Source organism: Nocardia sp. NPDC004123 (genome assembly GCF_053603795.1).
This window is the reverse complement of the sequence record NZ_JBSGGG010000003.1, coordinates 342,509-399,897: the sequence shown is the minus strand read 5'-3', so window position 1 is coordinate 399,897 and position 57,389 is coordinate 342,509. Positions and strand designations below refer to the sequence as shown.

Sequence of the window (57,389 nt, the reverse complement as noted above, 5' to 3'; positions counted from 1 at the left end):
TGAGCTAGCGTGGGCGTCGCACCTCCCCGCCTGGTCGCGACTGCTTCCCATCCGCGTTCGCGCGCAAAGGCTTTGAAGAGTGCCAGCGGGATCGTCATTGTCGCCCATCCCGTCTTGGCTCTGTCGGTAACCAGCTGGTCGAGGACCTCGTTGGGTGAGGTCGGCAACCGACAGTCTCCTTTCGTCGTTAGCCTGGGATCCTGCCGCGAACGACCGAACAAGCTGGAATGGCCCCGGTGCGAAGCCTGTTCGGCCCTTGTCGAGGGGTGGCCGAGCCAGCTCATTACTGCGCCCCACCCCGCACCGTCCATCCGATTTCCATCGGGCCGTTGCCTTCTCTGGATCTAAGGCGCGACTCAGCAAGCAGGACTGCGGCGCTTGAGCGGGTGGCTACATCGGTGCCGTGCAGGCTGCGCTCGGCTTGTTCGTTGCTCGTCAGGACCAATCAGTTCTCACCCGTTCGATCCGGTGACCCCAGCGACGGATCCGCCTGTCTCAGGCGGATGGTCAGTTGTCGCATCACAGCGGACTCACACTCCCTCAGCTCAGATCCCGCCTCCTGGCACCTCGCATTACGACCAGAGAGGACCTTTGGATGACTCCGGATACCTCAAACTCGACAAGCACCCCAGCGCGGTGTTCGATGGAGCAAACCACTGCATCAGCGGGAACCAGCACAAGCGCTGTTGCGCGGCGACCGTCACGACCGTGGCGCGACTGCACTGGGACGGGACGTCACCGTGGGAATCGACATCACGTGTCCGACTTGTGGACATGACGATCAGGTTCAGTCCCAAATGGTCGAAGAGGCGGTGGCCGAGCACTATCGCACACTGCAGCTCTCGACATCCTTTGCCACCGAGACCCGAAGGCTCCTCGAAGAAGTCGTCGCCGATGACCACACCACCGTCCGTGACCGACACGCGAGCCTCAACCGTCAACTGAAACAGCTCGACGCCAAAGAAAACCGCCTGATCGACCTGCTCGCCGACGGCTCGATGCCCCAAGCAAAAGTCCGCATGAAGCTGATCGACATCAAGACCCAACGCAAACGCCTCGAAGCCGGGCTCACGAACACCTCCGAAGAGCTCACCATCGGCGCGGGAGTGCTCCGGCACGCCTTGGACCTCGTAGCCGACCCCTACGTCCTCTACCGCGACGCCGGCACCGACGTCCGCCGCCTGCTCAACGAAACCTTCTACCAACGCTTCTACATCGACGATCATCACGACACCATCGAACCGACAATCAGCGACGAGAAAACCGACCTGTTCGCCGCCCTCCATCAAGCCAGCCGCACCTGCACCAGTCCCCCACCGCACAGAAAAAGCAGAAAGGGGCTTACTCGAACCAGCGAGCGGACGCCGGTTGGAATAAGCCCCTTATGGTGGACCTGGCTGGGCGTTATTCCAAATGGGCTGACCTGCAGAAACTCGAAGCCAGCCGCGCCAAAATCGAAGCCGGGCGGCCCTCAACGCTCCCCCGACGACGCCGGAAACCTCCGACAGAGGGTCGTCGCGAGCCCCGCCGAATCGAGCGGCGCCTCGGCCCCTCAATACTCGAACAGCTGATCAGCGCTTACCGTGACGGCGCCTCCACTGCACAGCTCGCGACGCGCTTCGGCATCTCAAAGACCGCAGTCCTTGCGCTGCTGAACAACCGCGGCGTACCGAGACGCTTCCAGTCGATACCCGCGGACGACATCGACAATGCCGAACGGCTCTACCTCGCCGGCCACTCGTTGGCCAGCTGCAGCCGCCTCACTGGATTCCCCGCCAGCACCATCCGCGACGCACTCCGCCAACGCGGCACACCCATGCGCACACCAGGCGGCCGCCGCCAGGGTCCGAGATAGCCCACACGTCAGCTCGGCGTGTCGACACGCCGAGCTGTGAATCGGATATCTCGCCATAGCAATCAAGCAGCAATCATCTACGCAGGTTCATCGCTACTCGATACTGTCCAAGGACCTCACCATGCCCACCGACAACGATCCCACAGACAATCCGGCACAACCGTCCACCGCTGACGACCCGCTGCGACTGATCCGGACGGCGCCGCCCAGGCGAACCGACGTGCGCACACCTTCTTCTGGTGTGAACTCGCCACCGCCGCAGCCATCAGCATCACCGGCAACGCCACCCACGCCGTGCTGCACGCACACATGCTGGTGTTGCTGGCCGCGGCCGTTGCAATCGTGCCGCCGATCGCATTGCTCAGCGCCGTGCATGGCGTCACGATCCTGCTGCGTGCGCACGCCCGCGCCCGACTGATCCACACACTCGCAACCCTGATGACGGTACTGATCGCGGTCGGCACGTTCAGGCTGTTGTTCACCGCAATACGCGACCTCGCCGGAGTGGCCGGAGTTCCGGACATGGAGGCATGGCTGTGGCCACTGATCATTGGAGGATCCATGGCCCAATCGGTTGTCTACAGGACTGCGCGCCCCTCGCTGCCCGAAGTCCGATCAGTACCGTCTGGCCGAAACAGCGGCCACCGATCCACCACCCTCGGCACTGAGGTTCCCCGCCGCCTGAGACTCTGGCCTGCAGAGATTCCTCATGACCACCTATTCCGATGCGTTGGTGGCGACCTCCGGCACACCTGCCTGCCTGGTCGCGGGCGTCCTGCGCGGTGTGGCCTCCCTCGCGGGCACGAGCCTCGCGGTCAACGCCGGACTCAAGACGCTCATCGCGCGCCCTAGACCGGCCGCCGAGCAGCTGCCCACCGGCGGCTGGTTCCGGCACCCACCTCGTCGTCATTTCCGTCCAGGCACAGCGCCGCCGCGGCCGCGTTCCTGACTGGCGTCGCACTCGAGAAGCCCTCGCACTGCAATCGTTCTCGCGCCACTCGCGGCGACAGTGGCCTATTCGCGCACACCAGCGTGCACTGGGGCAGCGACATCCGGATCAACTGTGGCGCATCGTTCGAGCCAGATCACCGAAGAGGTCGTTGCGTCGGCCGGGATCCGACGACGGTGCTTCCAGGGCCGTACCCGCGAATGGAGTAGTGCAATCGATCTCGACCCACCGCTCTGCTATCCGCCACTGCCCTCCACCGCGACGTTCGAAGCGATCGACGTATCTACCGTGTCCGACAAAGTTCTTCGTAGTATCACCGCTCGAGTGTCCCCAGTGGTAGGTGATCGCGTATGTCTCGGTGACGGCCCGGTCACCCGAGAGCTCGCAGACATGGTTGGTCACGATATGCCGGGTGCCGGCGAACCGTTTCAAACCGGGTTCCGCCCAGGCGATGAACTCTTCCACAGTGCCGTTGAACGCCGCGGTGTGGTGATCGATCGCGTCCGAGTGATAGCAACTACGGACCGCGTCCATATCGAGGCGGTCGATGCCACGGCAGTATCGGGTGATGACCTCGCGAATTGCCTGCCGGTCGAGCAGCTCGCCGATGTCACGCCAGGCGGCAGACGGCGTCCCGTTCACAGATCGAACCTGCCAGCGATCTCATCGAGACGACGCAACGCCTGTGTCTCGGTTCCGTCCCCTGCGCTCCACACGAGATCGGTGACGCCCGCATCCACGTACTTGTCGTGAAGATCAGGATCCGGGCCGAGAGCCTTGATGATCGGCGCACCGTCTCGTCCGTGCTCACTCCAGACTTGAGCGAATTCCTTTGCACGGGCGAAGACATCGTCGGTCCGCGGGGTGCTCAACCAACCATCAGCGTGATCAGCGATCCAGGCCAGAGTCTTGGGTCCGGCTTCTGCTCCGATGATTAGTGGAATGTGCCGCTCCGGCTTCGGCCACGCCCATGCCGGTTCGAACGAGATGAACTCGCCTGCGTAGCTTGCCTCTTCCTCGGTCCAGAGGACTCGCATCGCCTCGACATACTCGCGTAGCACCGCCCGCCGACGTGTGAACGGGACACGGTGATTGGCCAATTCGTCAGCGTTCCAACCGAACCCGGCGCACAGGCTCACCCGACCTCCTGAGAGGTGGTCGAGCGTGGCAAGCGTTTTCGCCAGGGCGATCGGATCGTGCTGAACCGGTAGTGCTACCGCCGTGGACAACTCGATCCGCTCGGTCACCTCGGCTACCGTCGCCAGCGCAATCCATGGATCCAGTGTTCGCATGTACCGATCGTCGGGGAGGCTGGCGTCGCCGGTTCCGGGATGGGGCGCATCGCGTTTGACCGGAATGTGCGTGTGCTCCGGGACGTAGAAGGAATCGAACCCGCGCTCCTCGGCGGCCTTTGCGAGTGCTGCCGGTCGAATTCCGCGGTCGCTTGTAAAGAGAACTACACCATGACGCATACGATGACAATCACAGCTACGAATGGTGGGCGGGAAAGGGGCTTCCACTGAGCGGGAGGCTCACCTGATCCGTGCTCGGCTCGATCATCCCGTACTACACAGCTGGCTCGGCCGTTTGCCTGCACGTGCGCGCGGTCGGGCCGCCAACGTGGCCATCGCCCGGTGCCGGGAGTCGGGGGTCGTCACCGGTGACGCAGAGTGCATGCGCACAGCAGCCCAGGGGCAGGCTCGCTCCACACCTGCCAGGCCGCCCCCGCGGGCATACCGACACCCCGAGCCCTCGATTGTGCAACACCATCTACTGCTGTTGGAGGGCAATAGGTTTCACTTGATCGGGCCGCCGCACATCGATCAGAACCGGGCGACTGGATCGGGATAGCGACCGAGCCGGAAATTGGGGCATGCGGGCGCACATACCGCCATATCAGAGCTGAGTTACGAGAACACCAGGTACGAGTCGTCAACTGACGCGGGTGTTCGTCACTATCACGAGGCGCACGACGGGCGGTCCGAAGCTGCGACCACGCAGACACAAACGGCCGCTTCGCGGATCTGGCCCGGATACTCCTCGCCCACCGAATCCATTGTCGGGGATCGCTCTTCGACGAAGTGGCGGCGCGCTGTCTGAGACCGGGCCGTTGCCAGCTGGGATCTCAATCGGCGCGTACGTCCTCGGCGGACCAGAACGCATGCATGCTTGTGATTCGCGCTTCGTCGTCCAATGTCATGACATTGATCGGTTCGATCGTGATGGCCCGATCCACGGTTTCGGTCACAACGCGGAACGAGAATGCCGCGGACTCTCCCGCTACCCGCACCGTGTGAAGTTCGGTCGAGGTGCGTACCGAATCCAGCGCGGCATAGAACTGCTCGATCGCCGCGCGCCCGATCCGCGGCTGTGCGCCGACTGGGTCTTCGAGGGTCGCCTCGTCGCTGAATAACGCCGCGATCTCGGCCGACGTTCCGGATCCGATCAACTCGACGTACCGGTGAACGGTGGAACGGATCTGATCGGCAGTAGCCATCGGTTTCTCTCCTGGATTCGATAGGAACGTCCGTACGAAACCATTGCGCGGGTACTTGATGTGCGCGCATTCCCGGCCAATGGGATCACGTCGAGGTTCGGAACCACGTCAGCTCTCGGCCTCTGTGGATGCCGCGTCCACCGCGGCGTGCATCGAACGCTCTATGGGGCCGACATCGGCTCGCTCCGCGCTGCCGCGCTGCTCTCAGTTTATCGAATCCATCTGTGCGGCAGCATGTTCCGGCGAATTGCCGATCGTCGACGACGTGACCTCAAGTGGCCCGAGCGCAGGTCCAGGGCACCGAACATGTGCCGGACACCCTGGGTTCGGTGGTAGGTCGCCCGCAGCCGGCGCGGCCGACGGGCGGTGAACCAGCCTCGGCCGCTGCGGGGTTGGAGGTTCAGCGGGCCGAACTCGTCCACGCCGATCACCCGGCCGTCGGCGGGCGGGTTGTCGTAAAGATCGAGGATCCGGGCCATCTTGGCCTGAAAGTCCGGGTCATTGCTCGCTTTCCAGGCTTTCGTGGCCTGCCACTACACTCCACCGGTTTTGAGGATCTGTCGGACGGTTTCGTAGCTGATGTCGGCAATACCGTTGATACGCAACACGTCCACTAATTTCGACAGACTCCACGTCGCGAACGGCCACCCCAGGTCACGGGGGGCAGCACCGGGCGATCCGACAGATCCGATCACGCGTCGCCTGATCGGTCTTCGCCGGCCTGCCCCCGCTCCATTTTGGACACTGTTGGCGAATTCGGTTGAGCCGGAGTTGGTTCGGCATGATCGACGTTGGGTGATCGTGCATGGTGTTGATGGAGGTTGGGTGTCTTTGCGCCCGCGCAGGTGGGATGTGGTTCCGGTGGAGACGGTGCGGGTTGCCAGGATGGTGTTCCCCGAGGGTGTCTGGCGATGCGGCTGCGGGACGTACTGGGACCGATCTTTACTGATTCGGAGTTCGCTGCGGCGTTCTCGTGTCGCGGCCAGCCCGCGATGTCGCCAGCGTTGCTGGCACTGGTATCGGTGCTGCAGTTCGCCGAGGCGCTCACCGATCATCAAGCCGCACAGGCGGTTCGGGCTCGGATCGACTGGAAGTATACGTTGGGCCTGGGCGATTCCGACACCTGCATCAGCTTCGCGATGAGCCCGACCGGCTGATGCTGCGCTGAAGCCATCACCACCGCACCCCGCCGCATCCGGATCGGTTGCTTGCTGCGTCGCGCGATCTGGGCCAGTTTGCGGCCCTCGTCCGGGGTCACGCTCTGACGAACACATCCGGCTTGCGAGCCACCGGCATCACCTCCACCGGCAGGATCACCGTTCACCCGCCGAGAATCAACCCGCCACCCGGGCAGCGGTTCCAGCATCTCTCGGACGCGGCACTAGCCACGAGCTACCCGTACGCGAAACCCTTTCGTAACCAACGCATTCGGTGCCATCGAAGGGGTTTCCGCCGACTCGGATGATCGCCGGGCTGCATTGTTCCGCACAAGCTTACGCAGTCGAAGCGACTACACCGACTCGGGCTCTGTCCGGGCCGCCGCGTGCCGTGCGGCGATGTAACCGAAGACCAGTGCCTGGCCGATGGTGGCGCCCGCGCCCGGGTAGGTCGCACCGAAAGCATTCGCCGCGGTGTTGCCGATCGCGTAGAGCCCCTCGATGACGCTGCCGTCCTCACGCAACACGCGCGCGTCCCGATCGGCGACGAGACCGCCGCAGGTGCCCAGGTCGCTGAGGATCATCTTGACCGCGTAGAACGGCGCTTTGCGCAGCGGCGCCAGGTTCGGGTTCGGGGTCACCGTCGGGTCGCCGTAGTAACGGTCGTAGGCACTGTCGCCGCGCGAGAACTCCGGATCGTTCCCGGTTTCCGCGTAGTGGTTGAGGTTGTCGAAGGTCTCGGTGAAGGCGTCCTCGGGTACGCCCATCGCCCGCGCCAGGGCGGCGGGGCTGTCGGCGCGATGGGCGATGCCCGCCTCGAACCATGCCGACGGCAATGGCTGGCGAGGGAAGTACTGCCCGGCGAGGATGTAGTTGTTGCGGTAGCGCTGGTCGAACACGAGCCACATCTGCTCGACCGGGTCGCCGCCGCGCTCCCGCTCCAGCAGCGCCTGACCGAACGACATGTAGTCCATGGCCTCGTTGATGAATCGCCGACCGGTCTGATCGACCACGAACGAGCCCGGCAACGAGCGTTCCGCGAGCATCACCGCCGGGGCCGCGCCGGGCAGCGGAGCGAAGGCGGGGAACCACCATGCCTGATCCATCAGCGCGGTACCGGCGCCCAGTTCCTGTGCGGCGGTGATGGCCTCACCGGTGTTGCCCTCGGCGCCGAGGCTGGCATCGTCGTCCAGGCGCGGGGACTGGAACTTGTGGCGGGCCGCCATATCGTGGTCGAAACCACCAGCCGCGAGCACAACGCCGTGGCGCACGGTGACGGTGATCTCACGTTCGGCCTGGCGCAGCACCGCACCCGTGACGCGGTCGCCTTCGTGGACGAGGCGGACCAGGCTGGTCTCGGTCCACACCGGGATTCCGGACCGCAGCACGCCCGCGAACATGCCTGCCGCGAGCGCCTGGCCGCCGGCCACGTATTCGCGGCCGATCACCATGCCGCCGATGCCCAGCGCGGCGCGGCGCAGTATGCGCGACAACGCCTTCAGCGGCTTGCGCGCGACCAGGTTCATCCACTTGTAGTCGGCACCGGTGACCGGCATCGGCACCGGCGCTTCGAGCACGCCCGGCCGCAGCCGCGGACGTTGCACACCCAGCACCGAGGCATCGAACGGGCGGCACTCACAGGTCCGGCCTTCGGCGCGACCGCCCGGTTCCTCCGGGTGGTAGTCGGAATAGCCACGCGCCCAGAAGAATCGCATCGGCGTGGTCCGCTCCAGCATCGCCACCGCCTCGGCGCCGGCCTCGAGGAACGCCTCGCCGCGCTCGGCCGGAGCCGAATCTCCCACCACCGACTTGATGTAGGTACCCGCCTCGGCGAGCGCCGCCGATCCGGTATCGGGCAGGGTGGAGTTTCCCGGAATCCAGAACGCGCCACCGGAGCGTGCGGTCGATCCGCCGACGTAGGCGGTCTTCTCCACGATGACCGTCGACAATCCCAGCTCGTGCGCCGCCAACGCCGCGGCCATGCCGCTACCTGAGCCGATCACGAGGAGATCGACGGTCGATTCGTGGGCGTGCGTGAGCGGGGGCATCGGCTTCTTCGCCATGATCGGTAACTCCACTCTCCAAGATGCGATGGATTGCACAAACCTAGATTCGAGGCGGCAGCCACGGAGTCCGGCCTTCCATTGAGCGGGACGGTTCCGCGAATCCCACTGTGCGGAAAAGGCTTTCACCGTGTCCACGCGGATCTGATTAACGTCCGGGTATGAGTAGCACATGGAGCAGAGCCGAATTGGAGTCGGCCTTCCAGAACTGGCGTTCGACGGTGGCCCGAGCCGCGTCGGGTGCGGGCAGTTGGCGGGAATTCGTCGACCTCTTCACCCCCGATGCCGAATACCACGAGCAGATGGTCGGAGTATTGAAAGGGCGTGACGCGATCTGGGCCTGGGCCGAGCCGACCCTTGCCCGCTTTCCCGGCTCCGCGATGACGTCATTCCCCGACTACTGGCACTTGATCGACGACGTCAACGGCGTCATCGTGGTGAAGCTGAACAACCTGCTGCGCGATCCGGGCGACGGCTCTCAGATGGGTGCCGACAACATCAGCATCCTCACTTACGCCGGTGAGGGAAAATTCTCCAAAGAAGAGGACATCTACGATCCGGCCGAATTCGTCGGGCTCATCCAGCGATGGTGTCGGCGCGCCAAGGAACTGGGGATGCTGAGCCCGGCCGAACTCGAATGGTGCGCTCAAGCAATACCATCCGAAGAAACGGCCTCCTGAGCTCCGAGCCGACAACCGACGAGACCGTGCGTTCTCGACGCACGGTCTCGTCGGCCCCACCCGTCGACCGATCGCCGCGCCCGGGTCATTCAATGCAGGCGCGGGATGTCGTCGCCGACCGGGAGCTCGATCCGCGATTCGAGCACCGCCCGTTCGAGCACCGCCCGGTCGATCCGGCGGCGCAGCACGTCACAGCCGCGCTCCTGATGTCCCACACCACGATTCGCGCTCGCGATCACCGGACACCTACCGGCGTCGCCGACCCACTGCACCGAGGTGTGGGCCGCGCTGAACTTCTCGATCAGCACCCGTTGGCCGCACTGGTCGCAGTCGAGCGGTCGCATCGTCATCGCGTGGACGTCCCCGGGTTCGAGCCCACGTCACCGTATCGGCCGCGGAAGAAGATCAGCGGCGCCAGATCGGTCGCGTACAGATGGCGGACCCGCGAGACCACTATGGTGTGGTCGCCCGCGGGGTGTTCGGCCTCCAGCTCCGCCTCGATCCAGGCCAGACCCTCGGCCAGGATCGGAGCGCCCGCCGGCGACGGCTGCCAATCGATGCCCTCGAACTTGTCCGTCCCGCGAGCCGCGAACTGTCGGCACACGGACTCCTGGTTCTCGGACAGGATGTTGACCGTGTAGCGCCCCGCCGCACGAACCCGCGGCCACGAGGAACTGGTCGCCGCCACACAGAACGCGATCAGCGGCGGATCCAACGACACCGAGGTGAACGAGTTGGCGGCCAAGCCGGTCGGCGCCGCCGACTCCGGGTCGATTCCGGTGATCGCCACGACGCCGGTAGCGAAGTGTCCCAGGACGGCTCGCATCATGACCGGATCGACTTCCGGCGGGCTCGCGTCGACCGAACGCGGGGGTGCGTCGGGTATCGGATTCGCGGTCATGACAAAGCCTTTCGAAGCGGCAGGAAGGTCAGATCCTCGGGATGGGGTGCGCGCAGCATCGTCCAGTAGTCGACCAGCCGCCACGGGCACGGTACGACCGCACGGCCCTCGGAATTGCGGTAGTACCCGTTGACCTGCGCACCGGGATGCACCCACACGGTCTCGTCGAGCGCCTCGTCGACGCGCTCGTTGTACTCGACCAATGCCCGCTGTTCGACGTCCATCGCGGCATGGTCGTGCTCGAGCAGGTACTGCAGGCACTCGATGATGTAGTGGACCTGTTCCTCACCGGTGATGTTGTGTCCCGCACCGTGATTCGGTGCGGAGTTCGGTCCGGCGGTGATGAACAGATTCGGGAAGCCGGACACCTGCACCCCGAGATAGGCGCGCGGATCCTCACCGCCCTTCCACACCTGCGCCAGCGTGTCGCCGTCACGGCCGGTGATGTCGATGGCGGTGGTGAACTGGAGTTTGAATCCGGTGGCCAGGATGATCACGTCGGCGGGGATGAACGTTCCCTCTGTGGTGACCACGCCGTCGGGGGTGATCCGCTCGAACGACGCCCGGTGCAGGGTCACGTGCTCGCGGTTGAGCGCCTTGAAGAAGCCCGGGTCCTTGACAATTCGCTTGGCGTAGGGCCGGAAGTCCGGGGTCAGCTTCTCGACCAGATCGGGCCGATCCGGGAAGCTGGCGCGCAGGTATTCCTGTGCGGTGCGCAACGCCATGTCGTTGGCCGGCGACGCCGAGAGGTGGGTGGCCGCCCACTCTTTGTCGATACGCGGCATCGGGTACAGGTTGTCGGAGGCGAACCAGTAGGTGCGCAGCCGGAACCATTTGTCGTAGAAGGGCAGATTGGCCATCGCCCACTTCTCACCGGCCGGGACGTCACCGCCGACCGCCTTCTCCGGCACCAGCCAGTGCGGGCTGCGGACGACCACGTCGAGCGCTTCCACCTCCTCGACGATGCTGGCCACGACCTGCACCGACGTGCAACCGGTGCCCAAGACCACGACGCGCTTGCCGTGCAGGTCGATGCCGGTGTCCCACTCGGCGGTGTGCACGAGCGTCCCGCCGAAGGTGTCCATTCCCGGCACGTCGGGTTTGTTGGGGGCGTTGAGCATTCCCAACGCGGTGATCACGGCACGGGCCCGCTGCCGGGTGAGCGTGCCGTCACCCCCCTCGGTCACGACCTCCCACAGGTTCTCCTCCGCCAGCCAGGTGGCCGAACGCACACGAGTGCCGAACCGGATGTGCTCACGCAGTCGGTATTTGTCCACGACGCCGAGCAGATAGTCCTGATACTCGGGTCCGGTCGGATAATACCGCGACCAGTTCGGATTGAGCTCGAAGGAATACGAGTAGTAGTGGCTCGGGGTGTCCACCGCCGCGCCGGGATAGGTGTTGGCCTGCCAGGTGCCGCCGATGTCGTCGCGTTCCTCGAAGATGGTGAACCGGAAACCGGCCTCCCCCAGCTTGATTCCGGCGTTGATGCCGACGATGCCGGCGCCGATGACGACGACTTCGAAGTCGGCCGGGGGCGCCACCGTCACCGGGACGTGACGCTGATCCTTGATGAACCCGGCTTGTTCCAGCAGCAGGGGGACGAATTCGGCGTCCACCCGCTGCGCGGTGCAGATCATCGTCATCCGCTGGAACAGCTCGTCGTCCGGAACCCACAGGGCGGCAGTCGAATCCGCAGTCAGGATCTCTCGCGCGCGGGCGCGGACATCCGCGGCGACGTCATCGGGGTAGGTGCCCGGCGGGACGGTGGGCCGAATGCCGGTGCGGTAATGGCTGCCGGGTTCCTCGATGGTCAGCCGCGGGCCGAACTCGTCGAGCAGCCCGAGATCACCGGTCACGTGCACCAGCGACATCAGCAGCGGAGCCGCCTCGCACTCCTCGATCGCCTGGTGCAGTGCGGCCTGCCGATCGGAGACGTCGGCGATGACGGTGTCGGTCATGATTTGCCTTCCGGGAGCGGCACGCCCATGCGGGCGAGCATGTCTCGTGGATTGGAGGGTGGAGTGAGGTTCAGCAGCTGTTCCCCGCGCTGCACCGCCGAGGCGATGCATGCCTCGTCGTCGGACCACACCCAGAACTCGCCGCGAGCGATCTGTTCGATCATGTGCTCGGCGGCCACCAGCGGGTCGAGGCCCTTCTCGACGTTGTCGCGCTGCATCGCGGCGAAGACGGCATTGGCGGTCGGATCGGCGGTGGGCGCCTCCCGCTGGGCGGCGAGGAAGATCTCGCTGCGAATCGAACTGGGCACCACCGCACTGACTTGGATCGGGGCTGCGATGATCGACAGATCCTGATGCAGGCATTCCGTCATCGCCTGCACCGCGAATTTGCTGACGATGTAAGGGGATTGGACCGCGACGGTATTGAGTCCACCCACCGAGGACAGATTGGCGATACAAGCGGGGGAACCCGTCCGAATCATCCTGGGCACGAACGACTTCAAGCTGTAGAAGACACCGTCGACATTGATCTGCATCAACCGTCGCCACCGGGCCGGGTCGATCTCCCACAGCAGACCGGCCGACTCGACACCCGCGTTGTTGATGAGCAACTCGACGCTGCCGTACCGGGCGAAGATGATCGCCGCCATCTCCTCGATGGCCGTCTCGTCGGCGACGTCGATCCCGTAGCCCTCGGCGCTGCCGCCTGCCGCGACGATCTCGCTCGCCACCCCCGACGCGCGCTCGGCGTCGATGTCGGCGACGATCACCCGCATACCGAGCTCACCCAGATGCCGGGCCAGGCCGGCGCCGATTCCGGCGGCGGCGCCGGTGACGACCGCGGTGCCGTGGGAGAACCGCTCCCGCGCTGTGGCGCCCATCAGACCCCCTCCGGCAGGATGTTCGGATTCGCCCACGCGGGCGGCTCTCGCCGAGGCAGTTCAGCGCCACCGTCCAGCGACATCACGGGGGTCTTTGTCGCATAAGGGAAATGCAGGCTGAACGCCACGAGACCGGTCCGCTCGGCGGCGGGCAGCGCACACATCTCGAGCACGGTCTGCGCCAGATACTCCACCGGCTCGGTTTCGTAGCCTGCGGGCAGCAGCGCCGCGGCGCCGGGGGTCATGATGGCCGTGGACGGGCCGACGGCGTTGACCGCGATGCCGTCGTCGACGAGTTCGGCCGCCAGTCCCTGCGTGAACCGGTGGAGTGCGGCCTTTGCCGAGGCGTATACGACATCGCCGGAGGTCTTGTTGTACTCCCGGAACGGCCGAATCGGGTTCAGCCCGGTGGAGGATCCGATATTGACGATCCAGCCCGCACCTTGTTTGCGCATCACCGGGATCGCGGCGCGGCTGAGCACGAATGGCACCTCGAGGTAGTGCTGCACGGTCCGGTGGAACGTCGTGTCGCTCATCTCCGCGATCGAGCTGTAGTCGGCGAAACCGGCGTTGTTGACCAGGATGTCGAGCCCGCCGAGCTCTTCCACGACGCGGTCGACGAGCCCGGTGCGCTGTTCGCCGTCTTCCAGATCCGCCGGAATCGCCACTGCGCGGCCGCCCGCGGCCTCGATCAACTGCACGGTCTCGGCGAGCGAGCCGGCGATCAGGTGGGTCTCGCCGTCTCGCGTCGAGGGTCTCGGCTCGAGCGACCGAGCCGTCACGGCGACGGTCGCACCCTCCGCGGCCAGGCGCTGCGCGATGGCCCGCCCGATGCCCCGGCTACTGCCGGTGACCAGGGCTCTCTTACCTTCGAGTCGCTGTGTCTTGATCACTTTCTGCCTTCGCTGTGCCGGGTTCGCACCCGGATTCGATCGTCTGTCGCCGAATGGCCTTGTCCGGAGCGGACTTCCGCTCAATGGGAGGTCGAATCGGAGGCCGCGGCCGAGGCCAGCACGTCGTGCATCATCTGCCACAGCTTCTGGCGCGCCGGTTCGGTCAGCGACAGCTTCGGGAAGGTCAGAAAGCCGTGGAACAGACCGTCGAAGCGGTGCGCGGTGACCGCGACACCGGCTTCGGCGAGGCGTCGGGCGTAGTCCTCCCCTGCCACGCAGGGTGGATCGAGCTCTGCGGTCGCCACTACCGCGGCGGGGAGACCCGCAAGGGATTCGGCCCGGCTCGGGACCAGGTATGGATCGTCGGTTCCATTGGGCGCGTACTGTTTCCAATACCACTGCATGGCCGTGGTGTTGTTGTAGTAGCCCTCACCGTAGAGCCGGTAGGACTCGGTGCTGAGGTCATCGTCGATGACCGGGTAGAGCAGGACTTGCGCGGTGATGCGCGGGCCGCAGCGGTCGCGCGCCGCCAGCGAAACGGTGGCCGCGAGATTGCCGCCCGCGCTGTCGCCGGCCACCACGAGCCGGTTCGCGTCACCGCCGAATTCGGCGGCGTGTTCGGCGGCCCAACAGACCGCCGCGTACATGTCCTCCATGGCCGCGGGGCCGGGATGTTCGGGTGCGAGCCGATAGTCCACGGCGACTACGGCGACACCGACCGCGTCGGCCATCGACCGGCAGAATTCGTCGTGACTGTCCAAGTCGCAGAAGACGAAACCGCCTCCATGGGCGAACACCACCACCGGTAGTGGTGCGGACGTGTCGCTGTCGGGCACGTACAGTCGCACCGCGAGATCCCCGCCCGGCCCCGGGATCTTCCGGTCCTCGGCGCTCCGCATGGCGGGCAGTCGTGTCAGCGGAGCTCGCCGGGAAACGATGATCTGCCGCAATTCGGTGGGCTCATGCTGGGTGACATCGGGGAACACCTCCAGTGCCGACAGCATCGACTCGACATCGGGGTGCAGGTCGGAACGTCGTCCGGCCATGTCGATCACTTCCTCTGATTGGTGCGAGCCGACGTCGCCGTGCCGGTCAGGTCGAAGCCCTTGTAACCGGAGGCGGCGACCTCGGCGCAGATCCCGTTGTATTTGCCGAATCCACCGATGTAGGGCATGAAGACGCGTGGCTTACCGGGGATGTTCGCGCCCATGTACCAGGAATTCGCGGTCGGGAACAACGTGTGGGATGCGACCGTGTTGCAGGTGGCCACCCACTCGTCGACCGATTCCTCGGTGGCCTCGACCGTGGTGAATCCGTGCTCGTCGAGGTAATCGAGGCAGTCGCCGATCCAGTCGACGTGCTGCTCGGCCATCAACACCATGTTGGCCAGCACGCTGGGGCTGCCGGGACCGGCCAGGATGAACATGTTCGGGAACCCCGCCACGGCCAGGCCCAGGTAAGTACGCGGGCCGGCCGCCCACTCCTGACTCAGTTGGCGGCCGCCGCGGCCACGGATCTCGATCTGGGACAGCGAGCCGGTCATCGCGTCGAAACCGGTGGCGAAGATCAGGACGTCGAGGTCGTAGGACGCCTCCGTCGTGCGGACTCCGGTCTCGGTGATCTCGGTGATCGGGGTGCGACGCAGGTTCACCAGCGTCACGTTGTCGCGGTTGTAGGTCTGGAAGTAGCCGTCGTCGGTGACAATCCGCTTGGTTCCGATGGGGTGATCGTTAGGGATGAGCTGTTCGGCGACTTCGGGATCGCGCACCATCTCGCGGATCTTCGCCTCGACGTATTCGCGTGCGGTGTCGTTGGCATCCAGGCTGGTCGTCTGGTCCGGGAATGCCTTGGCGAACAGATATCCGCCGCGCTGCCACCACTCGTCGTAGATCCTGGTGCGTTCGGCGGCATCGACTTCGAGTGCGCCCTTGGGGTGGGGACTGTTCGGGGTGCCGCCGCCGCTGACGCGCGACAGCCGACGCCGCTCGGCGTAATCCGCCTTCACCTCGGCAATGAATTCGGGATCCAGCGGTCGGTTGCCGGCCGGAATCGAATAGTTCGGTGTCCGCTGGAAGACGTAGAGGTGCTCGGCGTGTTCGGCGATCACCGGCACCGCCTGGATGCCCGAGGAGCCGGTGCCAATCACGCCGATGCGCTTACCCGTGAAATCGACGGGTTCGTGCGGCCACTCGCCAGTGTGGTAGCTCGCACCGGCGAAGGTGTCGCGGCCCGGAATGTCCGGCTTGTTCGTGGCCGACAGCACGCCCGTCGCGAGAATGCAGTACCGCGCCGTGACCGTGCGACCGGTGTCGGTGGTAATGGTCCAACGCCGAGCCCGCTCGTCGTAGACCGTCGCGGTCACCCGGGTCAGGAAGTCATAGTCCGAGCGCAAGTCGTGCCGGTCGGCGACGTGTTCGAGATAGCGCAGGATCTCCGCTTGCGTAGCGAAACGCTCCGACCAGGTCCACTCCTGCTGCAGTTCGTCGTCGAAGGAGTAGGAGTAGTCGATACTCTCCACGTCGCAGCGTGCTCCCGGATACCGGTTGTGGTACCAGGTGCCGCCCACCCCTTCGGCGGATTCGAAACCGTGCACCCGCATCCCACGGCCACGCAGCTTGTGCACCGCGTAGAGCCCGGAGATCCCCGCCCCGACAACGACGGCGTCGAAATCGGTGTCCTGATTTGTCACAACATTCACTTCTTCCCTCGATGAGGCGAGCGGCTGAAACCACCCGGTTGATAGCGATGGTCTGAGGCCGTCACGCCCCGACGGTCCGCGCGTCCGGCTCGATCTGTTTCATCGATTGCGCTTGTTTCGCCTGCCGCGCCCACATCCACTCGTGGCCCCAGTAGCTGTCGGCAGTGATCTCCTCGGCGGTGTAGTACGCCTCGTCGACGAGCCTGCCGCCGGTTCCGTACTCGATGTCCCATCCGCCGGGGACCCGAACGTAGAAGGAGATCATCTTGTCGTTGGTGTGCCGGCCCAGCGTCGAGGACACCGGGAAATCGCGTGCCATCACCTGGTCGTAGGCGCGACCAACGGCGTCCAGCTCGTCGACCTCGACCATCACGTGGATCAGTCCCGGATCGCGGCCCTCGAGGCTGGGCATGATCGCCAGGCTGTGATGGCGCTGATTCACCCCGAGGAAGCGGATCCGCTGCGGCGGGGCATCGGGCGGCGACGGCATGCGGAACGCACCACGCGGCAAGAAGCCGAGGATCTCGGTGTAGAAGCCGTACGACTCGTCGAAATTGGTTGTCGGCATGACGACATGCCCTAGGCCCTGGGCTGCGGTCACGAACCGCTGGCCGTATCTGGTCAGCACCGGGCTGTGTTCGAGCACCGGCCCGTGAAAGAACTCCAACGGCGTGCCGCCGGGGTCCCGCATGCTGATTCCAGCCTCGACCTTGCGCTGATCGGCGAGCTCCGGCGGCATCGGCGTGTACTCGTATCCGGCGGCGTCGAGCGTCGCGGCCAGCTGCCGGAGTGCGGCACCGTCACGCACCTCCCAGCCGACCGCGCTGACCCGGTTCACGTCGGCGCGTTCGACGGTGATGCGGGCCGGTCGCTCGTCCATCCGGAAGTGCAGGGCGTCGTCCTCGACGCCGAAGCCCGGGGCGAAACCGAGTACCTCGAATCCGAGTTCGCGCCAGCGCTCGAGGTCGGTCGCCAAGATGCGGACGTAGCCGAGCCCCTTGATTTCGGTCATCGTGCTCGTGTTCCTTTCCGAGAAGCGTCAGATCATCACGCGCAGTGGACCCGGCGGCACCTCCACGCCCAACCCGGACATCGCCGCCGCGTGATAGACGGTGCTGCTTACATGGATGGCGTGGTGCAATCCGGCGTGCGCGTCACGCCAGAACCGTTGCAGCGGGTTGTCCATGCGCAGCGCGTTGCCGCCGGCACGGTCGAAGATCTCGTCGGCGGCGCGGACCGCTCGCCAGGCGACGCGAACCTGATCGCGGCGCACCCGCGACCGGGTCTCGAAGTCGATCTCCTCGCCACGGTCCACCAGGTCGAAGATCCGATCGACATTGGCGAGCAACTGCTGGCGAGCGGAGTCGATCTCCGACGCCGATTCGCCCAGGGCATGCAGGACGTAGGGGTCGTCCTTGATGAGAGTTCCGGCGGCGCCGACGCGGTCGCGCTGGTAGGCGATTCCGGCGGCCAGGACTCCTTCGCAGATGCCGATGGTCGCCGCGGTGATCCCGAGCGGGAACATGGTCGACCACGGCATCTTGTAGAGCGTCTCGGTAACCCCGTACTCCTTGGCCGCGGTGCCGTCGATCACCTTCGCCGAGTCCATCACCCGGTATGCCGGGATGAAGGCGTCCTTCACCCGGATGTCCTTGCTGCCGGTGCCGCGCAGTCCAACCACATCCCAGGAGTCCGGCACGATCTCGTAGTCGGACCGGGGCAGGATCACGTGCAGTCCTCGCGGCGGCATGACCGGTTTGCCGTCCTCGCCGCCGACCAGCGCGCCGAGGAAGATCCAGTCGCAGTGATCGGTGCCGGAGGAGAACTGCCAACGCCCGTTGAGTACATAGCCGCCGTCGCGGGGTACGGCGACGCCGCCGGGCATGTAGGGCGAGGCCTGCCAGGTGTCGTTGTCGGCGCCGAGCACCTCGTCCTGGACCTTCGGGTCGGCGAAGGCGAGCTGCCATGGATGGACGCCCACGATGCCGCCGACCCATCCAGCCGAACCGTAGATGCTCGCGGTCTTCATCACGGTTTCCGCGAATTCCCGTGGGTGGGCCTCGAATCCGCTGTACTTCTTGCGTTGCAGCAGCCGGATCAGCCCGGCATCCTTGAGGGCCTTGGCCATATCGTCGGGCAGCCGACCGAGCGACTCGCCTTCCTCGGCGCCGGCGCTGATCTGGTCGGCGAGGGCGACGATTTTGTCGAGCACTGCGTAAGACATCTGAGAACTCCTGGGGAAGTGGGAAATTTGGGGTCGGAGATCAGGAACCGGCGACGGCTTCCTCGCGGTTGACCGACAGATTGGGGGCGATGGCGCTACGCCCTTCGGCGAGGTTGGCGTCCACCTCGGCCTGCCAGTTCTGCAGGGCGCGTTCGGTATCGATCTCGAATTCGAACCGGTTGACCATTTCGGGCTTGATGTCCTCGACGTCGACGTAGAACTGCTCGTACCACCGGCGCAGCTGGTAGACGGGCCCGTCCTCCTCCGACAACAGCGGATTGTCGATGCGTGCCTTCTTCTTCCAGATCTGCACGTCCTGCTCGAAGCCGATCGACACGCCCTTGGCGATGGCGGCCGCGATCTGGTTCGCCGCCTCGTCGTCCATTCCGGCCGGCTTCTCCACCATCACGCCGTACTGCAACCGGAACGAGGTCGGCGTGATCGGATAGTGGCAATTGATCAGATAGATATTGGGTTCGCCCTCGCGATCACGACCCGCGCTCCACAGCTTGTCCACCATGTAGGACGGACCGTAATACGTTGCGTCCGACTGGCCTTCGGCACTGTAGTTGGTGTTCTGACTGACGCCGACAGCGTCCGCCCGGGGTCGCGACCGCATGAGCTGGTTCGCGGTGTGCCCTTCGAAGACATTGCGGAAATAGGTCGGCATGGAGTAGTGGACGTAGAAGAAATGGGCCATGTCGACGACGTTGTCGACGATCTCGCGGCAGTGCGAGTTCTCCACGTCCACGTGATTCCAGACCCAGTCGGTCCAGGACTCGTCACCGTAGGTCGGGATCTCCGGGATGGTGAGCTCGGCGGGCGGTTTACGCCCCTGCGGGTCGTTCCAGACGAACAGCTGTCCGCTGATCTCCATCGTCGGCCAGGCTTTGGTTCGCGCCAGCGGCGGCACCCGCCGCGCGTAGGGGATTCCCGCGCACTTGCCGTCGCCGCGCCAGCGCCAGTCGTGGAAGGGGCAGGCGATGTCGTTGCCCTTGATCGTTCCGTCGGCCAGGTTTCCACCCATGTGCGGGCAGAAAGCGTTGAGCACGTTGAGTTTTCCGTCCTCCCCGCGAAAGACGACGAGTTCGGTGCCGAACGCCGAGACCTGATGCGGCCGACCGTCGCCGAACTCGCGAACAAGGCCCAGGCAGTGCCAGCCGCGGGCGAATCGCGCAGGCGGAACACCGCTGTCGATGACGCGGATCTTCTCGTTGGCCTCGGTCGCGGAATTCACGATACCTCCTGGTCAGACGGCTGCTGATGAGCAGCCTTTCGCGATGGGATCAGCGTCGCAGCCGGATCAGGCGGTGTGACGTGAGTCTCCTGCTGAATGGGATGGTTTCGTTCCCGATATCGCGCCGACCTTGCCGCTGGATCAGTATTCGATCGAGATCTCATCGCTGACGGGCTGGGCCTGACAGGCCAGAATGTAACCCTCGGCAAGATCGTCCTCGGTCAGAATTTCGTTGCGCACCAAGTCGACTCGCCCTTGCGTGAGCGAACAGACGCAGGCGCTGCACGCGCCCTCCCGGCACGAGTAGGGCGCATCGACTCCGGCCGCGAGCAGTGCGTCGAGCAGAGTGCGCCCCGCGGTCCACGGCACCTCTCGCTCGGCGCCGTCGAGGGACACCCGTACCCGGCAGACGACCTCGCCCGCCTCCGTCTCCTGATCCGGCTGCGCGGCGAACGGATCGCTCTGCAAAGACAGGAACCGCTCCGCATGCACTCGCGCGGGCGAGAATCCGACCTCCGCGCACACTTCGGCGGCGAGGTCCATCAGCGGAGTCGGCCCGCACAGGTAGGCGCTGCGCCCGCACAGTGGGCGCAGCAGCATCGACAGCGACCGCCGGGTGGGATACCCCTGTACCGACTCCAGCACGTGGATCACCGAAAACCGTTCGGCGAAGCGGCTTTCCAGCTCACGCAGCCCAGCGGCGAAGATGACCGAATCCTGGTCGCGATTCGCGTAGATCAGCACGACGTCGCCCGTGCCGGCGAACAGAATCGATTTCGCGATCGACATCATCGGCGTGATTCCGCTGCCACCGGCCACCAGCACGACAGACTCGTCGAGGGAAGCGGGCACGAAGGCCCCGGCGGGCGGCAAGACGTCCAATTCGTCACCGACGTGGACGGTTTCGCACAGCCAGTTGGATCCGTGCCCGCCCTCTACCCGTTTGACGGTGAACTTCATGGCCGCATCGATATGCGGCGAACTCGACAGCGAATAGCAGCGCGCCGATCCCGATCCGATATCCGGCACCCGGACGGTGAGAAATTGCCCCGGCCGGTAGTCGGGGGTTACCGTCTTGTCGACAGCTTCGACGACGAACGACCGCGCATCGGCGGTCTCCTCGATCACCTCCGCTATCCGGACCCGGACGATACGGGAATTCGGCGAGGTCGCCGCCGTGCGGCCGTCCGGTTCTGCACTCGTTTGCGTCGACATCCGCACTCCTGGTTGTGATTCGACTTCGCCCTGATCAGCGGCGAGACCCCGGGAGGGTACGGTGCGGCGGCACGCTCGGCGGGGTGGCATTCCGTTCATCGGGAGGGTTCGGCGATGGAGGGTTCACCGTCGCGATGAAATGCCCTCCGCCTGCGACAAGGCTGTTTGAAATACGCAAGCACGTGGTAGTACCGTGGCTTGGATCACAGTGACGTGGTGCCTGGCGGGAGGTCTGGTGAGAACAACAAATACTGCCGGGGTGCCGGTCTCGGTCGTCGAGCGGATATCCCTCGTGCTCGAAACATTCAACGGCGTGGGCCCTCTGACCCTGGCGCAGGTGACCGCCCGGACCGGCCTTCCTCGGTCGTCGGCGCATCGACTGCTCGAACAGCTGACCGCCGCCGGTTGGCTCGCACGCTCACCCGAGCAGACCTATGAGCTCGGGGTGAAGGCCTACGAAATGGGCCAGGCCGCGCTGAACCAGAATCGGCTGCTTCAGGGCGCGCGCCCGGTGATGCAGGCCTTCGCGCAGCAAACCGGCCTCACCATCCAGTTGGGTGTGGTCGTGGACCACAGCGACACCGTATACCTGGCCAAGTTCAACGGCCGCGCGTCCGGGCCGACGCCGACCGCCGTCGGACAGCGGGTGCCCGCGCACCTGACGGCCGTCGGAAAGGCACAGCTGGCATGGATGCAGACGACCACGAATCCTGACGTGGTGCGTGGACTCCAGCACACCAGCGGCGGCGAGCTGGTCCAGCGCACCACACAGAGCATCGCCTCCGACGCCAGGCTCGAGGAGGATCTCGCGAACGTTCGCGACCGCGGCGCCGCGTTCGATCACGGTGAGTGCTTCGCCGGAATCGGTTGTGTCGGAGTATCTATCGGCCCGCCAACGCACATCTACGGCAACTGCGCCGGCATCTCGGTCTGCGCGCCGGTCACCGCACTGGACTACCGCAAGCTGGTGGGGCCGGTACGGGTGGCCGCCCGTGAAATCTGGGATCGCTGCGTAGCGGCCGACTTGGCGTCCCACTAGATCCCACAGAGCCCGGGCCGCACATCGCGGCCCGGGTCCAGATTCAGGAAGCCGCCGAGGCGGTGGCGATCCGCTCGGCCATGGCCGCGGCGGCGCGGTAGGCAATGACCATTCCGGATCCGAGCGGAACGCCCGGGCCCGGGTAGACCGGTCCGGCAACCGAGGCCGAGGAGTTGCCCGCGGCGTAGAGCCCCGCGATCACCGATCCGTCGGGTCGTTCGACGGCGCCGTCGCGATCGATGACTGCGCCGCCCTTGGTGCCGAGGTCGCCGAGGACGAGTCGTACGGCGTGGAAGCCGGAACCGCGCAATGGGCGCAGGCATGGCTCGGGCGATGTCGCACCGACGAAGAACCGGCCGAACGGGTCTTCGCCGCGACCGAAATCCTCGTCCTTCCCCTTCTCGGCAGATTCGTTGAAACGCAGCACCGATGCGGTCAACCGCTCCGCGTCCACACCGATCGCGTCGGCGAGCGTGGCAATGTCGTCGGCCGTGTGCCACAGCCCGGCGGTGGAGAGCTCCTCGCGGCTGGGCGCCGGCACGCAGATGGCGGGCAGCATGTCGCCGGGCTGATCGTCGAAGATGAACCAGAAGGAGTCGCCGTGGCCGAGGAGCATCTGCTCACGCATGGCCCGGCCCATCCGGTCGTAGGGCAGCATCTCGTTGGCGAAGCGCTGGCCGGTGGCGTCGACAATGATTCCGGCCCGCACACCGAGCGTGAACGCGGCATGCCCGTTGGGAAACAGCGTGGCCGGGCACCACCACGACTGATCCATCAGATCGACTGCGGCGCCGACAGATTCGGCCAGCGCGAGAGCATCGCCGGAGCCGGTGTCCGGGTGTGAGGAGCTCCAATCGGTCGGCATGTCCTGCCACTTGGCGCGCAGCTCCGGCGAACGCTCGAATCCGCCCGCGGCGAGCAGGACTCCCCCGCGCGCCTGGATGCGGGATCGGGTGCCGTCGAGCCCGGTGACGACGACACCGGTCACCCGCCCCTGGTCGTCCTGTGCCAGTTCGGTGACACGGGTCGACAGCTTCAAGTCGGCCACACCCGACGCGTCGAGTGCGAGGACCATGCGAGCGATCCAGGCTTGGCCGCCGTCGAGCACCGACCGGTCCATCTCCACCGCAAACTGGTCGGCCGGCACCATCGGCCGGATATCGTCGAGCCGGTCGCCGACCTCCGCGGCCTCGATCGACCGCGCGAAGATGCTGCGCCCGTTCGCACTTCGGCCCGGGGCGTCGTAGTAGTCCGGGAAGGGCCGGTGCTCGAGCGGGATGCCTGCCGTGTTCTCCAAGAATTCAGCCACGATCGGCCCGGTCTCCAGGTAGGCGCGCTGCAGCTCGGAGCTGGTGCGGTCGCCGACGAGGGCCGAGAAGTAGGTCAGTCCCTGCTCGACGGAATCGTCGACGCCCTGCCGGGCGAGCACATGGTTGCCCGGAAGCCACACGCTGCCACCGGAATACGCGGATGTCCCGCCGAAGCGGTCGGTCTTCTCGATCACACAGGTCGACAGGCCGCGGTGGGTGGCCGCAAGGGCTCCCGCGAGGGCGGCCCCACCCGAGCCCACCACTACGACGTCGTACGCACTATCCCAGGTCATCGCCGACTCACTCCATTCTCTGGTCCGGGCGTGAACGGCGTCACAGTAAGGGCCGGATGTCCCCTCCGAACCCGGCCCTCCCGCTCAATGGCAGCGTTGCTACACAGGTTCGGCGGGTGGGCCGACGACCTCGATCAGGTACCCGTCGGGATCGCGGACTGCGCCGATGGTGCGGCCTGCGTGCTGGGTGAGCACCGTCGCGGGCATCTCCTCGACGCCGCCGTTGGCGCACGCGCGGGCCAGCAAGCCCGCGACGTCGGAAGTGTTGAGCACCAATTTCACCAGCATGTTTCCGTGGTCCGGTGCGCTCTGGCCCGCTCGTGGCGCGAGCAGTTCGATGCCCGCGGTGCCGGCCCGGAGGATCACGACGTCGAATGCGTCGGTGGAGAATGCCCGTTCCTCGGCGAATCCACAGCCCTCGGTATAGAAAGCGGTGGCCACGGCCAGGTTGGAGACCCGTAAAGCGGTGAGCGACAACGTGATCGGCGACGTGCTCATCGTGTCTGCGATCCGCCGTTGAAGTCCAGCGTCTGCCCGGTCATTCCCCCGGCCTCGCTCGAGGCGAGATAGGCGCAGAATGCCCCGACTTCGATGGGGTCACCGAGGCGGCCGATCGGAATTCCGGCGATGAGTCGCTCGATCTGCTCCGGTGGCATCTTCTCGACGAGATTGGCCTGCAGGCCGAGCGCGACAATATTGGCGGTGACGCCGTACTGACCCGTCTCGGCGGCCAGGTGCCGGATGAAGCCTTCGATGCCGCTCTTGCCGGTCGCGTACATCGACACGTTGATGTTCTGCCCGGTGCGGGCGCTACCCGACGAGATCTGCACGACGCGACCCCAACCGGCGTCACACATCCCGTCGATCACCGCTTTGATGCAGTTCATCGCGCCGTAGATGTTGAGATCGATGGACGGCGGCCACTGCTCCGGAGCCAGTTCCCGAAACGGCTTCGCAACCCGGTCCTCGGCGACCCCCGCATTGTTGACCAGGATGTCGACGTGCCCGCCCAGCTCGGCTTCGGCCGAGCGCACGGCCTCCACGGTCGCCGCGTAGTCGGTGACGTCGAATGCCCGGACGATCGCCCTGTTGCCCTCGTCTGCAATGGCCGCCGCCACCCGCTCCGCACGATCGGCGTGCAGATCGTTGACGATGACGGTCGCCCCCTGCCGAGCGAGCACGGTGGCGATTCCCTCCCCCACGCTCTGCCCCGCACCGCTGACCAGGGCGATTCGCCCATCCAACTCGAACACGAGAGTTCACCTTTCGTCGATTCCGCCATCACTACCGGGGATGGCGTCCCGTCCTTGGCAGACTCGCCGAGCGCGGTCCACATTGTCAATCATTATTGGATTTTATTTTGGATCCAATCTGCTACGGTGGCGCTCATGACGACCGACACACCCGTCGACGCCCCGTCCGAACCGCCGGTCCTTACCGAGTTCGCCGACGGGGTCGCCCAGCTGACCCTCAACAATCCGCGGCGCAAGAATGCGATCAATCTGGAGATGGCCGCGCTCATCGACGAGTTCTGCACTCGCGTTGAAACCGATTCCGGTATCGGGGCCGTGGTGGTGCGCTCGGTCGGCGAGTACTTCTGCAGTGGCGCTGACACCAGGGATCTGGCGGCATCCTCGGCCGATCCGGCCTCACCGGAAGCCGTGCGCCGCACCTCCGCGGTGTACGGCGCGTTTGTCCGGGTGGGTTCGCTGCCGGTTCCCACCATCTCCCGGGTCGTCGGCGGGGCGGTCGGCGCCGGGCTCAACCTCGCCCTGGCCACCGATCTCATGGCCGTCACGCCGGAAGCGCACCTGGACAGCGGCTTCCTCGCTCGCGGAATCCATCCCGGCGGTGGGCATCTCGCGTTGCTCGGCCGTGCGGTCGGCTGGTCGGGAACCATTGCGCTCGCAGCCTGCGGGCAGTCGCTCACCGGCTCCGAAGCCGTCGCGCGAGGGCTGGCCCAACTGGCGGCCGAGGAGCCCGAACTCGATGCCCGTATCGCTGAGCTCACCAAGCCCGCCGCCGCCGACCCCGAACTCACCCGCCGCATCATGAGCAGCGCCCGCCTCGAGCTCGGCCCGCCGGCGGTGAGCTGGGCCTCGGCGCTCGAGATCGAACGCGGAGTGCAGATGTGGTCGATGTCGCGCAAGGGACAGGCGTCGTGGTCGTCGCGGGGTCCGGGCCGATGAGCGAAATCTCAACCGTGCCAGGCACTTCCGAAGCGACATCGGGAATCGACCGGCTGCGCGGGGAAATCCGGGCGTTTCTCCGCTCGGAAATCGACAAAGGCTCCTTCACCCCGGCGCCCGACAACTGGATGAGCGGATTCGACCCCACTTTCAGCGCCGAGCTGGGGCGGCGCGGATGGCTCGGTATGACGATGCCCGAACGCTATGGCGGGCAGGGACGCTCGCTGCTCGAACGTTTCGTCGTCACCGAGGAGCTGCTGGCCCACGGCGCACCGGTCGCCGCGCACTGGATCGCGGACCGGCAGATGGCGCCGGGCATCCTCGCCAATGGCACCGAGGAGCAGAAACGACGCTATCTGCCCGGCATCGCCGCGGGTGAACTGTTCTTCGCGATCGGCATGAGCGAACCCGATGCAGGATCGGATCTGGCCGCGGTGCGAACGAGAGCGGTCGCCGACGCCGACGGATCGTGGACGATCAGCGGGACCAAGGTGTGGACCACCGGCGCGCACGTCGCGCACGCGATGGTGCTGCTGGCCCGCACCGACGGCAGCCCCGGCGACCGTCACACCGGTCTGTCGCAATTCCTGGTCGATCTCGACCACCCCGATATCGAGGTGCGCCCGCTACGCAGCATCGACGGCGGCCGTCATTTCAACGAGGTCGTCTTCCACGACGCCCGCGTCAGCGCGGACGCCCTGCTCGGACGCCGTGGTGCGGGGTGGGCACAGGTGATGAGCGAACTCGCCTACGAACGCTCTGGGCCCGAGCGCTATCTGTCGACGATGCCGCTGCTGCGGGCCTGGGCGGAGAACTTGCGCCATGCCGGAGCCACTCCGCGTCAGCGCACTGTTCTCGGTGAACTCACCGCGCAGGCATGGGCATTGCGGAGGATGTCGCTGGCCGTCACCGCCGAACTGACCGCGGGCCGTAGACCCGATGTGCTCGCGGCGATCGTCAAGGATCTCGGCTCGACCTTCGAAGGCGATGTGGTGGAGGCGATTCGCGCCTGCGCCGACGTGCAGCCCCGCCGCGACGGCGGCGACCCGTTCGCCCGATTGCTGGCCGCCGCCGTCCTGCACATCCCCGCGTTCACCCTGCGCGGCGGAACGAACGAGATCTTGCGCGGAATCGTCGCGCGTGGAATGGGACTGCGATGACTCATCCGAATGCCGAACTGGTCACGGTCGTGACCGAGATGATCGATCGCGTCGGAATCGACACGGCCACTCCGGCTGTCGGCCTCGATCAGGCAGTGTGGGACGCGCTGGCCGAGGCCGGATTCACCGAGATAGGCATCCCCGAAGCACGGGGCGGCAGCGGCGGCACGACAGCCGATGCCCTGTCGGTGGTGCACGCCGCCGCCGAACGGGGATCGAACACCATGCTGATCGAGCACACTGTATTGGCCGGACCGCTGCTGGCCGACTGCGCCGGCACCGCACCGACGGGACCCAGCACCGTGGCGATCGCCGATAAGCGTTGCGGCGTACGCGAAGTCGACGGCGTCCTCGTGCTCGACGGCGTCGTCACCGGCGTCGTGCACGGGCGCGACGCCGCCCGCCTCGTCGTACTGTTCGAGCCCACGGCCGCGGGCGAGCGCGCATCGATCGCGATCGTCGCCACCGACGCCGCAGGGGTCCACGTGCAACCTGGAACCGATCTGCTCGGCGCGGCACTCGACGACTACCGGTTCGACTCGACGCCCGTGGAGCTGTACGTCGAATCACCGTTCGGTGCAGCAGAACTCGAAGAACGCGGCGCTCTGGCCTATGCGGTGGCGATGGCGGCGACCGCCGGCGCCGTGCGCGACCGCACCCTGCGCTACGCCGCCGAACGCATCCAGTTCGGCCGTCCGCTGGCCAAATTCCAGGCCATCCAGCAACGTCTCGCTGGTCTCTCCGCTCGCGCCGCGCTGATGGGCGCCGCAGCCGCTGCCGCTGCCGAGACTGTTGACGGCGCCTCTCTACAACGCCGAGCGGCGATCGCCGCCGCGAAGGTGGTGACCTCGGTATCGGCTCGCGAGGTCGCCGCCGCCGCGCATCAGATCCACGGGGCGATCGGATTCACCGCCGAGCACAGCCTGGGACGATTCACCACCGCCCTGTGGGGTTGGCGAGAGCGCCACGGATCCGAGGAGTACTGGTCCGGTGTGCTTGCCGGTCAGATCCTCGACGAGGGAGCCGACCTGTGGGATGTCGTCGTCGGCGCCGAAAGTCCCGTCGAACACACTGTCGCAGAAGGAAATTCACTATGAGCACCATCTCGCCCGTCCCCGCCGAGACCGGCGACGAGGTGCGCGTCGACGGGCGCGCGGCCTGGCGCGCCGCGGACACCGCCACCGGCAACGGAGTGCTGACCGGCCTGCGCGTGCTGGACCTGAGCCGCGTGCTGGCCGGCCCGTACACCGCTCAGATGCTGGCTGACCAGGGCGCCGAGGTGATCAAGGTGGAGGCACCCGCGGGCGACGAAACCCGAGGGTGGGGACCGCCTTTCGTGGATTCCGGCACCAGTAGCGCCTATTACGGCAGCCTCAACCACAGCAAGGACAACATCTGCCTGGATCTGCGCGCTCCCGAGGGACGCGAGATCCTCGGCCACCTCCTCGACGGCGCCGATGTGGTCATCGAGAACTTCAAGGCGGGCACGATGGCCCGCTGGGGATTCGATTTCGAGACGGTGCTCACCCAGCGGCACCCGAAGCTGATCTATTGCCGCATCACCGGATTCGGAGTCGACGGCCCGATGGGCGGTCTGCCCGGCTACGACGCGGTGCTGCAATCCTTCGGCGGCCTGATGAGCATCAACGGCTACCCCGACGGCAACCCACTGCGTGTGGGCGTGCCGATCGTCGATATCGTCACCGCCAACCTGGCCGTCAACGGCATCCTGCTCGCACTGCTGGAGCGCGACCGCAGCGGAGAAGGGCAGCTGGTCGACATGACGCTGCTGGACGCGGTCATCTCCGTCCTGCATCCGCACGCGGCCAACTGGATCGCCAACGGCACAGTCCCCCAGCGAACGGGCGATTTCCATCCGACCGTGGTCCCCTACCAGGTCTTCCGCGCCGCCGACGGCGACTTCTTCGTCAGTGCGGCCAATGATCGTCAATTCCGTTCGCTGACACAGACTCTCGGGGTCCCCGAGCTCGCCGACGACCCGCGCTTCGCGTCCAACGCGCAGCGATACGCCCACCGGGAGGACCTTGTCGCGCTGCTCGGCGAGCGGATCGCCACCTGGACCCGGGCCGACCTGGCCACCCGCCTGGAAGCGGCCGGTGTCGCGGCCAGCGCGGTGCATACCGTCGACGAAGCCCTGCGGTCCCCGCAGGCACGCCATCGCGACCTGTTCATCGAGAAACCGGACTATCGCGGCGTCGGGGTGCCGATCTCACTGAGCCGCTCGCCCTCCCGGCGGCCGCGCCCCGCGGTGCCACGCGGCGCCGACACCACCGTGGTGCTGGCGGCGATGGGATACCCCGCCGAGCGGATCGCCGACTTGCGTTCGGCTGGTATCTTCGGAGACCCGTGAGCAGCCCAATCGAAAGTGTCACGCAGACGGATCCAGGCCGCGGAGTCGGCCAGGCCGCCGTGCGGGTGGTCGCGGAACTGGAACGGATGATCGTGACCGGCGAATTGTTGCCCGGTCAGCCGATCCGTCAGGTGCTGATGGCCGAACGCCTCGGGGTCAGTCGGCTGCCGATCCGTGAGGCCCTGCGCCATCTGGCCGCGGAAGGCCTGGTGGAGCACGAACACAATGTGGGCTACACGGTGGCGCGGCTGCAGCAGTCGGACTTCGACCAGATCTACCTGATGCGAGCCGTCCTGGAACGCGAGGTGCTGCTGTCGCTTCCGGCGTTTCCCGCCGAGGTCCTCGCCGAGGTCGCCCGCGCCGCCGAACTGGTGGTCGAAGCCGCCCAGCAGGGCGATGTACTCGCGATGCGACTACAGAACCACGCCTTCCATTTCGCGATCTTCGAACGATCCCCGCTGAATCTGGTAGTCGCCGAGATCCGCCGCCTGTGGACGTTGGCGATGCCCTATCACGCCGCCTACCTGTACGACCCGGCCGCGCGCGCTCGCGTCGTGGCCGAACACGACCAGATGATCGAAGCGTTGACCCGCCACGACAACGCGCGGCTCGTCGAATTGATGAACGAGCACCGGCGCGGTGGGGAGACCAGTACCGGGATGATGTTGCGCGCCACGCGTTCCGCAGCCGATCCCGCCGTTCCGAGGAGTGAACCGTGACCGCATCGACCGGATATCAGTCTTACCGCTTCGCGTGGGATCCCGACGTCGCCGTCATCGTGGACAGGGTGCGGGCGGGCACGTCCGGCCCCATGCACGCCATCGGCGTCGAGGCTGCACGCAGCGCCCTGGAATCCATTGTTCGCCCGCCGGGTCCGCAGATGCGTACCGTGCGCGACACCTCCTTCGACGGACCGCACGGCGCCGTTCCGGTCCGCGTCTACCATCCCCTGACCGCCCCGGAAACCGAAGCGCCCGCGCTGGTTTGGTATCACGGCGGCGGGATGATCATGGGCACACTGCAGTCCTTCGACCGGCTCGCTCGCGATGTCGCCGATGCGACCGGGGCGGTGTTGTTCAATGTCGACTACCGTCTCGCGCCCGAACACCGCTTCCCGGTGGCCAACGACGAGGCCTACGCCGCGTTGCGGTGGGTAGTCGACACCACCGCGGACTGGGGCGTCGACCCGGCCCGGATCGGGGTCGGCGGCGACAGCGCGGGAGGCGGGCTGGCAGCGGCGACCGCCTTGCGCAGCCGTGACGAGAGCGGCCCGGCCATCGCCCAGCAGGTGCTGTTCTATCCCGGCGTCGAACGCCGCACCGACCGGCCCTCCATGCGCGAATTCGGCGGCTCGCCGTTCCTCACCGCTGAGGACATCGACTGGATGAAGAGCCTCTATCTGGGCCCGGATCCGGCAGCCGACAACGCGTATGGTGTTCCGGCACTTGCGGATTCCCTGGCCGACCTGCCCCCGGCTGTCATCGCCGTCGGCTACGCCGACCCGATCCGCGACAGTGTCGAGGCATACGGCGATCGCCTACGCGAGGCCGGCGTGCCGACGGTGCAGATGCGCTATCCGGGTGTGGGCCACGGCTTCGCCATGCAGGCTCCCTCGGTTGCCCGTGGTCGGGCGGCGATCGCGGAAGTGGGTGCGGTGGTTTCCGCACGCTTCCGAATGGGGCGCTGATCGGCGACCGATGGTGTTGGAAAACAGTGAAGGCGGGCCATCGGCCCGCCTTCACTGCTTTCGAAACGGTTGCTAGCTCCGCACCGGAGCCAGCAGCTTCTTCAGCGGAACCGTGGCGTCGGCCAGCGCCGCCGGGCCGGGTTGATGGCCACGGCTCAGCGCTGCCCGCAGAACCACGAAATCCGCGGGCGAATTCAGGCATTCGGCGGCGACGAGGGCGTCGTCGGCGAAGTACAGGGCCACCCGACGCTGCGGCCGTTGTGGATCCACCCGGACCAGCATGGACGTGTGCCCGCCGATCAGGCCGACGATCTGCAGCTTCTGATCGCCTTGATCCGACCAGAACCACGGGGCAGCCGGCTGCGGGGAAGGCTCGCCCAGCAGCACCGCGGCGGCCTTGTTCGCCTGCTCGATCGCGTTGTCCACCGATTCGAGCCGGTAGCGGACACCGGACCCGGACACGTGCGTCGCACAGTCGCCGATGGCGAGCGTCCAGCCGTCGGAGGCCAGACACTGTTCGTCGACCACGATCCCGCCGTCGCGTTCCAAACCGAGTTGTTCGGCGAGCTCGGTGCGCGCCTCCGCGCCGATGCCCACCACCACCGTCGCGGCCGGGATCTCCCGGCCGCTCTCGAGTCGCACCGCGTGAACACGGTTGTCGCGGTGCGTGATCGAGACCGGAAGGTCCCCGAGCACGACGTCGGTCGCCATCGCCCGATGGGCGGCGAGCAGGGTGGCGGCCGTGTCCGCACCCACCGCCCGGGCCAGCAGCCGCTCCCCCGCCTCGATCACGGTCACCTCGGCGCCGAGGGCGCGCGCGGTGGCGGCGACCTCCAGACCGACGAACCCGCCACCGATGACGACAACGGGCCCGGCGGGCACCCGTGCGGCGAGTGATCGGGCATCGTCCAGATCACGCAGCACGAGCACATCGCGATGATCGGCGCCGGGCAGCCGCAGCCGCCTCGGCCGTGCCCCGGTGGCCAGCACCAATCGATCGAATCCCCGGATCACCGCGTTGCCCTCGCGGCGGAATCGCATGGCGACACCGTGCGGTATCCGCTCGACGTACTCGACCCGAGCCCCGGTGATCAGCTCTATCTTGTTGTCCCGGTAATGATCCGGTTCCCGCAGCAGCACCGATTCACTGGTGGCCTTGCCCTCGAGCCACGCCTTCGACAGCGGCGGGCGCTGATACGGCAGGTGCGGTTCGTGCGAGATCAGCGTGAGCTCGCCGGTGTAGCCGCCGCCACGCAGGCGATCGGCGAGCTGTACTCCGGCGTGGGAGGCGCCGACCACCACGATGCTGCGCGGCCGCACCGACACTCCCGGCTCGTCTTTGGATGCGCCCATCGTTCAGACCTGCTCGTCGGGGATGATGACGTGCAGGTCGAGTCCGTCCGACAGTGTCAGCTGGCACGACAGCCGGGAATTGTCCTCGCGATCGGAGGCCGTGCAGTCGAGCATCTCGTCCTCGTCCTCGGAGGGCTCCGGGAAGTACCGCAGTTCCGCGGGCTCGAGATACACGTGGCACGTCGCGCACGACAAGGTCCCGCCGCACTGGCCGACGATGCCGTTCACGCCGTTCTTGACTGCCGTGGACATGACCGAATCGCCTGCGGCGCCGTCGACGACCCGCACCGCGCCGTCGGGCTGGGTGTAGAACACTTTGGGCATCGATACGCTCCTACCAGGTCACCGGTAGGTCGACGATCGGCTGGGTGAGGTTGTCCATGTCGACGACCGCCTCGCCGTCGAGGGCCAACCCGGGTAGCCGCTTGAACAGCTCCGCGAGCCCGACCTGCATCTCCATCCGCGCCAGCGGCGCGCCGAGGCAGTGGTGCAGTCCGTAGCTCAGAGTCAGATGCGGATTGTTGCTGCGCGTGATGTCGAACGCGTCGTCACGGTCGAGGGCCACCCCGTCGTGTGCCACCGCCGCGGGGTCGAACAGCACGGCCTCGCCGCGCGCGATCACCTGACCGTCGATCTCCACGTCCTCGGTCGCTACGAACGGCACCATCCCGCCGCCACCGGCGACCTTGTTGCCCAACGCCATTCGACCGTGGCGAAGGACCTCCTCGACCGCGGTGGGCGCGATGGCGTCCGGATCCCGCAGGAATAGCTCGAGCTGGTCGGGATTTCGCAACAGCGAGAGGACGCCGGCGCATATGAAGTTGGCCGTGTTGTCGAAGCCGCCGATGATCAGTACCAGCGCGATCGGAAGGATCTCACCGTCGGTGAGGCTGTCGTCCTTGTCGCGGGCATTGGCCAGATCGCTGAGCAGATCCTCGCGCGGGTTCTTCCGGCGTTCCTCGATCAGCGCCATCATGTACACGACCAGTTCGGTCATGTTGGCGACGGCTTCCTCTTGGGGCATGTTCGCCACCGCGAGCGTCGCGGAACTCCATTTCTGGAACTTCGCCCGGTCCTCCGGCGGCACACCGAGCAGGTTGGCCAGCATCTGGATCGGCAGCGCGACCGCGTAGTCGTGCACCAGGTTCGTCGGTGCGCCCTTGGCGACCATCTCGTCGATGAGATGGTTGGCGAACTCGATCGCCGAATCCCGCATCGCCTTCACCCGTTTGGGCGAAATGGAGCGCTGGACGAGTTTGCGCAGCTTGGTGTGGTGCGGAGGATCCTCGAATTGCAGTGTGGTCCTGAGGAAGTCGGGGAATTCGACGAAGTAGGGCACCACGCGCTCGCCGGTACGGAACGGTTCCCGGACGAAACGCCCGTCGCTCAGCATCTGGCGAGCGGCGGCATTGCGGTGAATGACCCAGACGTCGCCACCGTAGGGCATGGTCATCTTCGTCATCGGCCGCTCGGCGGCGATGGCCCGATACCGGGCGACCGCGTCCTGCGGCGGCACCGGTTCGAAGGGGTAGTCGGTCGGCGTGACCGTATCGGTTGTACTCATCAGCGGAATCCAGTCAGGAGTGCGGGGGCGGATCAGGAGACCGGCATCTGCGCCGGAGCGACGACCTGCGGCGTGGCGTCGGGGGTGATCGCCACGATCTCGTCGATCCGTTCAGCGACGGTTTCGACGGTCAGGCCGGGATCGTGGATGCCCACGGTGTTGACCAGCGCCAGCCGGTTCACGATGCCGCCGGCCACATTGAACACCTCACCGTTGATGTTGCTGCTGGGGTGCAGCAGATAGGCCACCACCGGAGCGATGTGCTCGGGCAGCAGCGAGGTGCGCATGTACTCCATGATCTCCGGGGACAGCGTGTCGGCTGCGGCTTCGGCCATCCGGGTGCCCGCGCCGGGAGCAACCGCGTTCACCTTGATCCCCTTCGCCAGACCTTCGAGTGCGAGGTTGCGGGTCAGGCCGAATACCGCGCCCTTGGAACCGCCGTAGTGCGACATTCCCGGATTGCCCAGCATCGCTTGGGAAATGGTGTTGACGATGCTCGGCGCTTCGGCCTTCGTCAGGTGCGGCCACGCCGCCCGACACACACGCAACGTGCCGAAGTAGTGCACATCGAGATGGCGTTGGTACTCCTCGTCGGGCACCTCGTCGAACGGCGCGGTGCGCACGATGCCGGCGTTGTTCACCACGCTGGTCAGCCCTCCGTAGTGGGAGACCGCCGTCTCGACGAGGGCGCGAGCGCCGTCCTCGGTGGCGACGTCGGCGGCGCAGGCGACCGCTTTGCCACCGGCGGCGGTGATCTCGGCGACCACCTGCGCGGCGGGATCGTCACCGTCCACGCCGGAACCGTCGATGCGTGCGCCGAGATCGCCGACCACGACCGAGGCGCCACGAGCGGCGAGCAGCAGCGCGTACGCCCGGCCGATGCCCCGGCCCGCGCCGGTCACGATAACGATGCGGTCGCTGAAATCCAGTGTTGCCATTGTCTTTTCCTCGAGCTCTGTGAATTCGGTGGGCGGGTCAGGGGCGGGTGTCGCCGCCGTGCTGCGGCACATCCGCCACCCAGATGCCGCCAAGCGCTTCCCGGGCGGACTTCTCGAAGTCGAAGACCTCGAAGCCGGCGGTCAGGTAGAGGGTGCTGCGGTCGTCGCCGCCGAGCAGGCAGGCGGAGGCAATGCCGTTCTCCAGGGGCAGCGGAACCGCGTCGGTGATGCCCTCCTCGGTGAAGCGCACGACAAAGCCGCCGCCCGGCAGGGCCGCCCACACGCCACCTTCGGCGTCGAGGCCGATCCCGTCCGGCATGAAGGGGCAGGCGGCGAATTGCCGAGGATTGGACAGCGCGCCGTCGGCGGCGCGATCCATCACGGTGATCTTGTATGCCATCACCTCGGCGGTGTAGACCCGGGTGCCGTCGGCGCTGATGGCGATTCCGTTGGCGCACAGCAGCGGACCGACCTTCTCCGGGGTCCCGACGGTGCCGTCCGGCTCCACCACGATCAACGGTGACGGCGTGGGTTCCTCGCCCTTGAACAGGTCGAAACCGAGCTGTGTGATGTAGGCACGGCCGTCGGCATCGACCACCATGTCATTGGCGGCTGCGGGGCAGTGCGCAGAGATGTCGGCGTACACCGACAGGTCCTCGGGTCCCGCTCCGCCGTGGATCAGCACCAGCTTCTCGTGCATCGATACCACGATCAGCCGACCATCGGGCAGCCAGCCGAATCCGCCCAGCACGATCGGGACGTCGGTGTCGGCGGCCCGGGCGTTGGCGTCGATGACGACGGTGGCGTTGCCGTCCGCGTCCAGAGTCTTCAGCGTTCCGGTGTACATGTCCGAGAACCAGAAGGTGCCCTCGTGCCATCGCGGGCACTCCGGCCAGGAATATCCGGTCGAGATCCTGCGAGCCTCGTGGGTCGGGGCTTTGGCCGCGGCCACGGCCGTGGCGACGATGTCGACGGGATTGGTCATGATGGGCCCTCCAGCAACGGTGATAGGGACGGAAAGTCGGTGTGACCGTGGCGATTTCGATGCCGCGGCACACACCTGCCACGGCTACCGGCGGATGCGACGGCGATGGCTTGCCAGGTCCGGTGCACCGAGTTCACGGCGGTGAACTGCGTCACAGGTGCATGGCATGTCAGGACGATAGGTTTCCGCGATCCGCGTCAGCCGACGCTCTCCCATTGAGCGGGAGAGCTCCATGAGGGCGTTCCGCCGACCACGTCGTAATCGCTCCCGGGACGTCGAATCGGCGCGGCGCCGAGCTGCCGTGACCATGCCAAGGCCCTCGATCCCGGCCACAGGATCGAGGGCTGTCTACGACGGATTCACAACGTCGCCCGATATATGTTGGGCGGCAATGTCGTTAGCGTTCAGGACACGGATTCGGCCGCTTCCTCGGCGACCGCTCCGAGGTACGCCCGCTCGATCCGTTGCGGATCTTCCCGCAGCACGGCCGCCGTATCGGAATCGGCGACCGTCCCGTGCACAAGAATCGTGCCATGGTCGGCGACACCCAATGCCAGCTGCACGTGCTGTTCGACCAACAGCACGCTCATGCCCGCGTCGGCGAGAGTGCGCAGCACCGCGAGGATCTCGGCCACGATAACCGGGGCGAGACCCATGCTCAGCTCGTCGATGAGCAATACCTTGGGCCGCTGCAGGATCGCGCGTCCGATGGCCAACATCTGCTGTTCGCCGCCGGATAATCGACCGGCGTCGACCGACAGCCGCTTCTCCAACGCCGGAAAGTACTCGAGAACCTCGGCGACCGCGGAACCTCGCCGACCTCGCTCGGTGACCGCGAGCAGCAGATTCTGCCGAGTACTCAACTGCCGGAACAGCGCCCGGTCATCAGGGACCAGCACCATCCCGGCGCGCACGGCGACCCGGGGACTACCGCCGACGAGATCGCGCCCGTCGAGGCGGACTTCACCACCCGCCCGCGGCAGTAGTCCGGCCAGAGTCGTCAGCAGGGTGGTCTTGCCCGCGCCGTTCGGCCCCAGCAGACATGTGATCTCTCCGGCGTGCAGGTTCAGATCCACGCCGCGCAAGCACGGTCGCTGCTCCAGATAGCCCGCGCTGAGATCGCGACATTCCAAGACGGTCATGGCTCATGCCTCCTGGCTGGTGAGTTCGCCGGTCCGCGGGTCGGCCGCAGTGTCGGCCGCCGCGTTCGCGGGACCGCCGAGGTAGGCCCGCAATACCTCCGGGTGCGTCCGGATCGACTCCGGTGGGCCGCTGGCGATGACCCTGCCCAGGTCGAGCACGATCACCCGGTCACAGATGGTGAGCACCAACTCCATATCGTGATCCACCAGCAGGATGGCCGTGCCCTCGTCGCGAACAGAGCGCAATCTCTGCCCGAGCCAACGGCTTTCGTTGCTGTCGAGACCGGCGGCCGGTTCGTCGAGAAGCGCCACGGTCGGCACTGCCGCCAGCACGCGCGCCATCGAGACCAGCTGTCGCTGCCCCTGTGACAGCGAGGCGGCGGTGACGTCTGCCATACCGCTCAGCCCCAGCACCGACAGGACCCGTGAAACACGCTGGGAAACAGGCAGTTTCGACTGCGACCTGGAGGCGCCGACCTGGACGTTCTCCGCGACGGTGAGGTCGTCGTAGAGTTCCACGTCCTGGAAGCTGCGGCCCAGACCCGATCGGCTGCGCCGATGCGGCGGGGTTCCGGAGATCGCGGCACCATTCAGGGTGATCGCACCGCCTGCCGAGGCGAAGCCGGTGACCGCGTCGATCAGGGTGGTCTTGCCCGCACCGTTCGGCCCGATCAGACCGACGATCTCACCGGGGAACACTTCGAAGGTGACATCCGATACCGCGGCCACCGCGCCGTAGGAGACGCTCACTCCCTCGACCGACAGCAGCGGGGTGTCCGGGTGGCGGTGCGGCGGAGCTTCCACCACCGCCTCGCCGGGCGGGATGCGTTCCGCGCGCCGGAGTTCGGGCCACCGGATGCGCGGCAACTTGTCGGCGATGCCGTCCGGGTTGGTCATCACGGTGACGATGAGCAACACGCCGCTGAGTACCGCGTAGTAGTCACCAATGTGCAGGAAGCGATCGACCAGCAGGTACACCACGCCGCCCGGAGCCATGACACCGGCGAGGATCGCGCCGGTGATCGAGGTGACACCCGCGATGTACATGACCGCGAACAATCCGATCCCCGCGAAGACCGTGAACGGCTCCGGCGTGGCCAGCCGTTGCTGGTATCCGAGCAGCGCGCCCGCCAGTCCCGCGATGAACGCGCCGATCGCGAAGGTGATCAGCTTGGTGCGCGCGACATCGATTCCCGCGGCCGCCGCCGACCGCTCATTGGCCCGGACGGCGAGCATGTCGGTGCCGAGGCCGCTGCGCCGCAGCCACGCCACGGCCAGCCCGGCCAGGGTGAGAACGAGAAGACAGAGCAGCCCGAACGCGATCCGCGGATACGCATGTCCCACACCGATTCCGAGGTCGACTCCGAACAGCCGTGGCGTATCGATCGTCGCGCCGGCGACGCCTCCATTGAGCCCGGGATTTCGGAACCAGAACGCCTCCACGAACATCGCCAGGGCCAGGGTCACCACTGTGAGCGGCAGGCCGCGTACCCGCAGCGCGGGCACCCCGACCACCACGCCCACCATGGTCGCGAACAACGCGGACAGGATCGGTGCGAACGGAAACCCTATTCCCAGATGCTGATTCACTACGCTCAACGCGTACGCCGAGACGCCTGCCAAGGTGAGCTGGGCGAGCGAGATCTGGCCCGCGTACCCGGTGACCACCACCTGCGACAGGGCCAGCACCCCGAAGATGATGCTGCTGACGACGGCCGCACGATAGCTGCCCGAGGTCGCCGTCAACGCCACCACGGCCCCGACCAGGGCGAGCCCCGCGGGAATCACGATGTGGTCGGGTCTCGGTGCGCGGCCGAGCGATTTACGCACCACGCTGCCGCGGTCGGGCAACGGCTGTCCCTTCACGACCAGGAAGCCCAGAATGAGGAGTAGCGAAATCCCTTCGGCGGTACCGGAATCCGGCATCCAGCTGTAGAGTCCGCGCAAGTTCGTGGCCTCGGCCTGCAGTGCTCCGATCGCGATGCCCGCCGCGACGGTCAGCCAGATCGATCGGAAGTTGCCGACCAGGGTGGCCGCCAGCGCGGGCACGATGAACATCGAGTAGGCGACGGGATTGAGCGCCACCAGCGGCGCGATGAGGATGCCGCCCAGGCCCGCGACCACCGAGGACAGCGCCCAGTTGCTGAAGGCGATCCGGTCCGGTGACAGCCCGGTCAGGTATGCGCCCTTCTCCGACTCTGCTGCTGCTTCGGTCGCGACACCGAAGCGGGTGAAGCGGAAGACGACCGTGGCGACGATGGCGATGCCGAGGATCGACACCGCGAGCCAGATCCGGTCGGTGGGCACGGTCCGGCTTCCGATGTGGAAGGTGTTGAGCGCGAAGATGGGCCGGACCGCGACCAGCCCGGTGCCGACCCGCTGAGCGATCATCGCCTGGATCACGATCATCAACCCGATCGACGCGACCGCCTTCGCCACCACTGAGGCTGTGCGCATCGGGCGGAACACCAGCGCGTAGCAGAGCACTCCGAGGACGGCGGCGAAGGCCAGTGAGATCGCCATGGCCGGGAGGAGGCCCAGCGGCCCACCGAGATGGATCGATTTGGGCAGTCCCGGTATCGGAACCAGCAGCTCTCCCTTGCGGAGCAGGGCATAGGTGTAGGCGGTGTACAGCGCGACCGTGCCGGTCGCGAAGTTCACCACACCCGAGCTCTTGAACGTCATCACGAGCGCGAGCCCGATCGCCGCGTACACCGCCCCGTTTCCGAGGCCGAGTACGAGGTAGGAAAGATGGTCTGTCATGGCGGTCTCTCTGGTCGAATCTCCTTGTCGCCTGGGTTATCCGGTCACTTCGAGGTTGACGGGGACGCCCTTGTCGTTGAGCGTGCCGATCAGCATCTGACGCGAGCAGATCGAGGGCATCTGCGGCACGGCCGTGCCGTCGCAGGTGAAGGTGACCCCGCCTCCGGCGGGCATCTCGACGTTCTTGGCGGCCTTCAGCACCTGAGCGATCCCCGCCGCATCGGCTTGGCCCTGCAGGTTCTTGGCGGCTCCCGCCAGAGCCATGACGAGCTGGTAGCCCGATGACGCAGCGCCGGTGACATTCGCGTCCGGGGCGTACTTCTGCAGCACCGAGCGGTAGAGCACCGAATCCGGCCGGTCCGACAGGTAGTCGGTCGCGGTGATACCGATGCTGCCCTTGACCGCGTCCATACCGATGATGTTCGTGACGGAGGGATCCAGACAGGTCGGGATGTAGACCTTCTGCACATTCGGATCTGCGGTCAATACGGCCTTGTACACCGAGGCGCACGTACCGGCATCGGCCATGACGCTGATCCCGTCCGGCTTCGACGACAAGCCCGAGGTGACGAGCGGGGTCGGGTCCGGTACGCCCAGCGCGATCGGCACGACCTGGAACGCAACACCGAAGCCCTGGAAGATCGGAGCCCCCATCGCCTTGATCATGGCGCCGATCCCTCCGCCGTCACTGGCGAAGAGCGTGAACGACTTCATGTTCTGTTTCTTGGCCGCCGCAGCCATGGCGGTCAGCGTTCCGGGCAGACCGGCCGACAGCGACGAGGACTGCGGTGAGGTCAGCTCATCCGCCGACACGCCGTTCAGGGTGATGTACGGGATTGCCGCCCCGGCGACGATCGGGACGATCGCCGGCCCCTGCGAGGTTCCCGGTGACAGCACGGCCGCGACCTTCTGCTCCACCAATTCGTTGGCACACTTGGTCGCCGAGGTCGGCTCCTCCTGCTGTTTGCAGACCACGAGGTCGATCGGATGACCGGCGAGGCCGCCACCGTTCTTGTTCACGTACTCGGCCGCCGCCTGAGCACCCTCGCGCATCTCCGGAATCGAGACGACGGCGCCGCCCTCGGTGGAGATGAATCCGATCTTCACCGGTGCCCCGGCGGCGGGGTTGTCCGGTAGCGCGGTGGTGGACGCGCCTGCCACCGCGCTGTTGTTCGATCCGTTGTCACTGCTGCACGCGGTGACCCCCAGTGCCCCCAGCAGGGCCAAAGCGCTGATTCCGGCTAGTGCGCGCCGGTGGCGAGCATGTCCGCCAAGTTTCATGATCCGAACTCTCCTTACTGACGAGGAGAGGCCGCGCCTAGTGTTCCCCGGCATACCGGACTCCTCGCATGACGTGCATCACAGTCGATGACAGCGGCGATTATGTGCGGATCGAAGACGGGGTCGCCGATGGCGATTCCCGTCCACCGGGAAGGGCGGCGAGAATTTCCGCCCGCGCCCCGGGTCGAGGCAACCTACGTGATCCACTTCACGAATCGAGGTCGATGTGCCACTATTTTCAAATTGAAATAGCGACGTCAGTGCGTTGCCGTCGTCAGCGAGGAGCACAGCATGACCATGACACAGGAGATCCCTCCGGCCGAGGTGAACACTCCCAGCAACATCCTCGACCGAATGACTCTCGTCCTCGACGCCTTCGACGGGCATGAGAGCCTCGGGTTGACGGAGATCGTGAACCGAACCGGGCTTCCCAGCTCATCCGCGCATCGGATGCTCGACCGCCTGGTCCGCCTGCGCTGGCTGCACCGCGAAGGCCGCAGCTACAGCCTCGGCATCCGACTGGTCGAACTCGGCTCGCTGGCCGTCCATCAGGATCGGGTGCACGCGGCCGCCCGCGAACACCTGCACCATCTCTATCGCGCCACCGGAATGGTGGTGCACCTCGCGGTCCTCGACGGCGACGACGTGGTGTACCTGGACAAGATCGGCGGGCGGCTGGCGCCGCAGGTGCCGACGCGGATCGGTGGCCGACTGCCCGCCGCGCGCACGGCCCTGGGCAAGGCGCTGCTGGCATACCGGGATCACGACGAACCCGGCGGCGAGCTGATCCGGGAACTCGGATACGCAGTCGAGCGCAGTGGAACGCCGAGCGGCTTCGGATGCATCGCGGCTCCGATCGGAGAGGTAGGCGAGGCCAACACCGCGGTATCGATCTGCGGTCCCCGCACTCACATGAGTTTCGACAGCCGTCTGACGACGCCGGTCCAGCTCACCGCCGCCGCCATCGTGCGCAGCCTCAACATCGGCCGATTCGTCACCCCGACCCTGCAGCGCCGAAACATCCTGCGGGCGTTGCCGACCGCACCCTCCGTGCTCGCAGAGGGCTGAGCCACCCCGGCCGGTCTAGTCGGGCCGACTCCCCGGTTCGGGACCCTGATCACCGACGTCACGCCAGCTGCCCGGATGACGCGGCACCGGCATCCCCTCCGAGTCGGTGACCACCGCCGCGCGATAGTGCTCCGCCGCGGCGTCGATATCGGCCAGCAGCTGTTCGGCGAGCTCGATCTCGGCTTCGAAGTAGCGCTGCGACCACCGCAGGCTCATCTGGGTGAAAGCCCACCCCGGCTCCGGATCCGACCGATCGGCGTGTCCGCCGGCCTGCCGCGCACGCTCGCGCAGGTTCTCGATGTGGGCGCGCACGATACGTTTCAGCTGATCCGGCTCGTGCAGGTGTCCCATCCAAAGCCGAAGCATCACACCGTGTTTGAGCATCGGCGTCTCCACCTCGGCGTCGGCCGACCACTTCCGCAGTGCCGCCACGCCCTCCGGGGTGATGCGGTAGCGCCGGCGATTGCGCACCCCCGCGTCCGCGACAACCCGGGAACTCACCAGCGACAGGTCTTCGAGCTTCTTGAGTTCGCTGTAGATCTGGCTGACCGAGGGGCTCCAGTAGAAGAAGCCGATGCTCCAGTCGGCCCACTTCCGCAGCTCGTTGCCGGTCAATTCCTCACCGAAGGACAGCATGCCCAGCACGGCCCAGCTGGTGGCCGGAAGGTTCGGAAACGAATCGCCGTCGGTACCCATGATCGCCGAGCTTACAAGGCCTTTCGGGCCTTCCCTCCAGGGTTGATCCCGGCTGACGGGAACGTGGTCATCGACCCGGCTCCGCCCCAATTACGTTGATCAACATGAGCGACAGCACCATCTACATCATCGACCGGATAGTGCTCAAACCAGGCGATGCCCGCGCGTTCATCGACGCCTATCTGAGCGAGTACGCGCCCGGTGCGCGTGCGCGAGGGCTGACGCTGGATCGGGTCCTGGTCAGTCCGCCGGTCTGGATCGACGGGGAGAGCAATGTCGTCACCGCGACCTGGACCGTCGCGGGTCCGCGGCGGTGGTGGGAGGCGGCGGTGAAGGGCCGCCATGATCCGGCGCACGCACGATGGTGGGAGTCCGTTTCCCCCATGATCGTCGAGCGCACCCGGTCCATGGCCACCGACGCCGACGCCGTCGAAGGGCTGTGCAATGTATAAGGTCACCCGATTGCTGCACCTTATCCACGCCGACGACGAAGTGGCCGTCGCGGCGGTGCTTCGCGAGGTCACCGCGGCGGCCGAATCGGCCGGAGCCCGTCACAGCCTCGTCGCGCGCACGCTGCCCGGCGCGCGTAACGGCGGCGATATCGTCGCCCACTTCCAGTTCGAATCGGAATCGGAATGGTCGAGCCAGCAGGCGACCATCGACGCCGTGACCCGCGGACCGGCCATCGATCGAGTCGACTCCGTCGAGTATGTCGGCGGATCCGCCGCTCAGGGGCGCGCGGGCCGCCGCCCATCGGCGAATCCGCCCGCGCTCTACCGCACATTGCTGCTGCGCGTAGAGGATTCGGCGGCGCAGTCGGAGGTGGATCGGTTCGAGCACGCGATGCTCCAGATTCCCGAGCACGTCTCCGGCATCCGGGCCTGGCAGCTGAGCCGGGTCGCCCACGCCACCGGCGCGACGGGATGGACCCACGTGTGGGAACAGGAGTTCACCGATGTGGACGCGTTGCTCGGACCCTACATGAATCACCCGATCCACTGGGGTCATGTCGACCGCTGGTTCGATCCCGAGTGCCCCGAGCAGATCGTGAAAGACCGGGTGTGCCACAGCTTTTGCGCGATGTCGGCGCCGGTCCTCATGGACGCGGCGCCGACGGCGCTCTCAGCGGCGCAGGAACGCTAGGACGGCGTCCTCCCACGCCTGTTTCTGCTCGATCATCACCCAGTGACCGCAGTTGGGGAAGATGTGGACTTCCCCATTCGGCAGCATGCGCAGCGGAATCAATGCCATGTCGACGGGACTCACGCGATCATCGCGCCCCCAGGTGACCAGGGTCGGCACCGTGAGCCGACGCAGATTGGCCCACCCGGGCGTGGTGTCGGCCGACCGCATGGATTCGGCCATCCGCGCCAGGGCGGCGGCGCCGTACATGCGGCGTGAGTTCTCCAGGGTCGCGGGATCGGTGGCCTGTTCCCACCGCTCCCGCACCAGTTCCTCGGTCACCAGCGCGGGATCGAACACCATCGATCGCAGCCAGGCGGTGAGCGCCTCCTTGCTGGGATTGTCCACGAACTCGCTGAGCCGGATGATGCCCTCGCCGGGCTGCGGGCTGAACAGCGACGTTCCGATGCCACCGATGGTGACCAATCGTTCCACCCGCTCGGGGGCGGCGAGGGCGAAGTCCGTCGCCACAAAGCCGCCCATCGAGTTGCCGATGATCCGGACCCGGTCCAGACCCAGCCCATCGAGAAACGCCGTCACCGCAGCCTGCGCGGAGACCATCGGATGTGGTGCGTCGAAATCGTCGCTGACACCGAACCCCGGCAACTCGAGCACGAGGGTCCGGAAGTGCCGCGCAAAAGTCGGCAGATTACCGCCGAAGTTACGCCAGCCGGTCACGCCGGGGCCGGAGCCGTGCAGGAGCAGCAACGGCGGCCCGTCGCCACTTTCGCGGTAGCGCAGCACACCTCGCTCGCTCGGGAGTTCGCGAAGTTCGGGGATCGCTGGGGTGTCGACGGCTGTAGTCATACCGCGAGCCTGGCACCACTGTGGCGGGCATCGGATCAGGTTTCCCGTTCAACGGCACAACACCCGCCGATCACCGTGCGTCCGTGGGCTTTCCAACCTGAAAAGCCGCATGCCGCCCGGCTCTCCGGCCGAAATACGAGCCCGCGCCCAATTGCGTGCCGCTCGCGTATCCCTTGCCGTCCTGCGCGAGTGTCGACGCACACGCACCCGCGGCGTACAGTCCCGCGACGATCGAACCGTCCGCACGCCGCACCTGGCCGTCGACGTTCGTCCGCAGGCCGCCCAAGGTGAACCCCGCATAGGAGGCTGCCCCGAGCGACAGGTCGAAGGCGGCCCATGGACCCTGATTTTGCGCCTCGAGATTCTCGGGCTGCTTGTGGAATCGAGGATCGGCCCCGGCCGCGGCGTGCGTGTTGTAGTCGTCGAGTGTCCGCCGCAGGTTTCCCTCCGGGATCTTCAGCGCCGCTTCCATCTCGGCGATCGAATCCCATCCGTCGATGAAGGGCACGAGTTGGAAGTCCCGTTTCTCCAGATGCGCTTGGTCCAGGATCAGATAAGCCTTCGCGTCCGGCTGTTCCAACACGAACCCTGCCGTGCGCGCGTGATAGGAGTCTTCGGCGACGAAACGCTGCCCGTGGGCATTGACGATGATGCCGGTGAGGTGGCGCGCGGGCGGGTAGATCGGCGCGGTGACGAAGCACTGGTCCATCTGCTCGGTCGCCGCTCCCACCGACATGCCGAGCCGGATGCCCAGCCCGTCGTCGAATGACGACCCGAGCGGATAGGGTTTCGCGGCCAGGTGGGGAACGAACTGCCGCACCATCTCCGAATTCATGACGAATCCCCCGGCCGCGAGGACGACCGCGCTCGCCCGAACGGCCCCGGTCTCACCGAAGCGCTTCCACCGAACGCCGACCACGGTCCCGGTCTCGTCGCAGATCAGCTGCCGCGCCGCAGTCTCGTACTGAACGGTGACGCCGAGCCGGGCGAGACGCTCGATGAGCAGGTTTGTCACCAACGCCGCTCCCCCGGTATCGCCGGAGACCGGCACCTTGTGACCACGCGGCGCCGGAGTCGCCAAATCCCGGTAGGGCCAAACCTTTTCGTTGCCGGTGTACATCAGGCCTTGTGTCCCGGGCTGGATCACGGCCTTGTCCGGGTAGTAGCTGCGCTCGAACCGGAACCCAAGGCCCTCCAGCCAGTCGAAATGCTCGACGCTGTCGACGCAGTAGTCGTGGATCTTGGCGAGATCGGGCTGCCGGGAGACGGCGATCAAGTACTTCTCCATCTCCTGCTCGCTGTCGGCGTGGCCGGTGGCGAGCTGCACCGCGGTGCCCCCGCCGAGATAGAAGTGCCCGCCCGCCATCGCCGAGGTACCGCCCCCGACGGCGGCCCGCTCCAGCACCAGTACCTCGGCCCCGCCGGTCGCCGCCTCGGCCGCCGCACACCCGCCGGCGACACCCAGCCCCACGACGACCACGTCGACGTTCGCCGACCACTCCTCGACCTCCGACACCGACACAACTTCGGGAATCTCTGCGCTCATGTCGCAACCCTCACCGCAGTGTGCCGGACCGGTGTAGCTGATTCCCGCGCAACGGGATTCCGCCCGCGCGAGAAGCGAACAGCCCATCGCAGCCGTGCCGACGGGTGCCCCTCAAAGCGGGTCTACGGCGAATTCCACTGCCGTGTCGAGGAAGTGGGCACACCGACTCCGCTTCCCTGCAAAGGACTGGCGAAGAAAAGGACGGCATTCACGCGAGACTCGAGCCCTTGGGGAATCGCCGCCGTGGCGGTCTGCCCGCCCCAAAAGCGGGCAGACCGCCACTACCTGATGAACAGCCGGCCCCCGAAGAGTCAGCCACCTGCGATGAGAGCAGGTCGTCGACCACTCCCCCTGGAGATTAGTAGAACGCGAAGGAGCCTCGGCAATTCGATACTATCTCGTGCTAGTTTCTATCGGCGGATAGTGCCACGATTGCCGCCATCACGGTCGGCTATAGGCCCATTCCGGCGGTGAGGATGGGCCCGGGATGCCTCGGCGGGCCGCTGCACCAGGATCTGGAGACCCCGGCCCTTCGCCGCCGAGACCGACGCCGTGCGAGATGACGGTTGTCGGCTCGTTTGACGCGGGCGATCCGCGAGGCGTCGGCCGAGACGATCCCTGCCGCTATGACGGCGATGCTGTCCGGTTCAGGTGCGGCACCGGCCGCCCGGCAGCCGAAGGCCCCGAGCGACGCGGCCAGCACAGCTGCCGTGATGCCCAGGGCCATTGTGAGTTTCGAGCTGAGTCCGAAATTCACGAAATCGCGGCCTCGCCAACCTCGGCCTCGGAGAGGCGCTTGATCCGCGGAATGAGGGGGGTCAGCACGAGCGCGACGATGGCGAACCCGACCACAAGGTAGTAGGCCTGTTTGAAGCCGGTGTCACGGTAGAACTGGGTGCCCTGCATGACCATGCCGCCGTGCGTCATCATCACGTACACGAGCTGGGTGACCACGGTGGTGACGATTCCCTGGAGCATCGCCTGCATGCCGTTGGCGAGCGCCTGCTCGTGTGCCCGCACCGCTTCGATGACCATGATCGGAACAAGGGCGGCGATGATGCCGATGCCGAGACCCGCGATGATCCCGGTGACCGCCAATTGTTTGGGCGTGTAATGGTAGTGCGCCATCATCGCGTAGCCGCCCGCGGTGAACACCGCGCTGGCAACCAGCAGCAGTCTGGTATCGACCTTGCGGGCAAGGATCCCGGTCCCCACCGCGGTCAGCAGGAGGAGCACGCTGGCCGGGGCACCGATGAGGGCGAGTTTGGTCGCGCTGTAGCCGAGCCCGTCGGAGATCGTCGGAATCGGGGGCATCAGCGCGAGCAGCTGGCTGATGGTGCCCGCGGTAAGAGCGGTGCCGGCCAGCAGAGCGGTGACGGAGAGGACCGTCCAGACTTCCCGGCGCGCGAGCAGACCGAGCTGAAACATCGGCTCCGGCACAACGGCTTCCACGCCGAGGAACGCGATCAGAGCGATCACACCGCCGACGATGAACGCCAGCGTGGACATGGCGGTCCAGCCCCACGCCGATCCCTTGCCGACCCCATAGATGATCGCGGTGAGGCCACTGCCAAGCAGGACACCACCCAGCCAGTCGAAGGACCGGTTCTCGTTACGTACCGGACTTTCGGGCACGAACAGCACCAGCAGTGCCAAGCTGACCGCCGTCGCGATAACCAGGAACCACAGCACACCGCGGAACCCGTGGTGATCGATTAGCCAGCCCGACAGGAACGGACCACCGAGGGCCACCAGCCCCACGGCACCGCCGATCGCACCGCTCGCGGGCCCGACCAGGTTGCGCGGGAACACATCTCGCGCCAAGGCGTACACCAGCGCGGCGATCGCCATGTAGAAGCCGCTGATGCCCTTACCGATCAACAGAACGGTGAAACTTGGGGCCACCGCAGCGATCAGATCTCCGACCAGGCCGATGGCGGTGACGATAATCATGACCCGCCGCTTGCCGAACAGGTCGGCCGCCTTGATCACAAACGGGGTGACGAAGGTGCCGACGAGTGCGGCGCTCAGGTTGAACCAGGCGATCTGCGTGGTCTGGAAGTGAATGGCGATCTGCGCCTGCGCGTTTCCGGCGAGCAGGCCGATCATGGACAGCAGCTGGGCCGGCCAGATCAGGGAGATGAGCAGCAGGGCATAACGAGCGCCGATACCGGCGCCACTACTGTCCTGTCGCTCCGTTGCGGTAGTGGTCACGGACTTGCCTTTCGATGAATCGTGCTCGGGCGGCCGCTCGCGGACACCCGGCTGCCTGCCGTGGCCCTGAGGAATGTGTGCGTTCCTGGCCGCGGCAGTCCGGCGGAACGGGGTCCGTACAACGCGAACTGCCAGCCGGTGCACGGATACTAGCTCGTGCTAGTCTCCTTGAATAGGGCTTACGCGAAATCCGCCGGATCGGGATCGATCGGGCGAAGCCGTGATGATTCAGTGCCGAACAAAGGAGCGCGAGCCGCGTGAAGATCCATGATGTCGTCCCGCCCGATGCCCCATATGGCGTGCGCCTGCGGGTGTACGAGCCGGAGACCACCGACCCGGGGCCAGCCCTGCTGTGGATGCACGGCGGAGCATTCATCGGCGGTTCCATCGACATGCCCGAGGGTGACGCCGTATGCAAGGCATTGACCAATCGCGGAATCCGCTGCGTGAGTGTCGATTATCGTCTGGCACCTGGATACGCGCCGCGGCGATCACCACGCGAGGACGACGTGCGCTTCCCCTTGCCGCTCGACGATTGTGAGCTGGGTTGGCGCTACCTGGTCGCCAACGCCGAGCAACTCGGCGCTCGAGGCCTCTACGTCGGCGGCGCGAGTGCGGGAGGCGTGCTGGCCGCCTCACTGTGCCTGCGCCAGCGCGGTGGAACAGCCACGCCTTCGGGCGCGGTACTCGCGTATCCGGGACTGCACCCGGAAATACCTCCGTTCAGCCCCGAATTGCGGCATGCACTGCGTGGCTGGCGTCGCATCGGCACGTTCACCCGATCCATGAAACGCTGGATCGCCCACAACTACGTGGGCCGCGACCACCTGGAACGCCTGCCGCAGGCGTTTCCCGGCGGGGCCGACCTCACAGATTTTCCGCCGACACTGATCGTCAACTCCGAGCGAGACACGCTGAGAGCCTCCGGTGAATTGTTCGCCGACGAATTGCGCGCCCATGATCGGCCAGTGCAGGCACTCTACGAGCCCGGCACTCGTCACGGTCATCTCAACAGTCCCGACAAGGACACGTTCGACCGCTCCATCGACACCATCACCGAATGGCTGCGGAAACCCACCGAAACGTCATAACGCTTCCGCTCAGCGGAATCCCGTCCTGAATCGACGCGCTCCCCGGTCATGCTCACGAGAGCACCCGCACAACTCGAACCAACAAGCAAAGGAGCTTCACGCCCATGTCAGTTCTACAGCGCTACGCCGACCGCCGAGTGCTCGTCACCGGAGCGGGATCGGGTATCGGCCAAGCGACCGTCCTGCGGATTCTCGAGGAAGGCGGCCGCGTCGTAGCCGCGGACATCAGCGAGACCGGGCTGAAGGACACCGCCGACAAGGCCGGCGCCCACGCCGACCGGCTGTCTCCCATCGTGATCGACATCGCCGCCGAGGAGTCCGTCAAATCCGCTGTGGCCGAAGCAGTCCAGGTCCTCGGCGGTCTCGACACGCTGGTGAACGCCGCGGGTATCCTGCGGTCGGCGAATTTCGAGCAGACCACCCTGGCCGATTTCGAGCAAGTGATCCGAATCAACCTGATCGGTACCTTCCTCGTCATTCGCGAGTCGATTCCCGCACTACGCACGGGCAACGGCCCGGCCGTGGTCAACTTCAGCTCCACCTCCGCCGCGTTCGCGCATCCGTACATGTCCGCCTACGCGGCGTCCAAGGGCGGCATCCAGGCCATGACCCACGCCCTGGCCATGGAGTTCAGCAAAGCCGGCATCCGGTTCAATTCCGTTCAGCCCGGCTCCATCTCGTCCGGCATGACCGACGGCACCGGCGAGGCCAAGCAGAGCGTCGGACCCGGCCTGCCAGCCGACACCGACTTCAGTCTCTTCGGCAAGACCGCCCCGATGTTGCCTCTGGACAACGGCGCGATCTTCGCCAAGCCCGACGCGGTGGCCGCAGTCGTGGCCATGCTCGGGTCGCCCGACGCGTACTTCGTCACCGGCACGGAGGTCCGCGTCGACGGCGGCTCGCACATGTGATCCGACCGAGTGGGTCGAGACTCGATTGAGCCCGGCGGCCATCAAAGGCAGCCGGGCTCATCAACGTCGGAATCCTCCTTTCCGCCCAATGGAAATCCGCCCATCGCAACGATTTCCGCGAACCTAGCGTGTTGCGCGTGTTCAGCGTCCGGAAACCCACCCTCGGAGTGCGTGCTCGCATTCTGGCCATCGCGCTCGTCCCGAGCGTCACCATGCTCGTCACCGGAATCGCCGTTGCGGGGTACTTCGTGGATGCCGGGAGGCATGCCCGTGATTGGGCAGCACAATTGCACGAGGGCACGACGCCGACCGTCGCAATGGTCGATTCGTTCGAACACGAACGGCTGCAGACCTTCGAACTGCTGACCGGCAACAGCGCGGCCGTCACCGCGCTCGCGGCCACCAGAACCCGCGTCGACAACGCACTGCGCTCCCTGGTCCCGGTCGGAAGCGCCATGTCCGCACTAGATCCCGACGCGACCGGTCACACGGTCGCGACCGTCAACAAGCTGCTGGCGCAACTGCCGGACATTCGCGCCAAAGTCGATTCCAGCGAGTTGTCGACAGCGGACGCGTACGCGTACTACAACCAGACCATCGACGCCGTGGGAGCCGGCTCGATCATTGCCGCGGAGGTCGCTCCCGATGCCGCCACCTCGATCGCACTCGCCGACGCCGCGAGCTTGTTCCGCGCCATCGAGGCCATGTCTCGTGCGCATGCACTCGCCGTCGTCGCGCTGAATGCCGGGGGGCTGACTCAGGACGAGTTGACGGCCTACAACCACGAGATCGGCTACTTCCGCACGGCGCTCGCCGAGTCGGCGGCGCACCTCGCCCCGGCCGAGCAGGCTAGATTGACGGCACTGACCTCCACACCAGCCTGGCAGCAATCCGTTTCCATGGAGGAAACGATCAGCGCCCGAGGGGTACAACATCCCGACAGAGCGAGCGCGCTACCGATCACAGCCTCGTCCTGGCAGACCGCCAGCGGTGAGGTGGCCACGGGGCTGCTCGAATTGTGGAGAGCCCAAAACGATTCAGCCCAGCAAGCCGCCACCGACGCCGGCGAACGAATCGCGACCGGCTCGTTGCTCGGCGGCGCGGCGGCGCTGCTGCTGGCTCTGACCGCGGCCGCCGCGGCCGTGGTGCTGGCCAATCGGTTCATCGTCCGACTGACTCGTCTGCGTCGCGAAACGCTGGTCCTCGCCGATGAGCGCCTGCCTGAGATCGTCACGGGTCTCCGCGACGGGACCCTTGTCGATTTCGACGCGAGCACTCTCCGACTCGACCACGGTGACGACGAGATCGGCGAGGTGGCAAAGGCTTTCAATCAGGCACAACAGGCGGCGGTTGCGGCCGCGATCGCGGAGGCGCGCACCCGCACCGGAATCAACGCTGTCTTCCTCAATATCGCCCACCGGAGCCAGGTGGTCGCACATCGCCAACTCGAACTTCTCGACCGCGCCGAACACGACGCCGAGGACCCCAGCCATCTCGACACCTTGTTCCAGCTCGATCACCTCGCCACTCGTGCCCGTCGGCACGCGGAGAACCTCATCATCCTCGGCGGCGGGAAGCCGGGGCGCCAATGGCGGACCCCTGTTCCGCTTATCGACGTCGTCCGCGGTGCGGTCGCGGAAACGCTGGAGTACACCAGGATTCGCGCCGCCCGACTACCGACTGTCCGCGTCGCGGGCACCGTGGTGGCCGACCTCATCCACCTGCTGGCCGAGCTGATGGACAATGCCACCGCGTTCTCCCCGCCACAGACTCACGTCGATGTCACCGGCCGCGCGGTGGGCCGCGGCGTCGCCCTCGAGACCACCGACCACGGCCTCGGCATGACTGCCGACGAGCTTGCCGATCGAAACGAACTTCTGCGCAACGCACCGGATTTCAGCTTCGCCGACCGCAGCGACGGACTCCGCCTGGGCATGTTCGCCATCGCGAAACTCGCATCACGCCACGATATTTCGGTACGCCTGGGCGAATCGGATTTCAGCGGGATCCGCGCGGTCGTCCTGATCCCCGCCGCCCTGCTGACCGAAGACCCACGAGCAGCTCATGATCCGTTCCCCACTAGCTGGTCGGTGCCCGTGATCGAACCCCTCCCGAAACCCCTCGACAGCGTGGCAGATTCCGGCACGGACATCCCGCCATTCACGAATCCGACGCGCCCCGCACTCCCTCGCCGCCACCAGCGCGACACCTGAGTCGTTGTCCGGCCGGATCGAACTTCGGTCCTCGCATTCAGGTGCCACCGTGTCGAGGATCGCGCCGACCATAACGCCGAAATCCACCTCGGCCGAAGCCATTCCAGCGGATGTAGTGCCGTCGTCATGTTCACTTCGCGTGTTCCGCCCAATGGAATGGCCGCCTCGGCGGCTCAGTCGTCGATGCTAGAACTGTGTCCGGAGTAACCGGTATCCGTACCCCTTCGGGTGTCCGGAGCGGCCCGTTCCCCAACCTCACACGCATGGACGGGCCGCCTCTCCGCATCCGGGCCGAATCGGCCGGTAACTGGCGACTGGTCGATCGGACCGGCCGTCGCGCCCATTGCGCACCGCGCCGGATGTTAGAACCGGGGCAGGTTCCGCCGGCTACGTGGACGCGGAACCCGCTTCGATCTCCCATTGGCCGGAATCGTCCAGCGGCCGAGGAGGTTTCACCGCCTAGCGTCGAGCCGTAACTCGGATCGACGATCGAAGGTGGTGGCATGCCCCCAGTAAGCGGTGTACACAGGCACGCTCTGGCCGATCAGAAGGAGTCGCCTCCTTCGATGCTCGACCGATTCACGCTCATCATGGACCTGTTCGAGCGGCCGGACACCATTCACACCCGCGAGCAGGTCACCCAGCTGACGGGCCTGCCACGGTCGACGACCTACCGGATCCTGGAGCACCTGACGAGGCTCAACTGGCTCGAGCGCGCCGGTCGGGGATTCCGGCTCGGGTATCGGTCCCTGGGCATCGGTGGACGCGAGCTCGGCCACAACGCCCTGCGCGCTGCCGCTGCGCCAGTGCTGCACAATCTTGCGACCCACACGAAATTGGTCGTACACCTGACCGTCCTGAATGGCACCAGTGTCCACTACCTGGACAAGGTCGGCGGTCCGAACGCCGCCCGCGTGCCGTCTCGGGTCGGCGGGCGGGCGCCCGCGCATTGCACCGCGGCCGGCAAGGCCATGCTGTCCCGCTTGAGTCCGGAGTACATCGATCTCGCGTACTCGTCCGGTGTCATGCGCTGCACCTCGAAGAGCGTCGGAAGCCTCGCCGAGCTGCATCGGGAACTCGTCCACAACCGGAACACCGACTCTCCCGCCTACGAATTCGGCGAATACATCTCGGCGCTCGGCTGCGTGGCGGCCTCGTTCCACCCCACGACGGGGCCGCTCGGCGCGATCTCGGTCGCCGCCACCGAGCAGACAGTCCTGCATCGCGTCGCACCACTGGTCCAGCGCGCGGCCCGGGCTATCTCCGACGCGATGCTCCGAGCCGAAGCGCACTCCGCCGAAGCACTTGGAGAGGTCCGATGACGGACAGTTCGGCCGGATCGCCCGGGCATCGATGGCATGCGTCGGCGCAAGCGCTCCACTCTCGACCACGTAGCCGAATGGCATACGCCAGACGAAAAGCTGAATCACCTGTGCCCGAACTCCTTCCGGAGGGGACACAGGCGATGACCGAGCGTAGAGCCGATTAGCCCTGGCTACCGCTGCCCGAGCCGCTTCCGTGGCGACTGGTCGAGCCGAACCCTATGGCGAGCTTCGAGAACCGGGAATTCGCGTCCGATGCGCGGTGTCGAATTCCAGGATTCAGGTCGCGGCGCCTCGGGGTTCTGTGGCGCACCGGACGCGAGACCGGTGCGCCACAAGCTGGGTTCATCCCGCAACGATTGTGTGCGTGCCCGCGCCAATATCGGCGATCTCGGGCACGGCGCGATCTTGCGCCTTCGATGTGTGCGCGGCCTTTCCGTCCACCTGGATAGGAGTGGCACCGAGCCCGGGAAGAGCGACAATGCCGGAGGTCCCGGCTGGCACCGTGATCTCCACGGTGAAGCGAGCCCCCTCGTGCTTCCACTGAATCTTGATGGGGCCGTGGGGCGTTGGGACCTCGCCTCGGGCCCACTCCACATCCCCGGTGTGCGGTTCGATACGCCAGGTCGAGAAGCCGGATCCGATAGGCCGGACACCGAGTACATAGTTGGTCAGGGCCGATGTCGGTCCGGAGGACCATCCGTGTGCCAGGCTGACCCCGCCTCCACCGACGGTGCCGTCGGCTTGCAGGTTCTCCCAGACCGCACCGGTGTACCCAGGCCCAGGCGTCACCATTTGGCCCCATTCAGTTCGTATCAGCGACAATGCATCCGATGCATTGCCGACCGCGAATCTGGCCTGTGCTTCGAATCCGCCCACGAACGGGCTGATTATCGCCCCGTAGCCCGAATCAGGCGAAAATGCCAGTGCGCCATGGCTTGTCCACAGCTTGCTGCGCAGAGCCTGGAGTACGCCGTCGACCTTGTCATCGGGTGCAACGCCGAAGAGCAACGCGATCGCGTTGGCGTCCTGGGCGATTGAGCCGCGTTTGGTGTCACTGATGTCGTAGACGCCAGTGCTCGCGTTGAACAGGTGCGTGTTGATGGAGTCATGCAGTTGAGCGGCCTGTTGCCGATATCCCGAAGCGTCACTGGCGTGTCCGGTCGATTCCGCAAGAAACGCGGCGTCCAGCAGCGCTTTGTAGTAGATCGCGTTGAACTCCGTGACCGCTCCGGTCTTGGACCCATCGGTGGGATCCCAGTCATGGCCCACCTGATCTGGCAGCGTGAGCAATCCCGTCGAGGAGTCAACGAGAGATTTGTTGAACTCCAGTTCTTTCTGCACCACCGCGTATTGGTCGGAGGCGAATTCGTTGTCACCGGTGTACCGAAGGTAGGTGGCCAGGCACAGTACGTAGTACATCGAGTAGGACACCGAGTAGAAACTCGTGTATCCCGTCGGCGTGGCAAAACCGGGCACCGCGCCGACGACCGAGGGCGGTGCGGCGGCCGCATCTGTCGAGTCCTGGGTCTTGGCCGCGGCCGCCGGCTGGGCCGACGGTTGCGTGGTGATCTGGTTGTTGCCGAACATCGCCAGTGTCTGCTTGATGTAGTCGGCCCCGTTGCGTCCCAGCGAAACCGCGACCGTCGGTGCGGTCTGAGCCAGGTCGCCCAGCCACAGCAACCGGTCGCGTTTGGCGCCGTCGAGGAGCACCGGTTGCGGACCCGCGTCCGGCGCGCCCACCGGGAGCATGCTGAGCTGGGCGGTGTAGGCGCCCGCGTACCAAATCTTGTTGAGCTGCTCGTCACTGGACAAGAACCAGCCCTGGTATGCGTCCTTGTCGGCCCGGAATCCGGTAGACCGGATCCCGACCGCTCGCAATGTGACGCTTCCCGGCGTGGTCAGCCTCAGACACTCGTAACGTTCACCGCCCTGCACAGTGTTGTTGTCGATCATCCCTTTCCCGGCGACCTGATAGTTGTCGACCCGCTTCGGGTCGACGCCCGGCCGGGGGAAGAAGGTGGTCGACTGCTCGTCGCCATCGGGGCCGATGAACTGCTGCCCCTCGCTGTAGGACGCACTGAGTGTCGGTGTACCGGTTGCGGCGCTGACATCGAAGTAGGGCACTCCGGCTACGTCGATCCCGTAGTCGAGTACGACCACCGGGTCCGGCCCGTCCGCCGACTTGGTCAATGTGACGTCACCGCCACGAATCAGACCTTGACCATTCTTCACATCACCGCTTGTGGAGACTATCGCCTGCGGCGTGACCTTGTCCGACTGTGATCCTTCGACATAGCGGTGCCAATCTGCGGGATCGGCCGAAGCGCTCGGTGTCGTACCGGTCACCAGCGCCACACTGACAGCCACGGCCGCGGCAACGCTCACACCGCCGAAGTGGCTGGAACGTGAAACCATCTGCATTCCAACCCTGTTCAGCGATCGTGGTGATCGGCGAGGGCATCCTTCACCGCATCCAAGGCAGGTTTGGGCTGGTAGTTCTCGTCGTACATGTCCGGTGTTCCGAAGCCGGGGATTCCGGACATCAAGGGCTGCTTGTCGCTGAATCCCCAAACGGTGATTCCGACGCAGCGCCGTACCTGCAGGCATGCGAAGACAGAGTTCGTGTAGTCCTTGCCCTGTTGCACCAGATCCTGCTGCGACGGAGGCTGATTCAGGCTGTCGTCGAGCTCGGTGACAGCCACGTCGAGATCGAGGTCGGTGAAGCGCTCGAAGTTCGAGGCTTGCCCGTCCGGCTCGAACACGCTCTCGAGGAAGTGGCTTTCGAAGCCGATTCCATCGAGCGGAACACCCTGCGCCTTCAATGATTTCGCGAGGTCGTACATGGCATCCGACTTCGGTCCGGGACCCTCGATGCCGTACTCGTTGATGTAGAGCTTCGCGTGCGGGTCAGCCTCGTGCGCCCATCGAATCGCGTCGGCGACGTACTCCGGCCCGAGCGTCTTGTAGTAGATGTTGTCCCGCCAGCTTCCGTCCTGGATGTTGAACGGCTCGTTGATCACATCCCACGCGTAAATCTTGCCGCGGTACCG

General features: G+C 66.3%; 52 protein-coding genes (1 of these 52 cut by a window edge). 19 read left to right on the top strand and 33 right to left on the bottom strand.

Annotated features, from left to right (window positions below):
• Window positions 1-797: 797 nt before the first annotated feature.
• Complete coding sequence (locus tag ACWEQQ_RS06150) at window positions 798-1,571, top strand: hypothetical protein (RefSeq protein WP_452347395.1); 774 nt, start codon at window positions 798-800, stop codon at window positions 1,569-1,571.
• Window positions 1,572-1,948: 377 nt separating this feature from the next.
• On the opposite strand, the gene ACWEQQ_RS06145 is transcribed toward ACWEQQ_RS06150, so the two are convergent.
• The gene (locus ACWEQQ_RS06145; protein ID WP_452347394.1) at window positions 1,949-2,278 is read right to left on the bottom strand and encodes a hypothetical protein; all 330 of its coding nucleotides are present in this window, start codon (window positions 2,276-2,278) and stop codon (window positions 1,949-1,951) included.
• A gap of 286 nt (window positions 2,279-2,564) precedes the next feature.
• Here ACWEQQ_RS06145 and ACWEQQ_RS06140 point away from each other — a divergent pair, with 286 nt between their 5' ends.
• Window positions 2,565-2,804 (top strand): hypothetical protein, encoded by a 240-nt coding sequence (locus tag ACWEQQ_RS06140; RefSeq protein WP_452347393.1) that lies wholly within the window; start codon window positions 2,565-2,567, stop codon window positions 2,802-2,804.
• Window positions 2,805-2,912: 108 nt separating this feature from the next.
• On the opposite strand, the gene ACWEQQ_RS06135 is transcribed toward ACWEQQ_RS06140, so the two are convergent.
• From ACWEQQ_RS06135 to ACWEQQ_RS06125, 3 genes are all read right to left on the bottom strand, one after another.
• Complete coding sequence (locus ACWEQQ_RS06135) at window positions 2,913-3,446, bottom strand: nuclear transport factor 2 family protein (protein WP_452347392.1); 534 nt, start codon at window positions 3,444-3,446, stop codon at window positions 2,913-2,915.
• The gene (locus ACWEQQ_RS06130) at window positions 3,443-4,276 is read right to left on the bottom strand and encodes an LLM class F420-dependent oxidoreductase (RefSeq protein ID WP_452340321.1); all 834 of its coding nucleotides are present in this window, start codon (window positions 4,274-4,276) and stop codon (window positions 3,443-3,445) included. The genes ACWEQQ_RS06135 and ACWEQQ_RS06130 overlap by 4 nt, the downstream gene beginning before the upstream one ends.
• A 653-nt stretch (window positions 4,277-4,929) precedes the next feature.
• Entirely contained in the window at window positions 4,930-5,301 is a 372-nt protein-coding gene (locus tag ACWEQQ_RS06125) for a nuclear transport factor 2 family protein (protein WP_452340322.1), read from the bottom strand.
• A gap of 275 nt (window positions 5,302-5,576) precedes the next feature.
• Between ACWEQQ_RS06125 and ACWEQQ_RS06120 the strand changes: the two genes are divergently transcribed.
• Together ACWEQQ_RS06120 and ACWEQQ_RS06115 are read left to right on the top strand one after the other, a co-directional pair.
• Entirely contained in the window at window positions 5,577-5,918 is a 342-nt protein-coding gene (locus ACWEQQ_RS06120) for a hypothetical protein (RefSeq protein WP_452347391.1), read from the top strand.
• A 294-nt stretch (window positions 5,919-6,212) separates the two neighbouring features.
• Window positions 6,213-6,458 carry a transposase gene (locus ACWEQQ_RS06115; protein ID WP_452347390.1) on the top strand — a complete coding sequence of 82 codons (246 nt, stop codon included), beginning with the start codon at window positions 6,213-6,215 and terminating at the stop codon, window positions 6,456-6,458.
• 353 nt (window positions 6,459-6,811) lie between these two features.
• On the opposite strand, the gene ACWEQQ_RS06110 is transcribed toward ACWEQQ_RS06115, so the two are convergent.
• Window positions 6,812-8,521, bottom strand: a complete 1,710-nt coding sequence (locus tag ACWEQQ_RS06110) for a 3-ketosteroid-delta-1-dehydrogenase (protein ID WP_452347389.1) — start codon at window positions 8,519-8,521, stop codon at window positions 6,812-6,814.
• Window positions 8,522-8,709: 188 nt separating this feature from the next.
• On the opposite strand from ACWEQQ_RS06110, the gene ACWEQQ_RS06105 reads away from it, so the two are divergent.
• A complete protein-coding gene (locus ACWEQQ_RS06105) occupies window positions 8,710-9,201 on the top strand; it encodes a nuclear transport factor 2 family protein (RefSeq protein ID WP_452340325.1) in 492 nt (163 codons plus the stop codon).
• An 89-nt stretch (window positions 9,202-9,290) separates the two neighbouring features.
• On the opposite strand, the gene ACWEQQ_RS06100 is transcribed toward ACWEQQ_RS06105, so the two are convergent.
• The 11 genes from ACWEQQ_RS06100 to ACWEQQ_RS06050 form a co-directional block, all read right to left on the bottom strand.
• Window positions 9,291-9,551, bottom strand: a complete 261-nt coding sequence (locus ACWEQQ_RS06100; RefSeq protein ID WP_452340326.1) for a hypothetical protein — start codon at window positions 9,549-9,551, stop codon at window positions 9,291-9,293.
• Window positions 9,548-10,102 carry a flavin reductase family protein gene (locus ACWEQQ_RS06095; RefSeq protein ID WP_452340327.1) on the bottom strand — a complete coding sequence of 185 codons (555 nt, stop codon included), beginning with the start codon at window positions 10,100-10,102 and terminating at the stop codon, window positions 9,548-9,550. Before ACWEQQ_RS06095 ends, ACWEQQ_RS06100 begins: the two co-directional genes overlap by 4 nt.
• Window positions 10,099-12,063, bottom strand: coding sequence for a flavin-containing monooxygenase (locus ACWEQQ_RS06090; protein ID WP_452347388.1), 1,965 nt, complete (start codon window positions 12,061-12,063; stop codon window positions 10,099-10,101). Before ACWEQQ_RS06090 ends, ACWEQQ_RS06095 begins: the two co-directional genes overlap by 4 nt.
• Complete coding sequence (locus ACWEQQ_RS06085; RefSeq protein ID WP_452340329.1) at window positions 12,060-12,944, bottom strand: SDR family NAD(P)-dependent oxidoreductase; 885 nt, start codon at window positions 12,942-12,944, stop codon at window positions 12,060-12,062. Before ACWEQQ_RS06085 ends, ACWEQQ_RS06090 begins: the two co-directional genes overlap by 4 nt.
• On the bottom strand, window positions 12,944-13,837 hold the full coding sequence (locus ACWEQQ_RS06080; RefSeq protein WP_452340330.1) for an SDR family NAD(P)-dependent oxidoreductase: 894 nt from the start codon (window positions 13,835-13,837) through the stop codon (window positions 12,944-12,946). Before ACWEQQ_RS06080 ends, ACWEQQ_RS06085 begins: the two co-directional genes overlap by 1 nt.
• A gap of 80 nt (window positions 13,838-13,917) precedes the next feature.
• A complete protein-coding gene (locus ACWEQQ_RS06075; RefSeq protein ID WP_452347387.1) occupies window positions 13,918-14,883 on the bottom strand; it encodes an alpha/beta hydrolase in 966 nt (321 codons plus the stop codon).
• A 5-nt stretch (window positions 14,884-14,888) separates the two neighbouring features.
• Window positions 14,889-16,526, bottom strand: a complete 1,638-nt coding sequence (locus ACWEQQ_RS06070) for a flavin-containing monooxygenase (protein ID WP_452340332.1) — start codon at window positions 16,524-16,526, stop codon at window positions 14,889-14,891.
• Window positions 16,527-16,596: 70 nt separating this feature from the next.
• Window positions 16,597-17,547 carry a VOC family protein gene (locus ACWEQQ_RS06065; RefSeq protein WP_452347386.1) on the bottom strand — a complete coding sequence of 317 codons (951 nt, stop codon included), beginning with the start codon at window positions 17,545-17,547 and terminating at the stop codon, window positions 16,597-16,599.
• Between the two features lie 27 nt (window positions 17,548-17,574).
• A complete protein-coding gene (locus ACWEQQ_RS06060; protein ID WP_452347385.1) occupies window positions 17,575-18,759 on the bottom strand; it encodes an acyl-CoA dehydrogenase family protein in 1,185 nt (394 codons plus the stop codon).
• Between the two features lie 40 nt (window positions 18,760-18,799).
• Window positions 18,800-19,996, bottom strand: a complete 1,197-nt coding sequence (locus ACWEQQ_RS06055) for a Rieske 2Fe-2S domain-containing protein (RefSeq protein ID WP_452347384.1) — start codon at window positions 19,994-19,996, stop codon at window positions 18,800-18,802.
• Between the two features lie 141 nt (window positions 19,997-20,137).
• Window positions 20,138-21,211 carry a 2Fe-2S iron-sulfur cluster-binding protein gene (locus tag ACWEQQ_RS06050; protein WP_452347383.1) on the bottom strand — a complete coding sequence of 358 codons (1,074 nt, stop codon included), beginning with the start codon at window positions 21,209-21,211 and terminating at the stop codon, window positions 20,138-20,140.
• Window positions 21,212-21,446: 235 nt separating this feature from the next.
• Here ACWEQQ_RS06050 and ACWEQQ_RS06045 point away from each other — a divergent pair, with 235 nt between their 5' ends.
• Window positions 21,447-22,250, top strand: a complete 804-nt coding sequence (locus tag ACWEQQ_RS06045) for an IclR family transcriptional regulator (RefSeq protein WP_452340337.1) — start codon at window positions 21,447-21,449, stop codon at window positions 22,248-22,250.
• A gap of 43 nt (window positions 22,251-22,293) precedes the next feature.
• Here ACWEQQ_RS06045 and ACWEQQ_RS06040 read toward each other — a convergent pair whose 3' ends face one another.
• From ACWEQQ_RS06040 to ACWEQQ_RS06030, 3 genes are all read right to left on the bottom strand, one after another.
• Window positions 22,294-23,853 carry an FAD-dependent oxidoreductase gene (locus ACWEQQ_RS06040; RefSeq protein ID WP_452347382.1) on the bottom strand — a complete coding sequence of 520 codons (1,560 nt, stop codon included), beginning with the start codon at window positions 23,851-23,853 and terminating at the stop codon, window positions 22,294-22,296.
• 99 nt (window positions 23,854-23,952) lie between these two features.
• Window positions 23,953-24,351, bottom strand: a complete 399-nt coding sequence (locus ACWEQQ_RS06035) for a VOC family protein (protein ID WP_452347381.1) — start codon at window positions 24,349-24,351, stop codon at window positions 23,953-23,955.
• Window positions 24,348-25,106 (bottom strand): SDR family NAD(P)-dependent oxidoreductase, encoded by a 759-nt coding sequence (locus tag ACWEQQ_RS06030; protein ID WP_452347380.1) that lies wholly within the window; start codon window positions 25,104-25,106, stop codon window positions 24,348-24,350. Before ACWEQQ_RS06030 ends, ACWEQQ_RS06035 begins: the two co-directional genes overlap by 4 nt.
• Before the next feature lie 135 nt (window positions 25,107-25,241).
• Here ACWEQQ_RS06030 and ACWEQQ_RS06025 point away from each other — a divergent pair, with 135 nt between their 5' ends.
• Genes ACWEQQ_RS06025 through ACWEQQ_RS06000 form a run of 6 tightly spaced genes read left to right on the top strand, consistent with a single transcriptional unit; the run spans window position 25,242 to window position 31,260 of the window.
• Window positions 25,242-26,042, top strand: coding sequence for an enoyl-CoA hydratase-related protein (locus tag ACWEQQ_RS06025; RefSeq protein ID WP_452340341.1), 801 nt, complete (start codon window positions 25,242-25,244; stop codon window positions 26,040-26,042).
• Window positions 26,039-27,202: an acyl-CoA dehydrogenase family protein gene (locus ACWEQQ_RS06020; RefSeq protein WP_452347379.1), complete on the top strand. Its 1,164-nt coding sequence runs from the start codon at window positions 26,039-26,041 to the stop codon at window positions 27,200-27,202. The genes ACWEQQ_RS06025 and ACWEQQ_RS06020 overlap by 4 nt, the downstream gene beginning before the upstream one ends.
• On the top strand, window positions 27,199-28,299 hold the full coding sequence (locus ACWEQQ_RS06015; protein WP_452347378.1) for an acyl-CoA dehydrogenase family protein: 1,101 nt from the start codon (window positions 27,199-27,201) through the stop codon (window positions 28,297-28,299). The genes ACWEQQ_RS06020 and ACWEQQ_RS06015 overlap by 4 nt, the downstream gene beginning before the upstream one ends.
• Window positions 28,296-29,573: a CaiB/BaiF CoA transferase family protein gene (locus ACWEQQ_RS06010; protein WP_452347377.1), complete on the top strand. Its 1,278-nt coding sequence runs from the start codon at window positions 28,296-28,298 to the stop codon at window positions 29,571-29,573. Before ACWEQQ_RS06015 ends, ACWEQQ_RS06010 begins: the two co-directional genes overlap by 4 nt.
• Window positions 29,570-30,292 (top strand): GntR family transcriptional regulator, encoded by a 723-nt coding sequence (locus tag ACWEQQ_RS06005; RefSeq protein ID WP_452347376.1) that lies wholly within the window; start codon window positions 29,570-29,572, stop codon window positions 30,290-30,292. The genes ACWEQQ_RS06010 and ACWEQQ_RS06005 overlap by 4 nt, the downstream gene beginning before the upstream one ends.
• Window positions 30,289-31,260: an alpha/beta hydrolase gene (locus ACWEQQ_RS06000; protein WP_452347375.1), complete on the top strand. Its 972-nt coding sequence runs from the start codon at window positions 30,289-30,291 to the stop codon at window positions 31,258-31,260. Before ACWEQQ_RS06005 ends, ACWEQQ_RS06000 begins: the two co-directional genes overlap by 4 nt.
• Window positions 31,261-31,332: 72 nt before the next feature.
• Here the strand turns inward: ACWEQQ_RS06000 and ACWEQQ_RS05995 are convergent, their stop codons facing one another.
• The 8 genes from ACWEQQ_RS05995 to ACWEQQ_RS05960 form a co-directional block, all read right to left on the bottom strand.
• Complete coding sequence (locus ACWEQQ_RS05995) at window positions 31,333-32,613, bottom strand: NAD(P)/FAD-dependent oxidoreductase (protein ID WP_452347374.1); 1,281 nt, start codon at window positions 32,611-32,613, stop codon at window positions 31,333-31,335.
• Window positions 32,614-32,616: 3 nt separating this feature from the next.
• Window positions 32,617-32,937: a 2Fe-2S iron-sulfur cluster-binding protein gene (locus ACWEQQ_RS05990; protein ID WP_452340348.1), complete on the bottom strand. Its 321-nt coding sequence runs from the start codon at window positions 32,935-32,937 to the stop codon at window positions 32,617-32,619.
• A 10-nt stretch (window positions 32,938-32,947) separates the two neighbouring features.
• Complete coding sequence (locus tag ACWEQQ_RS05985) at window positions 32,948-34,177, bottom strand: cytochrome P450 (protein ID WP_452347373.1); 1,230 nt, start codon at window positions 34,175-34,177, stop codon at window positions 32,948-32,950.
• Between the two features lie 32 nt (window positions 34,178-34,209).
• Window positions 34,210-35,115: an SDR family NAD(P)-dependent oxidoreductase gene (locus tag ACWEQQ_RS05980; protein ID WP_452347372.1), complete on the bottom strand. Its 906-nt coding sequence runs from the start codon at window positions 35,113-35,115 to the stop codon at window positions 34,210-34,212.
• Window positions 35,116-35,152: 37 nt separating this feature from the next.
• Window positions 35,153-36,100 carry an SMP-30/gluconolactonase/LRE family protein gene (locus tag ACWEQQ_RS05975; RefSeq protein WP_452347371.1) on the bottom strand — a complete coding sequence of 316 codons (948 nt, stop codon included), beginning with the start codon at window positions 36,098-36,100 and terminating at the stop codon, window positions 35,153-35,155.
• 404 nt (window positions 36,101-36,504) lie between these two features.
• Window positions 36,505-37,242 carry an ABC transporter ATP-binding protein gene (locus ACWEQQ_RS05970; protein WP_452347370.1) on the bottom strand — a complete coding sequence of 246 codons (738 nt, stop codon included), beginning with the start codon at window positions 37,240-37,242 and terminating at the stop codon, window positions 36,505-36,507.
• A 3-nt stretch (window positions 37,243-37,245) separates the two neighbouring features.
• Window positions 37,246-40,005, bottom strand: a complete 2,760-nt coding sequence (locus ACWEQQ_RS05965) for an ABC transporter permease subunit (protein WP_452347369.1) — start codon at window positions 40,003-40,005, stop codon at window positions 37,246-37,248.
• A gap of 36 nt (window positions 40,006-40,041) precedes the next feature.
• Window positions 40,042-41,286, bottom strand: a complete 1,245-nt coding sequence (locus tag ACWEQQ_RS05960; RefSeq protein WP_452347368.1) for an ABC transporter substrate-binding protein — start codon at window positions 41,284-41,286, stop codon at window positions 40,042-40,044.
• A 291-nt stretch (window positions 41,287-41,577) separates the two neighbouring features.
• On the opposite strand from ACWEQQ_RS05960, the gene ACWEQQ_RS05955 reads away from it, so the two are divergent.
• Window positions 41,578-42,354, top strand: coding sequence for an IclR family transcriptional regulator (locus ACWEQQ_RS05955; protein ID WP_452340355.1), 777 nt, complete (start codon window positions 41,578-41,580; stop codon window positions 42,352-42,354).
• A 15-nt stretch (window positions 42,355-42,369) separates the two neighbouring features.
• Here ACWEQQ_RS05955 and ACWEQQ_RS05950 read toward each other — a convergent pair whose 3' ends face one another.
• A complete protein-coding gene (locus tag ACWEQQ_RS05950) occupies window positions 42,370-43,050 on the bottom strand; it encodes a helix-turn-helix transcriptional regulator (protein WP_452340356.1) in 681 nt (226 codons plus the stop codon).
• A gap of 104 nt (window positions 43,051-43,154) precedes the next feature.
• On the opposite strand from ACWEQQ_RS05950, the gene ACWEQQ_RS05945 reads away from it, so the two are divergent.
• On the top strand, window positions 43,155-43,502 hold the full coding sequence (locus tag ACWEQQ_RS05945; protein ID WP_452340357.1) for a hypothetical protein: 348 nt from the start codon (window positions 43,155-43,157) through the stop codon (window positions 43,500-43,502).
• A complete protein-coding gene (locus ACWEQQ_RS05940; protein WP_452347367.1) occupies window positions 43,495-44,193 on the top strand; it encodes a Dabb family protein in 699 nt (232 codons plus the stop codon). Before ACWEQQ_RS05945 ends, ACWEQQ_RS05940 begins: the two co-directional genes overlap by 8 nt.
• On the opposite strand, the gene ACWEQQ_RS05935 is transcribed toward ACWEQQ_RS05940, so the two are convergent.
• The 3 genes from ACWEQQ_RS05935 to ACWEQQ_RS05925 all read right to left on the bottom strand — a co-directional run bounded on the left by ACWEQQ_RS05935 (window position 44,173) and on the right by ACWEQQ_RS05925 (window position 48,799).
• The gene (locus ACWEQQ_RS05935) at window positions 44,173-45,039 is read right to left on the bottom strand and encodes an alpha/beta fold hydrolase (RefSeq protein ID WP_452347366.1); all 867 of its coding nucleotides are present in this window, start codon (window positions 45,037-45,039) and stop codon (window positions 44,173-44,175) included. The genes ACWEQQ_RS05940 and ACWEQQ_RS05935 overlap by 21 nt on opposite strands.
• A gap of 70 nt (window positions 45,040-45,109) precedes the next feature.
• Window positions 45,110-46,585, bottom strand: a complete 1,476-nt coding sequence (locus ACWEQQ_RS05930; protein ID WP_452347365.1) for an FAD-binding protein — start codon at window positions 46,583-46,585, stop codon at window positions 45,110-45,112.
• Window positions 46,586-47,338: 753 nt separating this feature from the next.
• Window positions 47,339-48,799 (bottom strand): MFS transporter, encoded by a 1,461-nt coding sequence (locus tag ACWEQQ_RS05925; protein WP_452347364.1) that lies wholly within the window; start codon window positions 48,797-48,799, stop codon window positions 47,339-47,341.
• 257 nt (window positions 48,800-49,056) lie between these two features.
• On the opposite strand from ACWEQQ_RS05925, the gene ACWEQQ_RS05920 reads away from it, so the two are divergent.
• The 4 genes from ACWEQQ_RS05920 (at window position 49,057) to ACWEQQ_RS05905 (ending at window position 54,336) form a co-directional block, all read left to right on the top strand.
• Window positions 49,057-49,890, top strand: coding sequence for an alpha/beta hydrolase (locus ACWEQQ_RS05920; RefSeq protein WP_452347363.1), 834 nt, complete (start codon window positions 49,057-49,059; stop codon window positions 49,888-49,890).
• 104 nt (window positions 49,891-49,994) lie between these two features.
• Window positions 49,995-50,801 (top strand): SDR family NAD(P)-dependent oxidoreductase, encoded by an 807-nt coding sequence (locus tag ACWEQQ_RS05915; RefSeq protein ID WP_452347362.1) that lies wholly within the window; start codon window positions 49,995-49,997, stop codon window positions 50,799-50,801.
• A gap of 137 nt (window positions 50,802-50,938) precedes the next feature.
• On the top strand, window positions 50,939-53,014 hold the full coding sequence (locus ACWEQQ_RS05910; RefSeq protein WP_452347361.1) for a sensor histidine kinase: 2,076 nt from the start codon (window positions 50,939-50,941) through the stop codon (window positions 53,012-53,014).
• A gap of 566 nt (window positions 53,015-53,580) precedes the next feature.
• Window positions 53,581-54,336: an IclR family transcriptional regulator gene (locus tag ACWEQQ_RS05905; RefSeq protein ID WP_452346158.1), complete on the top strand. Its 756-nt coding sequence runs from the start codon at window positions 53,581-53,583 to the stop codon at window positions 54,334-54,336.
• Window positions 54,337-54,681: 345 nt separating this feature from the next.
• Here the strand turns inward: ACWEQQ_RS05905 and ACWEQQ_RS05900 are convergent, their stop codons facing one another.
• Window positions 54,682-56,754, bottom strand: coding sequence for an alpha-L-rhamnosidase-related protein (locus ACWEQQ_RS05900; protein ID WP_452347360.1), 2,073 nt, complete (start codon window positions 56,752-56,754; stop codon window positions 54,682-54,684).
• Between the two features lie 17 nt (window positions 56,755-56,771).
• Window positions 56,772-57,389, bottom strand: partial view of an endo-1,4-beta-xylanase gene (locus tag ACWEQQ_RS05895; protein ID WP_452347359.1) — the 3' portion only. The gene runs 528 nt beyond the window's last position; the window shows 618 of its 1,146 coding nt (coding positions 529-1,146); its start codon lies off the right edge, out of view; its stop codon occupies window positions 56,772-56,774.

Bases quoted from the DNA above. Each gene is read 5' to 3' on its own strand.
- ACWEQQ_RS05935 (WP_452347366.1), bottom strand. From the start codon at position 45,039: ATGACTACAGCCGTCGACACCCCAGCGATCCCCGAACTTCGCGAACTC.
- ACWEQQ_RS05985 (WP_452347373.1), bottom strand. From the start codon at position 34,177: ATGAGTACAACCGATACGGTCACGCCGACCGACTACCCCTTCGAACCG.
- ACWEQQ_RS06025 (WP_452340341.1), top strand. From the start codon at position 25,242: ATGACGACCGACACACCCGTCGACGCCCCGTCCGAACCGCCGGTCCTT.
- ACWEQQ_RS05970 (WP_452347370.1), bottom strand. From the start codon at position 37,242: ATGACCGTCTTGGAATGTCGCGATCTCAGCGCGGGCTATCTGGAGCAG.
- ACWEQQ_RS05975 (WP_452347371.1), bottom strand. From the start codon at position 36,100: ATGACCAATCCCGTCGACATCGTCGCCACGGCCGTGGCCGCGGCCAAA.
- ACWEQQ_RS06125 (WP_452340322.1), bottom strand. From the start codon at position 5,301: ATGGCTACTGCCGATCAGATCCGTTCCACCGTTCACCGGTACGTCGAG.
- ACWEQQ_RS05955 (WP_452340355.1), top strand. From the start codon at position 41,578: ATGACCATGACACAGGAGATCCCTCCGGCCGAGGTGAACACTCCCAGC.
- ACWEQQ_RS05950 (WP_452340356.1), bottom strand. From the start codon at position 43,050: ATGGGTACCGACGGCGATTCGTTTCCGAACCTTCCGGCCACCAGCTGG.
- ACWEQQ_RS06035 (WP_452347381.1), bottom strand. From the start codon at position 24,351: ATGAGCACGTCGCCGATCACGTTGTCGCTCACCGCTTTACGGGTCTCC.
- ACWEQQ_RS05905 (WP_452346158.1), top strand. From the start codon at position 53,581: ATGCTCGACCGATTCACGCTCATCATGGACCTGTTCGAGCGGCCGGAC.
- ACWEQQ_RS06050 (WP_452347383.1), bottom strand. From the start codon at position 21,211: ATGTCGACGCAAACGAGTGCAGAACCGGACGGCCGCACGGCGGCGACC.
- ACWEQQ_RS06140 (WP_452347393.1), top strand. From the start codon at position 2,565: ATGACCACCTATTCCGATGCGTTGGTGGCGACCTCCGGCACACCTGCC.
- ACWEQQ_RS05990 (WP_452340348.1), bottom strand. From the start codon at position 32,937: ATGCCCAAAGTGTTCTACACCCAGCCCGACGGCGCGGTGCGGGTCGTC.
- ACWEQQ_RS06090 (WP_452347388.1), bottom strand. From the start codon at position 12,063: ATGACCGACACCGTCATCGCCGACGTCTCCGATCGGCAGGCCGCACTG.
- ACWEQQ_RS06040 (WP_452347382.1), bottom strand. From the start codon at position 23,853: ATGACCTGGGATAGTGCGTACGACGTCGTAGTGGTGGGCTCGGGTGGG.
- ACWEQQ_RS06115 (WP_452347390.1), top strand. From the start codon at position 6,213: ATGCGGCTGCGGGACGTACTGGGACCGATCTTTACTGATTCGGAGTTC.
- ACWEQQ_RS06060 (WP_452347385.1), bottom strand. From the start codon at position 18,759: ATGTCTTACGCAGTGCTCGACAAAATCGTCGCCCTCGCCGACCAGATC.
- ACWEQQ_RS06095 (WP_452340327.1), bottom strand. From the start codon at position 10,102: ATGACCGCGAATCCGATACCCGACGCACCCCCGCGTTCGGTCGACGCG.
- ACWEQQ_RS05995 (WP_452347374.1), bottom strand. From the start codon at position 32,613: ATGGGCGCATCCAAAGACGAGCCGGGAGTGTCGGTGCGGCCGCGCAGC.
- ACWEQQ_RS05980 (WP_452347372.1), bottom strand. From the start codon at position 35,115: ATGGCAACACTGGATTTCAGCGACCGCATCGTTATCGTGACCGGCGCG.
- ACWEQQ_RS06110 (WP_452347389.1), bottom strand. From the start codon at position 8,521: ATGGCGAAGAAGCCGATGCCCCCGCTCACGCACGCCCACGAATCGACC.
- ACWEQQ_RS05930 (WP_452347365.1), bottom strand. From the start codon at position 46,585: ATGAGCGCAGAGATTCCCGAAGTTGTGTCGGTGTCGGAGGTCGAGGAG.
- ACWEQQ_RS06130 (WP_452340321.1), bottom strand. From the start codon at position 4,276: ATGCGTCATGGTGTAGTTCTCTTTACAAGCGACCGCGGAATTCGACCG.
- ACWEQQ_RS05965 (WP_452347369.1), bottom strand. From the start codon at position 40,005: ATGACAGACCATCTTTCCTACCTCGTACTCGGCCTCGGAAACGGGGCG.
- ACWEQQ_RS05960 (WP_452347368.1), bottom strand. From the start codon at position 41,286: ATGAAACTTGGCGGACATGCTCGCCACCGGCGCGCACTAGCCGGAATC.
- ACWEQQ_RS06010 (WP_452347377.1), top strand. From the start codon at position 28,296: ATGAGCACCATCTCGCCCGTCCCCGCCGAGACCGGCGACGAGGTGCGC.
- ACWEQQ_RS06015 (WP_452347378.1), top strand. From the start codon at position 27,199: ATGACTCATCCGAATGCCGAACTGGTCACGGTCGTGACCGAGATGATC.
- ACWEQQ_RS05945 (WP_452340357.1), top strand. From the start codon at position 43,155: ATGAGCGACAGCACCATCTACATCATCGACCGGATAGTGCTCAAACCA.
- ACWEQQ_RS06075 (WP_452347387.1), bottom strand. From the start codon at position 14,883: ATGGCCGGACGACGTTCCGACCTGCACCCCGATGTCGAGTCGATGCTG.
- ACWEQQ_RS06020 (WP_452347379.1), top strand. From the start codon at position 26,039: ATGAGCGAAATCTCAACCGTGCCAGGCACTTCCGAAGCGACATCGGGA.
- ACWEQQ_RS06100 (WP_452340326.1), bottom strand. From the start codon at position 9,551: ATGACGATGCGACCGCTCGACTGCGACCAGTGCGGCCAACGGGTGCTG.
- ACWEQQ_RS05900 (WP_452347360.1), bottom strand. From the start codon at position 56,754: ATGGTTTCACGTTCCAGCCACTTCGGCGGTGTGAGCGTTGCCGCGGCC.
- ACWEQQ_RS06085 (WP_452340329.1), bottom strand. From the start codon at position 12,944: ATGGGCGCCACAGCGCGGGAGCGGTTCTCCCACGGCACCGCGGTCGTC.
- ACWEQQ_RS06150 (WP_452347395.1), top strand. From the start codon at position 798: ATGGTCGAAGAGGCGGTGGCCGAGCACTATCGCACACTGCAGCTCTCG.
- ACWEQQ_RS05940 (WP_452347367.1), top strand. From the start codon at position 43,495: ATGTATAAGGTCACCCGATTGCTGCACCTTATCCACGCCGACGACGAA.
- ACWEQQ_RS06065 (WP_452347386.1), bottom strand. From the start codon at position 17,547: ATGACCGAAATCAAGGGGCTCGGCTACGTCCGCATCTTGGCGACCGAC.
- ACWEQQ_RS05915 (WP_452347362.1), top strand. From the start codon at position 49,995: ATGTCAGTTCTACAGCGCTACGCCGACCGCCGAGTGCTCGTCACCGGA.